Consider the following 49,584-nt stretch of genomic DNA (forward strand, 5'->3'; position numbering starts at 1 on the left):
GCAGCATGAAACTGTTGGTCGTTGAGGATGAGATCAAGCTCGCCGAGTACTTGCGCAAGGGCCTGACAGAGGAAGGCTACGTCGTGGATGTCGCCCACGACGGTATCGATGGTCTGCACCTGGCGGTGCAGGGCGACCACCACCTGATCCTGCTCGACGGCATGTTGCCGGGGATCGATGGCCTGGGTTTGCTCGCCGCGCTGCGCCAGAGCAAGCAGACGCCTGTCTTGATGCTGACCGCGCGAATTCGGATCGAGGACCGTGTGAAGGGCTTGCAAGGCGGTGCCGACGACTACCTGGTCAAACCCTTCGCGTTTTCGGAACTCGTGGCCCGGATCGCGGTGCTGCTGCGCCGAACCCGGCCGGCGGGCGATGCCGGCGGAGCCACCGTGCTGTGCCTGGCCGATCTCGAACTCGACCTCGCGCGCCGCCGGGCCACCCGCGCCGGTCAGCGGCTGGAACTCACGGCCAAGGAGTTCACCCTGCTGACGCTGTTGCTGCGCCGTCAAGGCGAAGTGCTGTCGCGCACCGAGATCGCCGAACAGGTGTGGGACATGAACTTCGACAGCGCGACCAACGTCATCGACGTGGCGGTGCGGCGGCTGCGCGGCAAACTCGACGCGCCGTTCAAGCGCCCGCTGCTGCACACCGCCCGGGGCATGGGCTACGTGCTGGAAGCGCGTGAAGAATGAGCAGGCGCACCGCAAGTTCGCTGGGCCGACGCTTGTCGTCCTGGCTGGCACTGCAGAGCCTGGCCGGACTTGCCGCGGTATGCGCTGTGGTCTACGCAGTCACCGACGCGAACCTGTCGGCGCGGCAGCTTGAAGCGATCGCGGAGAAGGAAACGCAGGTCCGGCACCTGCTGGCGGAGTCGGTAATTGACAGCGACACGGCGGCGCTCAAGCACAAGCTTGATGACTTCTTCGTCGGCCACCGCGACCTTGCGCTGTCGCTCCGGCGCCGCGATGGCACCGTGTTCTACGAGAACCTGGCGCCGGCCGGCGACAGCACCGGCGTTCGCGCGGCCCGCTTCGACGTGCCGTCTCCCGCTGCAAAGGATGAGACGCTCTCGGCGACCCTGTCACTTGACACGCGGGACGACAGGTCCCTGCTGTGGCGACTCGGTCTCACGCTGGTGGCCGCCGCAATAGCGGGCGCGATGTTGGTGTCCGCTGGTGGTTTTCTTCTCGTTCGCATCGGCCTGCGTCCCGTGCGGGACCTCGTCGAGCAGACGCGCAGACTCGCGGCCGACACGCTGCACGCTCGCCTGGATGGTTCGGCGCAGCCCGAAGAACTCCAGCCGCTGATTGCGCAGTTCAACGCGCTGCTGGGCAGGCTGGGCCAGGCCTACGAACAGCTCGAGGGTTTCAATGCCGACGTGGCGCACGAACTCTGCACGCCTTTGGCCACACTGATCGGCAGCACCGAACTCGCACTGCGCAAGGCGCGTGGCCTGGACGAACTGCGCGACGTGCTCGGCTGCAACCTCGAAGAACTGCAGCGCATAACACGCATCGTGCAGGACATGCTGTTCCTGTCGCATGCCAACCAAGGGGCAGCAGCGCGGCGCGTACCGGTAGAAAGCCTGGCTGCCGTGGCGCGCGTGGTCGGCGACTATCACGAGGCGGCGCTGGCCGAAGCCGGGCTGCATCTGGAGGTCATCGGCGACGCGGCCGGCGAGTTCGACGCGCCACTGCTTCAGCGCGCCCTGTCCAACCTGGTGGCCAACGCCACCCGTTTTGCCGAGCGCGGAACCGTGATCCGGGTCGAGATCGGTGCGGCGCAATCCGGTGAAGCAACGATCAGCGTCGTCGACCACGGCCTCACCATCGGGGCAGAACATCTGCCCCGGCTGTTCGACCGGTTCTACCGCATTGACCGTTCGCGCAGCAGCGCCGCACAGAATCACGGGCTTGGACTGTCGATCGTCGCGGCCGTCGCACGCATGCACGGCGGCCGAGCCTTTGCCCGTTCCGCCCATGGCGACACATCGATCGGCATGACCCTGCAGAGCGGACCTGCGCCCGGATCGGCCGGCGACTTGCAGGGATGACGGCGAATCCGGCTCGGCCTCGCATCGAAGCATCGGGCTCAGGCCCACGGGGGATCCATGCGCCACACCACACACCCGTCAGCGACCGCTTGCCTGCTGATCAGGTTGCGGCTGCTGCGCCGCGTGCTGGCCGCCGCCGGCCTGGGCTGGGCCCTTGCCGCAACGCCGGCCGAGCGCACGCTGTACAAATCGGTGCTGACCGACGGCCGCGTCGTCTATGGCGACGCACCGGACCCGCGGGCGCGCAGCAACCAGAAGATCAGCGTCGAGGTCCATCCGCCCGATGCAGCCGAGACCGAAGCCGCGCTGCGTGCGCTGGCGATGACGCGCCAGCAGTTGCTGCGCGACGCCGAGGCGCGGGCGGCGCGCTTGCGCCAGATTGAGCGGCAAATCGTCGCCGCCTACGCCGATCTGCAAGCTGCCGAAGCCGAGCGCGAAAGCGGCGTCGCGGTGCAGCAGGGCGACCGGCAGGGGCGGCGTTTCTCGGCTGCGTACCTGCAGCGGCAGCGCACGCTCGAAGCATCGGCCCTGCAGCTGCGGCGCAGCCTGGACGCGCTGCTGCGCGAACGCAGCGCATTGCTGTGACGCGGTTGGCAGCCCCGCCGCGCCGCCGCGTCGTTCAGGCGGCCGTCACAGCCTGCCCCTGGCCCGGTAGACCTTCGGCAGCACCCACCACAACAGCACGATCAAGACCGCGATGCCGCCGGCCGCGACGTTCCCCAACACATGGCCGAACACCGCCGACAGCACCAGTTGTGTCACCAGCACCAGCGCCAACGCGAGCGCGACCGAGCCGAAGATGATCTGGCGCGTGGCCAGCCGCTTGAAGTGCGCGCGGTCGGTCAGCGGTCGTATCACGCGGTGCTGTACGGCGGGCGCGCTCAGCATCACCAAGCTGGCCACCGCCAGCATGAAGGTCGCGATGAAGACGCCCTTCTCGGCCGCCACGACGGCCGCAAAGCCGCTGCTGAACGGCACCGTGATCAGAAACGCCGACAGCAACTGCGCGCTGGGCAGCAACACGCGCAGTTCGCCCAGCATGTCGGTCAGGTCGCCGTCGGCATCGCCGCCAGCCGCCGTTGCGGCGCCCGGGGCACTTTCAAGCGCTGGTACGCCCTCGTTCGTTGTCGTCATGTGGTCTCCTGCCCAGCGGTTGCTCCGCTGGCTGGGACGCTTGTACATCGATTCAGCGGACCTGATGGCTTGGGACGCCCCTGGGCAGCCGCTACGATGCGCCGAGGGAGCAATCGGGCTTCGCGCAGAAAGAAAAAATGAGTGATCCAACGCAGCTGAACACAGTGCCCGACAAACCCGCAGGCACGGCCGCATCGCGCCATCGGAAGGGCCTCACCTGGGCGCTGGCGCTGACCTCGGCCTTCATGGCCATCGAAGTCGTCGGCGCGCTGTGGACCGGCAGCCTGGCGCTGCTGTCCGACGCCGCACACATGCTCACCGATGCCGGCGGAATGGCGCTGGCGCTGCTGGCCATCCGCTTCTCGGAGCGCCCGCGAACGCCGCAGAAGACCTACGGCTATGCGCGCATGGAAGTGCTGTCCGCGCTGACCAATGCCGTCGTGCTGCTGCTGCTGACGATCTACATCTTCTACGAGGCCTACCAGCGCTACCTCAATCCACCCGAGATCCTGGGTGTGCCGATGCTGGCGGTGGCCGCGGCCGGCCTGGTCGTCAACCTGATCAGCATGAAGCTGCTGGCGGCCGGCTCGAAAGAAAGCCTCAACATGAAAGGCGCGTACTTCGAGGTGCTGGGCGACATGCTCGGTTCGCTGGGCGTGCTGGCCGCCGCCGCCATCATCATCTTCACCGGCTGGAAGCTCGCTGATCCGCTCATCGGCGCCGGCATCGGGCTGCTCATCATTCCGCGCACCTGGACCCTGCTCAAGCAGGCGATCCACATCCTGATGGAGGGCACGCCGCCTGAAGTCGACGTCGCGCTGCTCGAGCGCACGCTGCTCGCGATTCCCGGCGTGACCGGGGTGCGCGACCTGCATGTGTGGACCATCACCTCCGGCCTGGACTCGATGAGCGGCCACCTCGTTGTCGATGGCGGCACGGACGCCAAGACCGTGCTCGCTGCGGCGCGGGAGGCCATGGCCACCCGGTTCGCCCTCTCACACACGACGATCGAGATCGAGGATGCCGAAAGCGCCGCGGCCGAGGGCGCACGCGCTGTGTAGCCTCTTCATGCTGGTCGCGGTGTGGAAGGGGCCGCGACGTCGATGTGCAGCACGCTCGCGCAGACCGTGCGTGCATAGTGGCCGCACCATCACGGTGAGCGCAGGCTCCAAGAGTCCGAGCGGGCTTGCCATGGCGCATCAGGCAACATTGGGCCTCCGCCGCGGACGCTGCACGATCAACCCGGCGCTCCATCTTGGTGAGCTGGTGCACGAATGCCACCAGACGGCGCGAGAGGGCACCAAAACAGCGCAACCCGGGCGTTTCAGGCACATTCTCCAGAACCGGGGTGCATGGCACAGAAGCTGCCTATCGGGTGCCGATCGCCTGCGCAGCACCGACCGTCGCCTCGGCGCAGTTCGCCTTCAACGTGGGGGCCGTCAGTGACTACCGCTACCGTGGCATCTCGCAGTCCCGCCTCAAGCCGGCGATCCAGGGTGGTGTGGACTACGCAGCGGGCGGCTTCTACGTCGGGGCGTGGGCCTCGTCGATCAAGTGGATCAAGGACTTTGGCGGTGACGCCGGCGTCGAGATCGACGTCTACGGCGGCTTCAAGGGCGAGGTCATGCCCGGCATCGGCTTCGACGTCGGCGCGCTGACGTACCAGTACCCGAGCAATGACCTGAACCCTTCGGCAAACACCACCGAGCTCTACGGCGCGCTCACATATGGGGCGGCCACGCTGAAGTACTCGCATGCGGTCACCAACACGTTCGCCAACCCTGACAGCAAGAACTCGTTCTACCTCGACCTGTCGGCCGGCTTCGACGTGGGCGGCGGCGTCATGCTGACGCCGCATATCGGCTATCAGAAGATCAAGGGGCCAGTCGGCGGCGCAGCGACCTATACCGATTACGCGCTGACGATCAGCAAGGACTTCAGCGGCCTCGTCGTCAGCGCTGCGATCGTCGGGACCGACGCCGACAAGGTCTTCTACGCCTCGCCCATCAACGGCAAGGAACTCGGCAAACCGGGCATCGTGCTCGGCGTCAAGTACAACTTCTGAAGTCGCGGTTCGCGGGAGCCGGGGGCGCGCACGGCCAGTGGGCGCCCCTGAGGCCCGTGGCCGGGTGCGCGTTCGCCGCCACCTGGGTGTCGGGATGTCGCCCGGGTGTAGGTGTTGCTCTCGACTCGGAACTGCAGCCCCGTCTCCACCTGCACGCGGCCCGCCCCGACCACGTTGCTGCCGTCGGCAAGGCCGGGTCGGTCGGGGTTGATGGTGTCGTCCACCGGCTGTGCCGCAGCCGCGGCTGCGAGCTGCAGCGCCAAGGTCAAGCCCAGTTCCCGCCATTGTCGACAGGACGGCATCCTGGCGGCTACGACTTGAGCCATTCAACGAGCTCGGGGCCCAGCAGCGTGGCGTTGAGCTCCTCGTCCGACTGCGCGACAAAGGCTTCCAGATCGCGGATCACGACCACGCCGGTGTTCTTGAACCGGCGAGCAATCTTCTGTACGAACTCGAAGGTGACGCCCTTGTCCTCGCAGGCGCCGATGAACAGGAAGTAGACCTGGTCGCCGCGCTGTTGCGATTCCTCGAGAACACGCATGGTGCGCGCCTCGTCACTGCCGTCGTTTTCGCCGTCGGTGATGAAGAGCACCAGCGAGCGCCGCTTGTCGTGGGTGTGCGGGGTGCCGTGCTGGTGCACCTGCCCGCTCGGCGACCAGCCGAACAGGCGGCTCAGAAAGCCGGCGCCCTGCGATGAGCGGTGAGCCTCTTCGCACACCTTCCAGCCGAAGTGCTCGAGTGCGCGCTCGAGCACGAAGCTGTAGGTTGTGCCACCGTTCCAGCCCGGAACCCGTTCGACGATGTTGCGCGTGATGTAGTCGCGCGCATCGTCGGGCGTGACCACGCCCACGTAGTGCGCGCTGTCCTCGCCGGCGCTGAAGGTGAAGACGTCCATCTTGCGGTCCGGGTCGAGCACCATGCAGTAAGGCACCAGCCGCTCGAGCAGGATGCTGGTGGTGCCCTCTTCGTGCTCGTGCTCGAACGAGCCCGAGACGTCGATGATGGCGGCCGTTTCCGCCTTTACGTTCGCCACCACGCCGGCCTTGTCGAGCGCCAGCCGCAGCGCGTTGGCCGACTTGTCCAGATTCAGTGTGAGTTTGCTGTTCATGCGTGCTCCTGGTTCAGGGTTTCAACTGGCTGATGATGTCGCGCAGCCGATAGGCCAGCTCACCGGCTTCGGTCTGCGAAACCGTGGTCTTGCTGGCGCCGAGGGTGGTGATGGACGCGATGCTGCCGATGAACGCCGGCATCACGACCAGCGCCACGTTCTGGATGGCGCCGATCAGGCGGATCGGCTGCTCGATCTGCAAATCGCGCGTCGAGCCGGCCTGCCGCATCTGCGCCAGGGTCTGCGTCAGACTCATGCTGCGCTCGGCAAAGCACTGCGCCAGTGCGGCGTCGTCCTGGCGCAGGCGCTCCGACAGGAACAGCGCGCCGATGGCCGCGGCCTCGACCTGAGTCGCGGTCTCCTCCATCGACCCGGACAGGCGCAGCAGCCGGTCCTTCAGGTCCAGCAGGGGGTCGAGCGCCCCACCCATGAGCGCCAGCAGCTGCTCCAGCTCGGCTTGGGCCTTGGCCAGTTCGCCCGGCGTGTCGATGCGGCGGTTGATGCCCTGGAACAGCCGCCCCACGACACCGTCGCCGCTGTGTCCGCAGGCGGCCATCAGGTCGATCGATCCCAGGATGTCCATCATCCGCGCGAGGTAAGCCTGCACCTGGCGCAGCACCGGGCTGCGCGCCAGGGCCAGCATCTCGGCGACGAGTTCTCCGTGCGACTTCTGCAGCTCGTGGCCCCAAAGGATCGCCTTGCGCTGCGATGCCTTGGCGACGACAAAGGTGCCGACCAGCGCCCGCGCCTGCTGGTACACCCCGGCATCAGCGCCCGGCGACAACGCCTGCAGATCGCGCGCGGTCACTTCGATCCGCGTGCGTGCGGCGCCCGGAATGGCTGTCGGCTGCCGCACCACCGGCGGCTGCACTACCGGCGCGACAGCAGATGCACGACGCGCCGGCGACGGCATGTCGTGCGCCGCCGGCACGCTCAGCGCAGGGTTGCGCAGCGAAGCGCCTGAAGCGCCGATGACCGTCGGGCGCAACTTGTCCTTCGCAGACGGCACGGCCAAGCTTTCAGGAGAAGTGGCCCAGCACGTCGTTGAACGTGCCCGTGAAGCCGCGGCCGACGGGCGCGTACTCCCAGCCGTTGTCGCCGTGCATGATGCTGCCCAGCTGCACCACGTTGAACTCGCCGAACTCCTTGGACAGCTGGTAGGCGCCCAGCTCGCGCCCGCCCTCGTCGGCGATGGTGACGGTGCAGACCTCGATGTCGGCGAAGGCCGCCTCGTCCTCGGCCTCGGTCTCGGACCCTTCGTCGTGCCCCGCGCCGTGTTCGGCCTTGTGGACGGTGGCGAAGAGCGGGATCTCGTTCACGCCCGCCGGAAGTTTCGCGCCTTCGATGACGATGGTTTCGGTGTTGCCCTGCACCCGCACGTCGCCGGAGTGCCGCAGCCCGCCCGAGGGCGTGGCAAAGGAGCCGTCGGCCGCGGTCGGCAGCACGCCGGTTTTCGGACTCATCTTCGTCGTGTTGTACGTGGACAGGATCTCTTCGAGCGCCGCGACCTTGGCGCCATTGCCGCCGTTGCGGGCCTCGAGCGCGTGGATGTCGATGTCGTCCTGGTGGTCGGCCTCGCACTGCCAGGCCACGGTCACTTTGAACGTGGCGCCCTTGTTCAGCGAGAGCTGCAGCTTGCGAGCCGGCGCGGCGCCGGGCTTGTCGAGGGTCAGTGTGAGCATGGTTTCTCCGGGGTCGTTGTCAGGCCTGGCGCAGCGCCACGAGCTCGGCGCGAGACTGCTCGAACATCTGCCGCGCCGTCTCGAACTTGGCTTCGGTTTCCTGCTTGGCGGTTTCGACCAGATCGTGGATCTCGCGCGTCTGCGTGATGATCGCGGCGATTTGCTGCGCCTGTGCGACGCGGTTGTCACCGGGCGCCTTGGCCGCGGCGACGGCCACGTCCTTGGTGGCCTGGCCGCGCAGTTGTGTGAGCTGTTGGTCCAGGCGCGCCTGGCGCTGGGCGATCTGCTGCACCGATTTGACGGCGAATGCGCCGTGGATGGCCAGCAGGGTCATCTTGATCGACGCAAAACGCGAGGACACCGTGGTGGCGGTCTCCTGCAGCGTGGCGATTCCGGCGGCCTCGATCTGCTGGATCACCATCTGGTCGGCCGGCAGCCGCGTGTAGGTGCCTTCGAGCGCGAGGGCCCGGCTTTCCAGCAGCCTGAGCTTGTCCTGCAACTCGCGCAGCCGCGCCTGGGCGGTCATGTCGGCGGGGGCGGCAGCGGCGGTCTCTTGCGCCACGACCTGCCGGGCCTTGTCGAGAAACGCGCGCGCCACGGCGGCATCGACGGTGAAGCTGGCGAAGTGCGTGCCGTACGACTGCTTCAGGCTCTCCAGTGCCTGCAGTTCGCCGAACAGCGTCTTCATTTCCTTCGACAGTTCGCCCTCCAGGCGGCCCATCTCGTCGGCCAATGTGCGCGTCCGGCTCGAGATCAAATCGCCGACCTCCTGCATGAACTCGCTGAAGGCCTCTTCGGGCTTGCGGCCGGTGAACTTGGCGAACAGGCCGGCGAAGAACCCCGGGTCCTCGCCTTCCTGAATCTTCTCCAGGATTTCAGGCAGCTTGGCGTCATCGACACCTTTTCAAGGCGCCCGAAAAGCGCGAACACTTTGGACGCCGTCTTCGTGTCGAGCCGGGCCAGAAAGCCGTCCAGCGTCTTTTGCAGCGCCTGTTCGGCACCCAGGCCGATCTTGATGATGTCGCCGGACGGAATGGCCGCGAAGTCGAGCGTGGCCAGTGCCTGCTCGGCTTGCGGCATCTGCTCGGGCCGCAAAGCGATGGCCCCAGTGTCCAAGGGTGCTTGCACCAGCAACTCCTGCGCGGGGGTGGGTACTGCTGCAGTGGCTACCGCAGTCGGGAAAGTGGTGGGTTTCATGAGTTTCTCCTCTGATGACCGGTCGGGACTCCCCAGTCAGGCCGCGCTGTCGACACAGCTTACCCGGCTTGCGCTCCAACGGCGGCCGCAGTCCTCGCATCGCACGCGCTTGGGGCCATCCAGACAACGGGCAAACCCGGTTGGCACAGCAAGATGGCACGTCCGGCAACACCGCGCTGTCACGGTACTTTGGCCCCCTCGATCTCTTGGTCGACCAGCGCCTTCAATTGTGCTTGCCCGAAGTCGCGCAGCGGCGTGCCGTGGTCTCGCACGCCGGGTCGAAAAGTCATCCCAGGCAGGGAGGAATCGCCAAGAGCGCAGAGTCGGTCGGGACGGCTTGCTCACGGCATCCTGGCCAGGCTTGCCTGCAACGCGATTGATCGCCGGCCAAGAACGACTAATTCCGTCACGCGCGTGCCGAAATGCGGTGAAGTGCCGCACTGCATTGAACCCACTCGCTCGCCCCAAACCCTGTAGCTGCTAGACTATTTCGCATGCGTCGTTGGTTCGCCATTGCTCTGCTCGCCTTGTTGCCGTTCCAGTTCACCTGGGCTGCAGTGGCAAGCTATTGCGCGCACGAAAGCGATGCGCAGGCGCAGCACTTCGGACACCACGAGCATCAGCATCATGGTGATTCGACCGTGGACCAGGACAGTGGCGACTTGGCTGGCAAGACCTTGGGCAGCAGCGATCTCGACTGTGGACATTGCCATGGCAGCTGCTCGGCGGTGCCCACACCCTGTGATGGCTTGATGCCACTCGCCATCGCCTCGCATCCGGCCACGCTGGACGAAGGCATCGTGCGCACCCTGACGCACAGCCCGCCCGAGCGCCCTCAGTGGGCACCCCTCGCCTGATCGGCGAGGCGGCCACTTCTTCTTCCTGAAGCCCGTTCGCGCCTGACCGCGTGCCGTCGTCGACGGCCGCTCAGCCGCGACGCGACCTGCTGGGTCGCCCTTGCCGATCTCCCGTGAGTTGTCCTCAACCCTGGAGCATCGGATGCACCGACGAAATTTCATCACGCACGCTCGCTGGCGAACGACCGCCAGTGCCACGCTGGCCCTTGCCTTCGCATTCGCACTGAGCACTGCCGCAGCGGGTGCATTGGCCCAAACCACTGCGAAGCCCGAAGGGTTGACGCTGAGCCAGGCCTTCGAAGCGGCATGGGCGCGCCAACCTGAACTCGCGGCCCTGGCGGCACGCCGGGACGCAGCCCGGGCACAGCAGCAAGCCGCGCAGTCCTGGACACCCGAGCCCTTGGCGGTGGAGGTGACCGGTAAAACCGACCGCCTGAACCGTAACCTCGGCACACGCGAATACGAAGCAGGCCTTGCGATCCCCCTGTGGCTGCCCGGCGAACGCGGGCGCAGCCAGGCACTGGCGCAGGCCGAAGGCCGTGCTGTCGAAAGCCGCACCACCGCAGCCCAGCTGCGGGTGGCCGCCGCCGTGCGTGACGCCTGGTGGAACTGGCAACGCGCGCGTGCCGATGCCGCCACTGCACAGGGCCAACTCGACAACGCACAACGGATCGCAGCCGATGTCGGCAAACGGCTCAAGGCCGGCGATCTGGCACAGGCCGACCAGCACCAGGCCGATGGCGCCGTGGCTGCCGCCCAGGCGACGGTGGCGCAGGCGCAAGCCGCCGTGATCGTGGCCGAGCAGTCCCTGCGCACGCTGGTGGCGTTGCCCGGCCTGGCGCTCACAGCCGGCCCGTCGGATCTCATCGCCGAGCCGGAGCCTGGCGCTGTGGGACCCGACATGGACACGCACGGCGAATTGCTGGCGCTGAAGGACCGCGCCTCGGTGGCCGAAGGCGTGGCGGCCCTGGCGGCCACGCAGTCGCGCGCCAACCCCGAACTGACGATCGCCACCACGCGCGACCGCGGGGTCTCGGGTGAAGCCTGGCAACAGACCTTCACGGTCAGCGTGCGCATTCCTTTTGGGGCGGGTCCGCGTCACGACGCGCGCACGGCGGCCGCGCGGGCCGAGACCATCGAACTGCAGGCGCAGTTGAATCTGGAGCGGGCCCGGCTGGCGGGTGAACGCGACTCGGCCAAGGCACGCACCGAATCCGCCCGGCTGCAGTTGGCAGCGGCGGAGCGCCGCGCACAACTGGCGCGCGAGTCCCGCGGCTTCTTCGACAAGTCCTTCCGCCTGGGCGAGACCGACCTGCCGACCCGGCTGCGCATCGAGGCCGAAGCGGCCGAGGCCGAGCGTCAGGCCGCACGCAGCCGCATCGAGCTCGCAGCCGCCATCTCCGCATGGCGCCAGGCGCTTGGCTTGTTGCCGCAGTGAAGCCCGCAGCTGCGACGAAGCCACCCGACGCTCAACCAAACACCTCTTCCGGACATTCCCCCATGAAGCCCTTCCACACCCTGGTCGCGATTCCTCTCGCGATCCTGATCCTGGCACCGAAACTTGCAATGGCGGGCGACGGCCACGACCACGGCGAAGCCGCACCCACGGCCACCGGCCCCGCCCTGCCCAGATTCGCCGCCGTGTCGGACCTGTTCGAACTGGTCGGCGTGCTCAACGGCAAGCAGATCACGCTGTACCTGGACCGGGCCGCCGACAACAGCCCGGTCACTGAAGCCCAGATCGAACTCGAGATCGGCGGCAAGAAGTTCAAGGCGGCCAAACAAGGCACGGACGAGTTCGAAGTCGTGCTGGCCGAAGCGCCCAAGCCTGGAGTCCTGCCGATCACCGCCACGGTGAGCGCCGGGTCCGACGCCGACCTGCTGGCTGGCGAGCTCGACATCCATGAAGCCGCACACGCTGACGAGGCGGCCCACGCGCATTCGTGGAAGGAATATGCCGGCTGGGCAGCGGGAGGGGTCGCCGTGCTGGCGATCCTGCTGACCGTCGGTCGCCGCGTGCTGTCGTCGCGCCAGACCCGTGTCGGAGGTGTCGCATGAAGCGCGCCCTGATCCTTTCCGGCGCGCGGCTGGCCATCATCGCCAGCATCGTGATGGTGCTGTCCGCGGTGCCTCAAGCACAGGCTGGCGAAGGCCATGACCATGGCGACAGCGGTGCAGCACCCAGTGCCAATGGGCCGCAGCGCCTGCCCGACGGCAGTGTGTTCCTGCCCAAGCCTGCGCAGCGCCAGCTGGGTGTGCGCACCATGGCCACGGTTGACGCCGAGCTGCCGCGCTCGGTGGAACTCACCGGCATGGTGCTGATGGACCCGAACGCCGGGGGCAAGGTGCAGCCGCTGAATGCCGGCCGCATCGAGCCCGGCCCGCGCGGTCTGCCCAATCCGGGCCAAGCGGTGCGCAAGGGCGAGGTGCTGGCCTACGTGGTGCCCTCGGCAGCTCCCATCGAACGCTCCAACCAGTCGTCCCAGCTGGCGGAGCTGCGGGCGGCCAAGTCGCTGGCCGACAAGCGCGTAGCCCGCTTGAAGGAACTGGCGGACACGGTGCCGCGCAAGGACATCGAATCCGCAGAGAGCGAATCCGCCAGTCTGGCCGAACGCATTGCCGCGATCGGTGGCGGCCTGGCCACGCGTGAAGCCCTGGTGGCGCCCGTGTCCGGCGTCATCGCGTCGGCCCACGTCGTGGCGGGCCAGGTGGTGGATGCACGCGAGCTGCTGTTCGAGATCGTCGACCCGAGCCGTCTGCGCATCGAGGCCCTGGCCTTTGATCCTGCCTTGGCGGCCAATGTGGGCAGCGCCACGCTGTCTGTCGGCAACCAGCGCGTGCCACTGGAGTTCATCGGTGCCGCGCGCAGCCTGCGCGAGCAGGCGCTGCCGCTGGGTTTCCGCGCCCAGGGCGTCGCCCTCAACAGCCTGGCCGTCGGCCAGCCGGTGCGTGTCTTCGTGCAGACCAAGGAGAAGGTCAAGGGGCTGGCGGTGCCGGTCGCTTCGCTGATGAAGAACCCGGCCAACCAGACCATCGTCTGGGTCAAGACCGCGCCGGAACGGTTCGAGCCCCGCACGGTGACGACCGAATCGCTGGACGGCATCAGCGTGTCGGTCACCGCCGGCCTGAAGGCTGGCGACAAGGTCGCCACTCAAGGCGCCAGTTTGATCAACCAGGTGCGCTGACATGTTCAAGTGGCTACTCGACAACAGCCTCGGCAACCGGCTGCTGGTGATCATCGCCAGCGTGGTGCTGATGGCCTACGGCGCGTTCACGCTGACGCGCACGCCGGTGGATGTGTTCCCTGACCTCAACAAGCCCACGGTGACCATCATCACCGAGGCCGGCGGCATGGCCGCCGAGGAAGTGGAACAGCTCATCACCTTCCCGCTGGAAACCACGATGAACGGCCTGCCGGGCGTGGAGACGATCCGTTCCACCTCGTCGGCCGGCCTGTCGTTCATCTACGTCACCTTCGACTGGAGCACCGACATCTTCCGTGCCCGCCAACTCGTCAGCGAGCGACTCGCGGCGATGGAGGAAGGCATTGCCGAAGGCGTGCTGCCCCGCATGGGCCCGATCAGCTCGATCATGGGCGAGATCATGCAGATCGCGATCCCCGTGGACACCACGAAGATCAGCGCGATGGCGGTGCGCGAGTACGCCGACTGGGTGTTGCGACCCCGCCTGCTGTCGGTGCAGGGCGTGGCGCAGGTCATCCCCATCGGAGGTGAGGTGCGGCAGTTCCAGGTGCAGCCCAACACCGTGCGCATGGCCGAACTCGGCATCACGCACGAGCAACTGGAAGCGGCGTTGAAGGGCTATTCCAGCAACACCTCGGGCGGTTTCCTGGAGCTGAACGGGCGTGAGTACCTGATCCGCAACCTGGGCCGAACCTCGTTGCTGGACGACCTGAAGAACCTGGCCCTGACATCCAAAGCGGGCCAACCGATCCTGATGCGCCAGATCGCCGAGGTGACTTTCGCTGCGGCCAACAAGCGCGGCGATGCCGGTTACGAGGGCCAACCGGCCGTCATCCTGGGCATCCAGAAGCAGCCTTCGGCCGACACCATCGCGCTGACACGCAACATCGAGGAAGCCTTGGCGGGACTGAAGACTTCCTTGCCCGCCGGCATGCAGGAGCCCAAGGTCACCTTCCGCCAGGCCAGCTTCATCGAGGCTTCGATCACGACGCTGCAGGGCAAGCTGATCGGCGCTTCGGTGTTCGTGGCGGTGATCCTGTTCTTCTTCCTCGGCACGTTGCGGCCGACCATCATCGCGCTGACCGCCATCCCGGTGTCGATCTTCATCACCGCGCTGGTCTTCCGCTACTTCGGGTTGTCGATCAACACGATGACGTTGGGTGGCCTGGCCATCGCCATCGGCGGGCTGGTCGACGATGCCGTGGTGGGTGTCGAAAACGTACTGCGCCGCTTGAAGGAAGACCGCGCCAAGCACCCGCACTCGCGCATCCACCCTCTGGAAGTGGTGGCGCACGCCACGATGGAAGTGCGCTCGGCGATCCTCTATGCCACGGTGATCATCGTGCTGGTCTTCATCCCGCTGTTTGCGCTGCCGGGGCTGGAAGGCAAGCTGTTCGTGCCACTCGGCATCGCGTTCATCGTGTCGACGCTGGCCTCGCTGATCGTCTCGGTCACGGTGACGCCGGTGCTCAGCTTCTACCTGCTGCCGCGGATGAAGAACCTGGACCATGGCGACACGAAAGTGCTGCGCTGGTTGAAGTCGGCCTATCAGTCGTCTCTGCAGTCCGTGCTGAATACACCGAAGGCGGCGATGGCGGCAGCCGGCGTGGCAGTAGTGGTGGCGGCGGCGGCTGTTCCGTTCTTTCCGACCACCTTCCTGCCGCCCTTCAATGAAGGTACGCTGCTAATCGGCCTGCGCCTGAATCCCGGTGTCACGCTGGCCGAAACCTCCGCGCTGGCGCGCCAGGCCGAAGTGCTGGTGAGCCAGGTGCCCGAGGTCACGCACGTGGGCCGGCGCAGCGGCCGCGCCGAACTGGACGAACACGCCGAAGGGGTGCACGTCAGCGAGCTCGACGTCGGCCTGAAGCCCACCGCCGAGCTGACGCGCACGATGGACGAGATCAAGGCCGACATCCGCGCGCGGCTGATCAACCTGCCCGCCGCACTGGAGATCGGCCAGCCGATCTCGCACCGCATCGACCACATGCTGTCGGGCGTGCGTTCGCAGATCGCCATCAAGATCTTCGGCGAGGACCTGGACGCGCTGCGTGGCCAGGCCGATGTGCTGCGCGCGAAGCTGGCCGCCATCCCCGGCATCGCGACCTGCAGATCGAGAAGCAGGTGCTGGCGCCGCAGATCAAGGTGCGGGTGGACTACGCCGCCGCGGCCCAGTACGGCGTGCCCGCTCCCCAGGTGCTGACCACGCTGCAGAACCTGGTCGAAGGCGAGAAGATCACGCAGATCGTCGAGGGCAGTCGGCGATTTGCGCTGGTGGTGCGGCTGCCGGAATCGGCCCGCTCGGTCGAGGGCCTGGGCCAGATCCTGATCGAGACGCCGAACGGCCGCATCCCGCTGTCGAAGATCGCGACCATCGAAGACGGCGACGGCCCGAACCAGATCAGCCGCGACGACGGCAAGCGGCGAATCGTGCTGTCGGCCAATGCGTCGGGGCGGGCCTTGTCGGAGATCGTGGCCGACATCCGCAGGGTGGTGGCCGAGACGAAGCTGCCCGAGGGCTACTTCATCACCCTGGGCGGCCAGTTCCAGGCGCAGGAGGAAGCCTCGCGCCTGGTCGGCCTGCTCAGCATCGTGTCGCTGACGCTGATGTTCGTGGTGCTCTACAGCCGCTACAAGTCCAGTGTGCTGGCGGCGCTGATCATGGTGAACATTCCTTTGGCGCTGGTCGGTGCGGTGCTGGGTTTGTGGCTCTCGGGCCAGCCCTTGTCCGTTGCCGCACTGGTGGGCTTCATCACCCTGGCCGGCATCTCGGTGCGCAACGGCATCCTGAAGGTCAGCCACTACATCAACCTGATGCGCTTCGAGGGTGAGAACTTCGACCACAAGATGATCCTGCGTGGCTCGCTGGAACGGCTGAGCCCGGTGCTGATGACGGCGCTGGTGACGGCCTTCGCGCTGGCGCCGCTGCTGTTCGAGGCCGAGCAGCCCGGCACCGAAGTGCTGCACCCGGTGGCCGTCGTGATCTTCAGCGGCCTCATCAGCTCCACCCTGCTCGACACCTTCCTCACACCCGCGATGTTCTGGCTCTTCGGCCGCAAGCCTGCCGAAGCGTTGATGGACAGCAAGGATGCCGAAGCACTTTGATCCCTTCCCCCTGTCAATGTTTTCCAACCCCTGAAAGGACTCTCATGAAGACGACAACCCTCCTCGCGGCCCTTGCCCTGACCCTGGCCGGCACGGCCTTCGCTGCCGGCGGACACGACCATTCGCCCAAGCATGGCGGCGTGGTCGCCGAGGCCAAGGACATGGACTACGAACTGGTCGCCAAGCCAGCCGCGATCCAGTTGCACCTGCGCGACCACGGCAAACCGGCTGACGTGTCAAAGGCCAGCGCCAAGCTGACCTTGCTGACCGGTGCCGAGAAGCAGGAAGTCGAGCTGAAGCCAGCTGGCGACAAGCTCGAAGCAACCGGCAGTTTCAAGGTCGGCCCGGGCACCAAGGCCGTTGCTGTCGTCACCATGTCCGGCAAACCGGCCGGCACGGTGCGTTTCACGATCAAGTAGGGAACGCCGCCGTGGACCACTCCAGACTTCCCCAACGCAGAACCCTGTTGATTGGCCTGGCGGCAGTCGGGTTGGTCCCGCTCGCGGGCTGCATGACCAAACCGATGCGCCCGGCCAACGCGGACGGCACCTACTGCTTTGCGATCGGCAAGTGGCACAGCCGCAAGCTCACCTGCACGACGGCGCCCATCCCGCCGGAGCAGGTCGAGATGGCGGCAAAGCGGTTTGAAGCTGTGCCAGACATGCTGACCGTGTATGTCGTTCGCAAGCGCTGGGGGGACGCGAGGAACGCGGTCAGGCTGACGCCAGACATGGGCTCTGCCATCGTGACGGTCCCCGAGTCCTTCGTGCGGCTTCGCCTCAAGCCTGGATCGCACACGCTGGCGGCAGCTTGGGACGAAGGGCGTGCATCCATCGACATCGCAGGCGCAGCAGGTGACGTTGTCTTCATCGAACTGGTCGGTTCGGTCTGGTCGTGGGGCAGCAGTTACCGGCTAGAGCGCGGCGACCCCACGGAATCGCGTGCTCGGGCTGCGCCTCTGCGCCTGGTCGCGGATGTTGGCTAATTGCGCTTGAGCGCCTGCCTTCTCAACGGGTGTGCCGGCTTCGCGATGCCAGCCTATTTGCCTGCAACCCGTTGCATGTGGAGCGACAGCGCGGGTGGAGTTGCCGTTGTCCGATGTTCCCTGACCTCGGCCGACTCGACACAAGAACGGGAGGCGCGCGATGAGGATGCAGCTGCCGGATGCAGCGATCGCACAGACGATGCTGTGGATCTGGGTGGCCGTCGTGGTCGTCGCTCTCGTGCTGGTCGCGCTTTGGCGTCGATGGCGGAGGGCCCACCCACCGCCGAAACCCGAACAGAAGCTCACCTACAGCCAATCGCTGTCGAAGCGGCTGTCGGCTGCCCGCCGCGACGGCAAAGGCAAACGGCAACGCGGGCCACCAGATGCTGGTGGCCCGCACGAGCGCTGAGGCTTGCCGGGTGCTCAGCCGCCGCGTTGCAGGTCCATCCGCGCGCGGCGCTGTTCGGGCGACTCGTTCAGCAGCTCGGCGATCACCTGCTGGCGGGTCTTGCCGGGCCCAGTGGCCTTCATGGGCAACGGCGTGTTGCGCTGCATCAGTGCGAGCGTGCCGTCCTTGCGAGCCGCCTCGACCTCAGCCATCACCTGGCCACGTGTCTTGGTGCCCTTCCAGTGGTCGGGGTGCTCGGTGTACCCGGCGTCAGTGTTAGCGGGGTGATACAGGGAGTTGGCCTGCGCCATCACCGGCAGCGTCATGGCCAGCGCAACGAGGGGCAAGGCGGCGTGTTTGCGAAAGTTCATGGTCAGGGTTCCTTGAAGAAGAGGTTGCCTGCGACCTTGTGTCGCGGCATGCCCGATGGCATGACCATGACTTTAGAAACCAGCCTCCAACAAGACTCGGTCCAGCAGATGACAAGTCGGTCACTTGCTGGGGTCGCCAAATGAGGGCTTCAACGGCATGAGACTGTTGGTGATTGAAGACGAGGTGAAGCTTGCCGAATACCTGCGCAAGGGGCTGACCGAAGAAGGCTACGTCGTGGACGTGGCGCACAACGGCGTCGACGGTCTGCACCTGGCGATGGAGGCTGACTACGACCTGCTCGTGCTGGACGGCATGCTGCCCGGCATCGACGGGCTGGGCTTGCTGGCCGCCCTGCGCCAGAGCAAGCAAACGCCTGTGCTGATGCTCACGGCGCGCATCCGGGTCGCGGACCGTGTCAGGGGTCTGCAAGGGGGTGCAGACGACTACCTCGTCAAGCCGTTCGCGTTCTCCGAACTGGTGGCCCGGATCCAGGTTCTGCTGCGCCGCGCGCGGCCGGCGCGCGATGCTGAAGGTGCCACGGTCCTGGGTCTGTCTGACCTCGAGATGGACCTGATGCGCCGCAAGGCCACCCGGGCCGGCCAAAGGCTCGACCTCACAGCCAAGGAGTTCACCCTGCTGGCATTGCTGCTACGTCGCCAGGGCGAGGTGTTGTCCCGCACCGAGATTGCGGAGCAGGTCTGGGACATCAACTTCGACAGCGCAACCAATGTCATCGACGTGGCGGTACGCAGGTTGCGCGGCAAGCTCGACGCGCCCTTCGAGCGCACGCTGCTGCATACGGTGCGCGGCATGGGTTACGTGCTGGAGGAGCGCGAGGAATGAGCAGGAGCCGCGTCGGCTCCCTTGGGCGGCGGCTGTCGACATGGCTGGCGCTTCAGAGTCTGGCCGGGCTCTCCGTGGTCTGCGTCGCGGTCTACGCCGTCACGCACATGAACTTCGAGGCCCGGCAGATCGAGGCGCTGAGGCAGAAGCAGGCGCAGGTGCGGCACTTGCTCACCGAAGAGACGCAGCGCGGTGACGCCAGCACGCTGACCCACAAGCTCGACGACTTCTTCGTCGGCCACCAGGATCTGGCCTTGTCGCTGGTGCGGCCCGATGGCGGCGTCTTCTACCAGCGCGCCGTAGGTGCGTCATCCCCCGGTAGCGCGCGCGTGGTCCGCTTTGAAGTGGCTTCGCTGGCCACCGCACCGGACAAGCTGACCGCCGTCCTGACACTGGACACAGGCGATGACCGCCAATTGCTGCGTCGGCTCGCACTCACCCTTCTGGCAGCTGCCCTGAGCGGCGCCGCGTTGGTCTCGGTGGGCGGAATTGTGCTGGTGCGCCTGGGGCTGCGCCCCGTGCGTGAACTGGTGGAGCAGACACGCCTGCTTGCGGCAGATACGCTGCATCGGCGCCTGGATGGCTCAGGCCAGGCCGAAGAACTCGAACCCCTGATTGCGCAGTTCAACGAACTGCTCGGCCGCTTGTCACAGGCCTATGAGCAGCTCGAAGGATTCAATGCCGATGTGGCGCATGAGTTGTGCACCCCGCTGGCCACCCTGATCAGCAGCACCGAACTGGCGCTGCGCAGGGCTCGCGGTGCCGACGAACTGCGCGAGGTGCTCGGGTCGAACCTGGAAGAACTGCAGCGCGTGGCTGGCATCGTGCAGGACATGCTCTTTCTCTCGCAGGCTGATCGTGGCAGTTCGGCGCGGCGCGTGGCGACGGCCAGCCTGGCCGGGGTGGCCCGGCAGGTGGCTGACTATCACGACGCCGCGCTGGACGATGCCGGAGTTCGGGTCGAGGTCATCGGCGACACCGGCGGAGAGTTTGATCTGCCGCTGTTGCAACGAGCGCTATCAAACCTGGTCGCCAATGCAACGCGCTACGCGGACCACGGCTCGACGATTCGCATCGAGATCGATGCCCTGACGGGCGGCGAAGTGCGGTTGGCTGTGGCCAATCAAGGTGCGACTATCGAACCGGCCCACCTGCCACGGTTGTTTGATCGGTTCTTCCGCGGCGACCGCGCCCGCAGCGGAGCGCATCAGAACCACGGGCTGGGTCTGGCCATCGTCGCTGCGATCGCCCGCATGCATGGCGGCCGGCCCTTTGCAAGTTCAGCCAACGGCACCACCTCGATCGGCTTCACCCTGCTGCCCGCGACGGGTGTTTCAGTGGCGCCCTCCGCTACGGCGCCTTCACCTTCTTGATCTCCTGGTCGACCAAGCTCGCAGCTGCGCCTCGCCGAAGTCACGCAATGGTGTGCCATTGACGAAGAACCCCGGTGTCCTGTCCACCTTCAATGCCTTCATGTCGGCGATGTCCTGTGCCAGAAGCTGGGCCACCGCGGGGCTGTCGGCGTCGGCCCGGGCCTTCGCCATGTCCAGGCCGAGGTCCGTGATGAGGTCCCAGATCAGCTCGGGTCTGGCGTTGCCGTGCGCCGCCCACTGGGGCTGGCCAGCCAGTGCCCGCTCGACCGCCGGCCAGTACTGGCCCTGCAGCCTCGCCGCTTCCAGAATCTTCACTGCGGTGTCCGAACCCTGATGAAGGGGCGCATGCCGCACGACCAGCCTGACCTGTCCAAAGCTTGAAGTGACGATGGTCTTGACCAGCGGATAGAAGGCCCGACAGGTTTCGCAGGCCGGGTCGAAGAACTCGACGATGGTGACCTTGGCAGCCGGATTGCCAAACACGGGTGAACTTGCCCTGACCAGCGCATCGCTGTTCGACTGGGCGGCTTGGCTCACCTGCTGCGTTTCGCGACCCTTGAAGACAACGGCCCCCGCGATGAACGCGACCACGACGGCCATCACGGAAGCGACAACGATCCACTGCTTATTCATGCTTTTACCCTTCTGTTAGCAACCCACAGCAGCGCAAGAATGCCCGTGAATGCGATGGCGGAGAGCAAGGGGATCGGCACGACTCCGGCCACTTGCACTTCGGCGTCTGCACAGGAACCGCCCTTGCCGCATGGCACCAGCCCGTCGGTCACGACGCCCCAGAACACGGCGCAGTGGTAGACCGCCATGACCCAGCCTGCCCAGGCGAAGGGCCACGCATACCGGATGCTGCGACCATCGGCTTCCAGCAGGCCCAATCCCAGGATCACCGCCAGCGGAAACATGGCGATGCGCTGGTACCAGCACAACACGCAAGGCGTCATGCCCATCACTTCACCCAGGAACAAGGCACCTGCCGTCGCAAGCAGCGCGATGAGCCACGCTGCGAACAACGGCGCCCAGTGTCTTTGCGCAGCCGGCATCACCGCTCCTCGTCGCGCAGCAGTCGTTCGAGCTCCGGCGGCAGCGCCATCGGCTCGAACGGGCTGACGTTCGATGCGCCGGTGTTGCCCAGGGGCAGGCGGCCGCTCAGGTGTCCGATGGGGTCAGCGCCAGGCGCAGCAACTGCCCGCGAAGTTCTCGGCCGTCACGCAGGACCCACGCCGCACGGAGCATCAGCAGGTGCACACGCAGGTGCGGGCCGATCTCGCGCTGACCCAGCACATGGGCACGCTCCAGCATGGCCATCGCGGCGCCCGGACTTGCTGCAGCCATCAGTCTCTCGGCCTCGGACAAAGCCGCATCGTAGGCCACGGCGCGGGGCGACATCAGGCTCACCGGCTCTGCACGCCGGCCTTCAGCAGGCGCAGCCCGTTGACCACCACCAGCAGGCTGGCGCCCATGTCGGCGAACACCGCCATCCACATCGAGGCGTTGCCAAACACCGCCAGCACCAGGAACACCGCCTTGATTCCCAGGGCGAGCGCGATGTTCTGCCACAGCACCGCATGCGTGAATTTCGACAGACGCACCGTCTCGGCGATGCGTCGCAGGTCGTCATTCATCACCACCACGTCGGCTGCTTCCATCGCGGTGTCGGTGCCGGCTGCACCCATGGCCACTCCTATGTCGGACTGGGCCAGCGCCGGCGCGTCGTTGATGCCGTCGCCAGTCATCGCCGTCATGCCGTGCTCGGCCTGCAGCGCCTTGATGGCAGCTAGCTTGTCTTCCGGCAGCAGGTTTCCCCGCGCCTCGGCGATGCCCGCCTCGTGCGCGATGGCCGTGGCGGTGGCCTGGTTGTCGCCAGTCAGCATCACGGGGGTGATGCCCAGGGCCTTCAGCTCGGCAACCGCCTCGCGCGATGAAGGCTTGATGGTGTCGGCCACCGCAAAGAGAGCCACCGGGCCGGTGTCGGACGCCAGCAGGCTGACCGTGCGGCCGGCCTCTTCGTGCGTGCGCAGCACGGCCTCGAGCGCGGGCGAACACTGGCCACGCTCTTCGATCAGCTTGTGATTGCCCAGCACCCAGAGTTTGCCGCCGATTTCCGCCTGCACGCCGCGGCCGGCGATGGCCTTGAAGTCCTTGGCTTGCACGCTGTTGGATTTGAGCCCAGCCGCAATCGCGCGTGACACCGGGTGGTCGGAGTGGCCTGCCAGCACTGCCGCCGTGTGTTCGGCCGTGGCCGCGTCCATGCCGGCCGCCATGGCCGTGTCCAGCACCTTCCACTCCACCAGCTTCGGCTTGCCTTCGGTGATCGTCCCGGTCTTGTCGAGCGCGATGGCCTTGAGATTGCGGGCGCCTTCCAGGTACACACCGCCCTTGATCAGGATGCCGCGCCGGGCCGCGGCCGCCAGGCCGCTGACGATGGTCACCGGCGTCGAGATCACCAGCGCGCAGGGGCAGGCGATGACCAGCAGCACGAGCGCTTTGTAGATGGATTGCATCCACGTCCAGTCCAGCAGCCAGGGCCCCAGCAGGGCCACCGCCAGTGCAACGACGAAGACGGCCGGGGTGTAGACCGCAGCGAAGCGGTCCACGAAGCCCTGGGTGGGCGCGCGCGTGCCCTGGGCTTCTTCCACGGCGTGGATGATGCGTGCCAGGGTCGAGTTCGAGGCCAGTGCCGTGACACGGAACTCGAAGCTGCCGGTGTCGTTGATGGTGCCGGCAAACACCGGGTCGCCCACGGCCTTGTCCACCGGGATGCTCTCGCCCGTGACGGGTGCCTGGTTGATGCTGGTGCTGCCGGCGGTCAGGACACCGTCCATGGGCACCCGCTCGCCCGGCCGCACCTGCAGCACCGCGTCGAGCGCCACGCTCGCCACCGGCTGCGTCAACCAGGTGCCGTCGGCCTGGCGCACAGCGGCTTCTTCGGGCGCCATCTCCAGCAGGCCCTTGATCGCATTGCGGGCGCGGTCCACCGCGCGCGCTTCGATGGCTTCGGCGATGGCGTAGAGGGCCATGACCATGGCGGCTTCGGGCCATTGACCGATGGCGAAGGCGCCCGTGACAGCCACGGTCATCAGCGCGTTGATGTTCAGCCGCCCGCGCAACAGCGCAGTCAGCCCCTTCTTGTAGACATCGAAGCCTGCCAGCCAGATGGCAGCGGCGGCCACCGCGAGGCCGATGCCTTTCCAGATTTGCGTGTCCGGCGCGAAGTAGCCCACCAGCTCGGCGGCAATCGCGAGCAGCAACGCCATCCCCAGGCGCCCGTAGCCTACCGGCCCAAAGGCGTGGTCCTGCCCGTGATCGTGCCCATCATCGGCCGCGTGTTCGGGTGCGGCGCCGGGCTTGCCCTCGGCCAGCGGCTGCGGATCGAAACCTGCCTTGCGGATGGCCGCCACGGCCAGTTCCAGCGCTGGCCCCGGTGCATCGAGCGCCAGGCTGCGCTGCCCGAGCTGGAAGGTCAGCGCCCGAATCCCGCTGATGCCCTCAACGGCGCGCCGAATCTCTGACTCCTCCGCTGCGCAGTCCATCGTCGGCACCCTAAAGCGTGCCCAGCCCGCACCCGGCGGTGGCACTGCGGCGGCAGTTGCGGCAGGCGCAGCGGGCACTTCGCAAGCGCCGCAGGGGGCAAGGCTATCCACTGACGGAGGAGCCCTGTCGGGGGGTACTGCGACGGGTGCAACGGGGTTTTCGGAACGGTTCACGGTGGCATCCTTCAATCGGCAGACTGCATTGAAAACCCTGAAGTCGGTGTAAGGTCAAGCCCTATTCGACATCGAGGGGACACCATGCGCATCGGAAACTTGGCTGAAGCCACCGGCACGCCCGTCGAAACCATCCGCTTCTACGAGCGCGAAGGCCTGATTCCAGCGGCACAACGCAGCGACAACAACTACCGCATGTACACCGCGGCGCATGCCGAGCGGCTGGCTTTCATCCGCCATTGCCGTAATCTGGACATGGCGCTGGACGAGATCCGCTCTCTGCTGCGCTTGCGAGATGCGCCGCCTGAGGACTGCGGCGAAGTCAACCAGCTGCTGGACGAGCACATCGGGCATGTTGCGCAACGCATCCGCGAGTTGCGCGCGCTGGAAAAGGATCTGAAGGCACTGCGGGCACGCTGCAGTTCGCCGCACTCGCTCGACGAGTGCGGCATCCTGAATCAGCTGGACAGTGTCGCTGCCCAAGGCCCCAAGGCAGCAACCCACCGGCACATACGTGGATCGCACTGACCTCGCGGGCAACGACGCCTGAACCTCCGACGCCACGCCGGCGCTCTGACTGCCATGGCCATGACGGCCAGAGCGGCATGAAGCCCGAACATGACGCATCTGTCATCTGCCGGTCCCAGGTCTGTTGGTCACCGGTTTCTAGAGTCCTTGCTGATGCCACCAGCGGCATTGCCAGCCATGCAGCGGCATGGCCGGGAAACATCAGACAAGGACAAGTCATGCAGAAAACCCGACTCTTCGCCGCCATCGCCCTGTGCGGCGTGGCCGCCGCACCGCTTGCCAGCCTCGCCGCCGGCGCAGATACGTTTGCCAACGGGCAGTCCTACTATGGCCAACCGACCTCGCCGCAGGCCGCCACGCGGGCGGTCGATCTGGGATCAGCCAGCAGGATCAACGTCGCCTATGGGGAGTCGGTGACTTTTCGCAGCGGGGGTCAGCTGTTCACCTGGACTTTCAATGGGCTCGACCGTCGTGCGGTCGATGTCACCAAGATCGCCCCGGCAGGCTTCCCCACCAAGCCGCTCGTGGTTTATGTCGGTCTGAACCCGGCCAATCGCAGATAGTGCGCGCTGGCGCGTACATCGACGACGACAGTCCGAGGCGGGAGGCCTTCAACATCGTCTTCTCGATGCCAGTGGGCACGCCGCCAGAGGCGGTGCTTGCGGCCACGGCCGAGGCCGCGCGCGGCCGCCCTGCACGCAATGAAATTCGAGGGCGACCGTTCAACGGGCACGCGAACCGCGCCTGCTCCAATGCGAGATCGAACTCGTAGGCCTAGTCGTTAGCGCGAAGGGCATCGGCGCCCTTCGGAGGCCAGACGATCGCATAACGACTTCGGGTCTGCAAATGGAGTAGCTGGCCCAGTAAGCCCCTTCGAACCGACGGGTGCCAGGTCGCGAACTTCTTCACGTGGCGTCGGCGGTCAAGGGCGAAGGGCGTCGTGAAGAAATTCTGAACCACCAAGACTCGAAACCCGCTGTCCCCGCAGGTCGCAACGTGCTTCGTTAAACTCTCACTTCCATGCGCCGCTCCGCCGTTCTTCTCGTCATGCTGTTCGCCATGCTCTGGCAAACGGTGGCCGTGGCACGCGCCGGCTCGACGATGAACGCCCTTGCCGACATGGAACATGCTTCGCTCCATTGGCAGGAAGAAGGTCACCATCATCATGAGGATGGGTCCTACCACCTGGACGATTCGAACGCTTCGGCACAGCACGTGCTCAGCGATCACTTGAGCGCGACAGCGGCATTCACGGTTACGGCGTCGCACCACTTCCCTCACATTGGTTCGGCCGCTCCCGGCGGACTGCACGAGAGCGTCGTGCCCGACCCCACCCTCGACGGCCTACTCCGGCCGCCTCGGCCCCGCTCCTGACCCGCCTTCACGGCGGGCGTCCACCCATGGACGCCCGGCCCGCCGGACCGGTTCCCCACGCAAGCATTTGTCCGCCCTGGCGTGACTTGAACTATGCGTACGGCCGGCCCCGGCTGTTGAATCGTCAGGAGCATTGTGAGACTTTCCATTTGGCTGTCTGCCGGCATCATCGCGGGCGGTCTGGCCGGCGGGGCCGTCGGGGCCCAGCCTGCCGCATCTCCGGGTAGCCCCCCGGCCGCCCTACCGTCCCCGGCCTATGAAACTGCCGGCAGCATCACGCTTCGCGCCGCCCTGGACGCCGCGTGGCAACGCGCCGTCGCCGCCCGCGAAAGCCAGGGTCAGCGCCGTCGTGCAGAGGCCGACCGAACCGCCGCAGGCAGCTTCTGGGCCGCGCCTCCATCACTGGAACTGAGCCACCGAAACGACCGCCTGCAAAGCAACGCGGGCCGGCGCGAGACCGAAATCAGTGTGGCCGTTCCTCTTTGGCTGCCCGGCCAGAAGGCGGCCCGCGCGGGAACCGCGGACGCTGCGGCAGCACAGGCACTTGCTGCAGAGCAGGTAGCCCGCCTGCGCCTGGTGGGCGAATTGCGTGAAGCGGCGTGGCAACTCGCCGCGTTGCAGGCCGAGGCGGCCCAGGCCGAGATACAGATCCAGGCACTGAAGCAGCTCGCCGCCGACGTGGAGCGCCGCGTGCGTGCTGGCGATCTGGCGCGGGCCGACTTACTGGCCGCCCAGGCCGAGTTGCTGGCGGCGTCCGCGCTTCAGTCCGACGTGAGCCAGCGCCTGCAGGCCGCGCGTGCGCGCTGGACTCTGCACACGGGGCTGGCTGCAACGCCCGATGTGTCCGTCGAGGCCCTCGAAGGGGCCCCTCGTCCGGCCGCATCGCACCTGGAGCTGCAACTCGCCAGCCAGTCCACCGAACTGGCACGCAAGCGCGTGGAACTCATGCGCCATTCGCGGCGCGACGCCCCCGAACTGACTGTGGGCGTACGCCAGGACGTGCCCGGCCGCGCCGAAAGCTCCCAAGGCAGCCTGGTCGTCGGACTGCGCCTGCCCTTCGGCACCGACGACCGCAACCGGCCGCTGGAAGCGGCTGCACTGGCCGAGCTGGACGTGGCCGAGACCCACGAGCTGAGACTGCGCGAACGCCTCGACAGCGACATTGCCGCCGCACGCGATGCGCAGCGATCGGCTGAGGCTCATCTCGACGCCGAGACCGCCCGTGCCCGCCTGCTGCGCGAACGCGCCAGCCTGATCGACAAGTCCTTCCGTGCCGGCGAGACGCCGCTGCCCGACCAGCTGCGTGCGCTCGCTGCCGCATCGCAGGCCGACAGCGCCGTCGCCCGCCAGACCGCCGCACTGGGCCTCGCCCGCGCCCGCCTCCAACAAGCCCTCGGACTCCTCCCATGAACAACCACCTCCAAATCCGCACTCCGATGCCACTGCGCGCGCTTTCCGTCATGGCCCTGGCCGCATTGCTGCTTGTCGCCAATGCGCCCGCCCTTGCCGCCCCTGGCGCCCACGGCCCCAATGGCGAACACCTCGACGGCCCGACCACCATGCGCGCGGCATCGGCCCTGCCGCGTGTCGAAGCCAAGTCGGAAACCTTCGAACTGGTCGCCGAACTGCGCGCCAGCGAACTGGCCATCGTGGTCGACCGCTACGAGTCCAACGAGCCCGTGCTGGGCGCGAAGCTCGAAGTCGAGAGCGGCACGCTCAAGGCGGTGGCTGCGTTCCGTGCGGAGCAAGGCGACTACGCCGTCACCGACGCGGCGCTGTTGAAGGCGCTGGCGGCGCCGGGCGAGCACGGCCTCGTCTTCACGCTCGTGGCCGGCAGCGACAGCGACCTGCTCGACGGAACGCTGATGAGCTCCGCGGGGCGCGTGGCCACCGCAGCGGCGAAGGACGACCACGGGCACGCCCACGGCAACGACGACCACGGCCATGGACACGACCACGAACTGGAGCGCGCCGCCTGGATCGGCGCGGGTGTTGCAGCCCTGGGCCTGATCGGCGGCATCGCCTGGTGGCGGCAGCGGCGCCGCGACGCCGGCAAGATGCAGGGAGGCCTGTGATGACGCGGCTGGAATCGACTCGACCCTGGCTGCGGGCCATGGCCAGCGCCACGGCGCTGGCTGCGAGCGTGCTCTGCGCTTCGCCAACGCTTGCCGCCCCCGGCGCCCACGGCCCCAACGGCGAACACCTCGACGCCCCTGGCGCGGCCGTCAACGCCTCTGGCCTGGCGCGCCTGCCCGATGGCAGCGTCAACGTGCCCAAGATCGCCCAGCGGCGCATGGCCATCCGCACCGTGCTGGCACCCGAGTCCGAAGCCGCAGCCTCGGTCGAGATGCCTGGCCGGGTGGTGATGGACCCGAACGCCAGTGGGCGTGTTCAAGCCGCGCATGGCGGGCGCATCGAGGCCGGCCCCAAGGGGCTGCCCGTCGCTGGCCAGTCGGTGAAGCGCGGCGAGGTGCTGGCGTATGTGCGCCATCACGCCGAGCCCTATGCGTTGGGCACGCAACAGGCCCAGGTCGCCGAACTGAGGGCGCAGCGTGAACTGGCCGAGCAGCGCTTGAAGCGCCTCGAAGGGCTGGAAGGCACGGTGCCGCGCAAGGAGATCGACGCTGCGCGCACGGACGCCAGGAGCCTGGCCGAGCGCGAGCGCAGCATCAGTGGCAGCCTGGTGGCGCGAGAAGCGCTCACCGCACCGGTGAGCGGCGTGATTGCCCGTGCCGACCTGGTGGTGGGCCAGGTCGTCGAGTCGCGCGACGTGCTGTTTGAGGTGGTGGACCCGGCACGCATGCTGGTGGAGGCCACCACCGCCGACGCCAAGGTGGCCGCCCGCGTGGCGGGTGCTTCGCTGCAGGGTGTGCCGGAAGTGAGCTTGCGCCTGCTGGGCGCGTCGCGCTCGCTGCGCGACGGCGTGTTGCCGATCACCTTCGCAGTGAGTGCCGCGAAATCGGGCGCAGCCCTTCCCCTGGCCATCGGCCAGCCGGTCACCGTCGTCGCGCAATCGACGGAGCGCATCAAGGGCGTGGTGCTGCCGGCGCAGGCCGTGGTGCGCAACCCGTCCAACGAGCCCATCGTCTGGATCAAGTCGGGTGCCGAGCGCTTCATCCCGCAGCCGGTGCAGTTCAGGCCGCTGGATGCTGGCACGGTGGTGGTGACTCAGGGGCTGAGCGCGGACAACCGCGTCGTCGTCCAGGGCGCGCCGCTGATCGCGCAGATCCGCTGAACGGGAGCGACCCTCATGTTCAACTGGATCGTTCGCTACAGCCTGCACAACCGCCTGTTCGTGCTGGCCGTCGCGGTGCTGTTGATGGTCTACGGGGCAATAACGGCCTGGCGCACGCCGGTCGACGTCTTCCCCGACCTCAACAAGCCGCTGATCACCGTGCTGACGGAGGCCGGCGGCATGGCGCCGGAGGAAGTCGAGCAGCTCGTCACCTTCCCGCTGGAGACCGCGCTCAACGGCATGCCGGGCGTGACCCGCGTTCGAAGCACCTCCGGGGTGGGCCTTTCGCTGGTCTATGCCGAGTTCGACTGGGGCACCGACATCTACCGCAACCGCCAGCTGGTGGCCGAGCGGCTGGCCATCGTGCGTGCGCAAATGCCCGGCGACATCACGCCGGTGATGGGGCCGGTGTCGTCGATCATGGGCGAGGTGATGCTCGTCGCACTGCCCCTGGTCCCGGGTGATGGGAAGGCACCCGTGGCCACGCCCATGCAGGCCCGGGAGTACGCCGACTTCGTGCTGCGCCCGCGGCTGCTCTCGATCCCGGGCGTGTCGCAGGTCATCCCCATCGGCGGCGAGGTGCGCACGCTGCGTGTGGCGCCCGACACGGCGCGCATGGCGCAGTTCGGCGTTTCGCTGACGCAGGTCGAGCAGGCGCTGAAGGGCTATGCCGCCAATGCCGGCGGCGGCTTCATCGACCTCAACAGCCGCGAGTACCTGATCCGCCACCTGGGCCGTACGAACCGCGCCGAGGACTTGGGCGGCGTCGCGGTGGCCTGGAAGGACGGCCGCGCGATCCTGATGGAGCAGGTGGCCACGGTGTCCTTCGCGGCGGGGCTGAAGCGCGGCGATGCCGGCTACAACGGCCTCCCGGCCGTCGTGATCAGCATCCAGAAGCAGCCCGATGCTGACACGGTCAAGCTCACCGCGCAGATCGAGTCGGCACTCACCGAGCTGAAGCAGGGCCTGCCCAAGGGCATGGCAGAGCCGCGTGTGCTGTTCCGCCAGGCCGACTTCATCAAGGCCTCGATCGGAAACGTCGCCGAGGCACTGCGCGACGGCGCCATCATGGTCGCCATCGTCCTGTTCGCCTTCCTGCTTTCGGTGCGCACGACGGTCATCTCGCTGGTGGCGATCCCGCTGTCGCTGGCGGTCACGGCGCTGGTGTTCCAGTGGCTGGGCCAGTCGATCAACGTGATGACCCTCGGGGGACTTGCCATCGCCATCGGCGAGCTGGTCGATGACGCGGTGGTGGATGTCGAGAACATCCTGCGGCGCTTGAAGCAGAACCGACTGGCTGCGAACCCGTTGTCGGTCCTGGAAGTGGTGCGACGCGCCAGCGTCGAGGTGCGCTCGGGCATCGTCTACGCGACCGTGATCGTGGTGCTGGTCTTCGTGCCGCTGTTCGCGCTGCCAGGTATCGAGGGGCGCCTGTTCACGCCGCTTGGCATCGCCTATATCGTGTCCATCCTCGCGTCGATGCTGGTCTCGATGACGGTCACGCCGGTGATGTGCTACTACCTGCTGCCGACGATGAAGCGCCTGGACCATGGCGACAGCCCGCTGGTGGCCTGGCTCAAGCGCCAGGACACCCGGCTGCTCACCTGGTCCTTCAGCCGAGCGAAGCTGCTCATCGGCCTGGCCGTGCTCGCGGTGGCCGGTGCCGCGGCGACGGTGCCCTTCTTCCCGCGCGCCTTCCTGCCGGCCTTCAACGAGGGCTCGCTGGTGCTGGGCCTGGTGATGCAGCCAGGCACCTCGCTGGTCGAGGCCAACCGGATCGGCGCGGTGGCCGAGACGCTGATCCGACAGGTGCCCGAGGTCACGCAGGTCGGCCGCCGCACTGGCCGCGCCGAGCTCGACGAACACGCCGAAGGCGTGCACTCGGCCGAGATCGACGTGGACCTCAAGCGCAGCGAGCGCGACCGCGAGACCATCATGGCCGACATCCGCGAGCGGCTCTCGTCGCTGCCGGGACAGGCCACGATCGGCCAGCCCATCAGCCACCGGCTGGACCACCTGCTGTCGGGGGTGCGGGCGCAGATCGCGGTGAAGATCTTCGGCGACGACACCGACACGCTGCGCGGCCTGGCCGAAGAGATGCGCGGCAAGCTGGCGACGGTGCCGGGCCTGGTCGACCTGACCGTCGAGAAGCAAGTGCTGATCCCGCAGATCACCGTGCGTCTGGACCACCGCAAGGCGGCGCAGATGGGCCTGTCACCCGGCGAGGCCATCCGTGTGCTGCAAGCGCTGACCGATGGCGCACACGGTGCCGACATCGTCGACGGCCCGCGCCGCTACGAGCTGGTGCTGCGCCTGCCCGACCAGCAGCGCAGCCCGCAGGATCTGGCGCGCACGCTGATCGACACCCCTGCCGGGCGCATCCCGGTGTCCAGCATCGCGACCGTGGAAGAGACCGATGGCCCGAACCAAATCGGCCGCGAGAACGGCCGGCGCCGCATCATCGTCTACGCCAACACCGACGGCGGTGACATGGGGCGGGTGATCGCGGACATCCGGGAGATCATCAAGAAGACGCCCTTGCCACCGGGCAACTTCATCAGTCTCGAAGGGCAGTTCCAGGCCCAGGAGCAGGCCACGCGCCTGATCGCCGGCCTGTCGGTCGTGTCGCTGGCGATGATGTTCCTGGTGCTGTACAGCCGATACCAGTCGGTGGTTCTGGCCGGCATCGTCATGGCCAACATCCCGCTCGCGCTGATCGGTTCGGTGACGGCGATGTGGATCGCGGGTGTGAGCCTGTCGGTGGCATCCATGGTGGGCTTCATCACGCTGGCCGGCATCGCCACGCGCAACGGCATCCTGAAGATCAGCCACTACATCAACCTCGTCAAGTTCGAGGGTGAGAGCTTCAGCCAGGCCATGATCGTGCGCGGCTCGCTGGAGCGGCTGACGCCAGTGCTGATGACGGCGCTGGTGGCGGCCTTCGCGCTGACGCCGCTGCTGCTGGCGGCCGATGCCCCGGGCAAGGAGATCCTGCATCCGGTGGCGGTGGTGATCTTCGGCGGGCTGGTCAGCTCGACGCTGCTCGACACGCTGCTGACGCCGGTGCTGTTCTGGCTGTTCGGCGAGAAGGCCACGAAACGGCTGACCCAGTCCGAGCCCGAATCACCGGACGGCGCGCCAGAAGCCCAGGAAGCCTATTGAGTTGAAACCAGGCCCGGCGGCGCCGCCTGCTCCAGTGCGCCGCACCCTCGAAGGAGATCGAAGAGATGATGAAGAAACTGTTGACCGTGGTCGTGCTGGGCCTGTCGGCGCTGTCGTTCAATGCCGCCTTCGCGCATGGCGGCGGCCCGGCCAAGCACGGCGGCGTGGTGGCAACCGCCAGCGACCTGTCGTTCGAGCTGGTGGGGGCGCCCGATGGTGCCGTGATCTACGTCGAGGACCACGGCAAGCCGATGGCCCCCACGGGCATCAAGGGCAAGCTGACGGTGCTGAATGGCACCGAGAAGTCGGAAGCCGACCTGGTGGTCGCAGGCGACAAGCTCGAAGCCAAGGGCCTCAAGCTGGCCAAGGGTGCCAAGGTGGTTGCCGCACTGGTGACACCCAGCGCGAAGGCGATCACGGTGCGGTTCACCGTGCGCTGAGTTCCGATGCAGCAGTGGCCGGCGATGCCATCGGATGCCGGTGGCCGCACCCTGGTGCTGCTGACCGCCACTCCATGGCTTCACATCCTATCCCCCGGGAGGGATAAGGAGATGATAGGATGTGGGCATGTCTGAAACTGACCTCCACGCCTCGCACGACGCGGTGACCAAGCGGCTCAAGCGTGCCAGCGGCCACCTTCAGAACGTGATCACGATGCTGACGGACGATCGGCCTGCCTGGATGTGGCGCAGCAGTTGCACGCAGTCGAGCGTGCCATGCGGCGGCGAAGAAGCAGTTGATTCACGACCACATCGATCATTGCCTCGACCACGCCGTCGGCGAACCTGCCAAGTCGACGCGGCAGGCACTCAGCGAATTCAAGGCGATCACCAAGTACCTCTGAGCCCTCCAACTCCCAGACCTGTGCCTTCAATGACATCCAGAGCCTCGCACCCGTTGCACCAGCGTCCACGCGACGCAGGTGGCATCGTGCGCCTGGTGCTGAGCTGGCTGCTGGTGGCGGTGCTGGCCGTGGATCTGATCGCATCGCCACTTCACGGCCATCGCCACGACGGAGAGTGGTCGATAGGCGGAGCGCTCTCGGCTTCCGCAGGGCATCGGAACGAACTGCACAGCCCAGACAAGGTGCACGCCGCCACGCCAGCGGATCACGACGCGCCGGAGTTCTCGCATTCAATCTCGCGCTGCGCGGCCAGGTCCAGGCCATGGCCGATGTGCCGTCATCGGATGAAGCCGCCGCCACGCCGTTCTGGTCCGTGACGGCCCAGCGGCCGCTTTCGGTTGCTGCGGCCGCCATCTGGCCACCAGATCGGCACCGGGCCGGTTCCAGTGCCTTCCGAAGCCTGCCGCCCAACGGCAGGGCGCCGCCCCTCCACGCCTGAAGACCGCTGCGGCGCCCTGGCGCCGCACCTGCCAACCCGTTCCTGCCCGGGAGCGAGGCCTTCTGTCCGTGGAGTTCCTATGCCTGCCATCTTTCGTCCCGGCGGCGCCTTGCGCGTCGCTGTCTGCCTGTCCCTGAGCGCCTGGTTGGTGCCGGCCCCGGCAGCTGAACCCAACGCCGAGTTCGCCGTCTCGGCAGCGCAGTTGAAGACGCTTGGCGTCACGCTGCTCAAGCTCGACCAACCCGGCGCCATCGCCGGCATGGCCTACGCGGCCAAGGTGATGCTTCCCCCGGGGCAGGAACAGGTGGTCAGTGCGCCGGTGGCCGGCGTGGTCGACCAGTTGCTGGTCGGTGAACAGCAGGCCGTGAAAGCCGGGCAGCCGCTGCTCCGGCTGAACAGCCCGCAATTCGGCGAGATGCAGCTCAAGCTGCTCGAGGCCGCCAGCCGGGCGCGGCTGTCGCAGAAGACGCTGCAGCGCGAGAAGTCGCTGCTGGCCGAGGGCATCATCCCCGAGCGCCGTGTGCAGGAAGCCGAAGCTGCAGCACAGGACGATGCGGCGCGCCAGCGCCAGGCCGAGGCCGCCCTGCGCCTGGCCGGCATCGACGCCGCTTCCATCCAGCGCATCGCCGCCGGCGGTACGGTGCAGGACGGCGTGGTGGTGCGTGCCCGTGCAGCCGGGGTAGTGCTGGGCATCGATATCAAGCCCGGCCAGCGGGTGCAGGAGGCCGACGCACTGTTGCGCCTGGCCAGCCTGCAGACGCTCTGGCTCGACATCGCGATGCCGGCTGACCGCCAGCCGGCCACGTTGGCCAAGGCCGCGACGATCCAGATTGTCGGCCGCGACGCCGTGGCGATGCCGCTGTCGGTCGGCGCCGTGGTCAGCGACAGCCAGACCGTGACGCTGCGCGCGCGCGTCACCCGCGGCGCCGAACGGCTGCGTCCCGGTGAAGTGGTGCAAGCCAGGTGCCGTTCGCCGCCAACGCCGCGGGCTGGGCGCTGCCGCTGGCGGCGGTGGCGCGGCAGGATGACCAGGCTTTCGTGTTCGTGCGTACGGACAAGGGCTTCGTCGCCCGGCCAGTGAGCGTGGTGTCCAGTGCCGGCGCCTCGGTGCAGGTGGCAGGCGACCTGAAGCCGGGCCAGGAAGTGGCGACCGCATCGGTCATCGCGCTGAAGGCGGCATGGCAGGGCAAGAGCGGGGGTGACAAGTGAACCCCAGCCGCAACCCGCTGCACATGACCGGAGCCCGGCCATGCTGAACCGCCTCGTGCAATTTGCGCTCACGCAGCGCCTGTTCGTCTTGCTGGCTGCCGTGCTGCTGGCCGGCTTCGGCTGGTACGCCTTCCGCTCGCTGCCCATCGACGCCTTCCCCGATGTGTCGAGCACGCAGGTGAAGATCATCATGAAGGCCCCGGGCATGACACCCGAGGAGATCGAAAGCCGCATCGCGGTGCCGATCGAGGTTGAGATGCTGGGCATTCCGAAGCAGCGCATCCTGCGTTCGGTGACCAAGTACGGCCTGGTCGACGTGACCATCGACTTCCAGGACGGCACTGACCTCTACTGGGCGCGCCAGCAGGTGGCCGAGCGGCTGAACAACATCGTCGGCGACCTGCCCTCGGGCATCACCGGCGGCATCGCGCCCATCACCACCCCGCTGGGCGAGATGTTCATGTTCACGATCGAGGCGCCGCAGTTGACGCTGGAAGAGCGGCGCAGCCTGCTCGACTGGGTCATCCGCCCCGCGCTGCGCGCCGTGCCCGGCGTGGCCGACGTCAACGCGCTGGGCGGCAAGGTGCACAGCTTCGAGGTCCTGCCCGACCCCGCCAAGCTTCAGGCGCTGGGCCTGAGCATGGCGCAGATCAAGACGGCCATCGAGGCCAACAACCGCAACGACGGCGCGGGGCGCCTGGGCGAAGGCGGTGAGGTGCTGCTGGTGCGCACCGAGGGCAGCATCAAGACGCAGGACGACCTGCGTGCGGTCGTCGTGGCGCGCAAGGATGGCACGGCCGTGCGCCTGGGCGACGTGGCCGTCGTGCGCGACGGCAGCACCACGCGCTACGGCGTGGTCACCATGGACGGCAAGGGTGAGGCCGTGCAGGGCCTGGTGCTGGGCCTGGCGGGCGCCAACGCGCAGCAGGTGGTCAATGGCGTGAAGGCCAAGATCGCCGAGCTGCAGCCCACGCTGCCGGCGGGAGTGACCCTGAAGGTCTTCTACGACCGCGCCTCGCTCGTCGAGAAGGCCGTGGGCACGGTCTCCAAGGCCTTGCTGGAGGCGACGCTGATCGTGCTGGTGCTGCTGGGGGCATTTCTCGGCAACCTGCGCGCCGCCGTGGCGGTGGCCGTGGTGCTGCCGCTGGCGGCGCTGGGCACCTTCATCCTGATGCAGGGCTACGGCATGTCGGCCAACCTGATGAGCCTGGGGGGCCTGGCCATTGCGCTGGGCATGCTGGTGGACGCGGCCATCGTCGTGGTCGAGAACATCGTTCAGCACCTGAGCCGCGAGACTGCCGGCGGCAAGCTGCCGCGCCTGCACATCGTGCTGCGCGCTGTGCGCGAGGTAGCAGTGCCCGTGGCCGCGGGCGTGCTGATCATCGTCACCGTGTTCCTGCCGCTGCTGACCTTGCAGGGCCTGGAGGGCAAGTACTTCGTGCCGGTGGCGCTGACTATCGTGTTCGCGCTGGCGAGCTCGCTCGTGCTGTCGCTGACGGTGATCCCGGTGCTGGCGTCGTTCCTGCTGAAGAAGGTGTCGCACGACGAGCCCTGGCTGCCACGGCAGCTGCTTCGCCTGTACGAGCCGGTGCTGGCCTGGGCGCTGAAGCGGCAGACGGTGGTCTTCGTCGCAGCAGGTGCCCTGCTGGTGCTGGCCGCGGGTGTCTACACCCAGGTCGGCAAGACCTTCCTGCCCGAGATGGACGAGGGCGACATCATCGTCGGCATCGAGAAACTGCCCTCGGTGAGTCTGGAGGAAACCGCAGCGCTGGACCTGATGGTCCACCAGACGCTGATGAAGAACATCCCCGAGATCACCGGCGTGGTGGCGCGCGCGGGCTCGGACGAGATCGGCCTGGATCCGATGGGCCTGAACCAGACCGACACCTTCCTGGTGCTGAAGCCACGCCCCGAGTGGAGCATGGCGAGCAAGGACGCGCTGATCGACCGCATCCGCGAGGTGCTCGACCAGATGCCCGGCATCAGCTACAGCTTCACACAGCCGATCGACATGCGGGTGTCGGAAATGATCATCGGCGTTCGTGGCGACCTGGCGATCAAGATCTTCGGCCCCGATCTGGCGAAGCTCAACGAACTGGCCGCGCAGATCGAAGGCCTGATGAAGACGGTGACGGGCAACCAGGACGTCTACACGGTCGAGAACGACGGCGTGCAGTACCTGCGCGTGGTGGTGGACCGCCTGGCAGCGGGCCGCTACGGTCTGTCGATCGAAGACGTGCAGGACGCGCTGCGGGTGCAGATCGAGGGCCAGCGCGCCGGCACCGTGATCGACGGCAACCAGCGCATCCCCATCGTTATCCGCGGGCCGGACATCGTGAAGGTCTCGCCGGCCGAGTTCGCCGCGCTGCGCATCGCCACACCCGACGGGCAGAGCGTCCCGCTGGAGACCCTGGCTAAGCTGACGCGCGAGAGCGGCCCGGTGAAGATCGACCGCGAGATGGGCAGCCGCTACAGCGTGGTCATCGCCAACGTCACCGGGCGCGACCTGGTGGGCTTTGTCGATGAAGCCAAGGCCAAGGTGGCGGCCGAAGTGAAGCTGCCCACCGGCTATCGGATCAGCTGGGGGGGTCAGTTCGAGAACCAGCAGCGCGCAGCAGCACGCCTGGCGCTGGTGGTGCCGCTGGCCATCGGCTTCATCTTCCTGATCCTGTTCTCCACCTTCGGCTCGGTGCGGCAGGCGCTGCTGGTTCTCAGCAACATCCCGTTTGCGCTGGTGGGTGGCATCGTGGCGCTGTGGGTGACCGGCGAGTACCTGTCGGTTCCGGCCTCGGTGGGTTTCATCGCCCTGCTGGGCATCGCGGTGCTCAACGGCGTGGTGCTGGTGAGCTACTTCAACCAGTTGTATGCCGAAGGGCACGACCTGTTCACCAGCGTGACGCAGGGCGCACGAAGGCGCCTGCGCCCGGTGCTGATGACGGCGTCGATCACGGCCTTCGGCCTGATCCCGCTGCTGTTTGCCACCGGGCCGGGTTCGGAGATCCAGCGCCCGCTGGCCATCGTCGTCATCGGCGGCCTGATCACCGCGACAGCGCTGACGCTGATCCTGCTGCCCATCCTGTACCTGCGCTTTGCCCATCCACGTGCCGACGCCGTCCTGAGTCGCACCTTTCCGCAGGAGGCCGCCCATGGCTGACTTTTGCCTGACCCTGATATGCCCTCCTACGGTTGAGGAGAAGCTGCTCGATGTGCTGCTGGCCAACGCCGGCAGCGAAGTCTTCACCAGCACGCCCACCCACAGCCACGGCAGTGGACAGCAGCGGCTCAGCGCCACCGAACAGGTGATGGGCCGCAGCCGTGCGATGCAGGTCAATGTGCTGCTGACAAACGATGAGCTCGGGCAACTGCGCCAGTTGCTGCAACGCGACTTCGCCGGCACGGGCGTGCGCTACTGGGCCACACCGCTGGCCTTTGACGGGGAGTTCACATGAAGCGATTTGTACTGGCGGGGATCGGTGCACTGCTGATCGCTGGCCTGGCCGCGGCGCAGGAGGTGGCGACGCCCAAGGACCTGCCACCGACGGTGCAGGCACAGGCCTGGATCGACAAGGACCCGGCCGTCGTCGAGGCGCGGCGCGCATTGGATGCAGCTGGCCACGGCGCAGCCGTTCTGGCAGCCGGGCCCCATGAATGGACGGCCAATGCCAGCACGCAGCGGCGCAACGTGGGCGGCGTCGGCAACACCACCGAGTGGTCGGTGGGCGTGGAGCGTGGCATCCGCATCGGCGGCAAGGCCGGGCTCGACCGCCAACTGGGCGAAGTCGACATCGAGATCGCACGCGCCCGCGTCAGCGAGGCACGGCACGAGGCGGCACGCGCGCTGTCCGACCTGTGGCTGAACTGGCTGGAGGCCCACAGCGCGCAGGCGCTGCTGAAGGAGCAGCTCTCGTTTGCCGAGACCAACCTGGCTGCGGTCGACAAGCGCAAGCGCGCGGGCGATGCATCCGCGCTGGACCTCAGCATTGCGCAGTCCGACCTGGCCGAGGTGCGGCGCCAGGCCAGCCAGGCCGACTCCACCTTGGCCAAGGCAGGTGCGAAGCTGAAGCTGCGCTTCCCCGAGGCCACGCTGGCGCCTGCCGCACTCTCCGACCCGGCCGAGCCGATGTGGCCGGAGGCCCGCTGGCGCGAGCGCATCGTCGCCGAGGCCGACCCGCTGAAAACGGCCGAAGGGCTGGTGCGCCGAGCCGAGCTCACCGCGTCGCGGACCCGCGCCGACAAGGTGCCGGACCCGACTGTGGGCGTGTTCACATCCAGCGAGGCCTTTCGCAACGAGCGGGTGATCGGCATCAGCGTCAGCATCCCGTTCGGCGGGACGGTGCGTGAGCGACGCCTGCAGCAGTCACTGCAAGAGGCCGAAGTCGCACGCGCGGCGCTGGACCGCGCGCGCCAGGGCATCGAGATCGAGATCGCCGAGACGCATGCCGACGCCGTGGGCGGCCTCGAGCGCTGGCGCATCGCTGAACGCGGCGCCGAGGCGGCACGCGAGAGCGCGCGCCTGACCCAGCGCGCCTACACCCTGGGCGAGGTGGACCTGCAGTCGCTGCTGCTCGTGCGCCGCCAGTCGCTGGAGGCGTTGCGCGCCGCCGGCGAAGCGCGCGCCGACGCGCTGCGCTGGAACTATCGCCTGCTGATCGACGCCCACCTGATCTGGAATCACGCCAATGACTGATAGCCGACGTCCCGCTGCGAAAGCCCGCGCATGACCGCGACGCCCGCCCCCGCCCGACCTGCCGCCGCTGAATCGGGCTGGGGCGCGCTGATGACGCGCGAGCGCTGGATCGAAGTCGGTCGCATCCTGCTCACCGGCCTCGCCGCCTTGCTGTATTGGCGGCAGGCCGTGCCCATCGAAGTACTTTGGGCGGCCGTGGCCATTGGCCTGTATCCGCTGGTGAAGACCGGCCTGCTCGATCTGGTGCGCGAACGCAAGATCGGCACCGAGATCTTCGTCACCATCGCCACGCTGGTGGCGATGCTTGGCGGTGAGACGGTGGCCGGTGCGGTGCTGATGGTCATCATCCTGATCGCTGAGTTCATCGCCGAGCTCAACACGGACCGCGCGCGCGCCTCGATCAAGTCGCTGATCGGTTCGGTACCGCAGGTCGCGCTGGTGCGCGGCAAAGATGGCGAGGTCGGCGAACGCAGCGTGCCGGTAGCGGAGCTGCGTGTGGGCGACGTGGTGCTGGTGCGCGCGGGAGAAAAGGTGCCTGTCGACGGCAGCGTGCTCAGCGGCCAGGGCGCGGTCAACGAAGCCTCGATCACGGGCGAGAGCCTGCCCAAGGACAAGCAGACCGGCTCGACCGTCTTCGCCGGCACGGTGCTGGCCAGCGGCGCGCTCGACGTGCGCACCGACAAGCTCGGCGCCGACACGATGTTCGCACGCATCATCACCCTCGTCGAAGACGCCGAGGCGCATCAGGCGCCGGTACAGAAACTGGCCGACCGCGTCGCTGCCTGGTTGATCCCGGTGGTGCTCGTGTTCCTGGTGGGGGTCTGGCTGGTCACGCGCGACATCCGGACCGTCGTCACGCTGCTGATCTTCACCTCGCCGGCCGAACTCGGATTGGCCACGCCGCTGGTGATGATCGCTGCGGTGGCACGCGCGGCGCGCAATGGCATCCTCATCAAGGGCGGGCTGTACCTGGAACTGCTGGCCAAGGTCGACGTGGTGGTATTCGACAAGACCGGCACGCTGACCGCCAACCGGCCTGCCGTGGTGAGCGTCTCGACGCAGGACGCCGCCATCGACGAACGCCAGCTGATGCGGCTGGCTGCCGCTGCCGACCGGCGCTCGGCGCACCCGCTGGCGCAAGCGTCATGGCGCATGCGGCGGCACTCGGCATCGAGGTGCCCGAGCCGCAGCAGTACGAACAGATCCAGGCGCGCGGGGTGAAGGCGACGGTGGAAGGCCGTGCGGTACTGGTCGGCAATCCGGCGCTGCTGAGCGAGGCCGGCGTCGCGCTGCCTTCATCCACGCTGGCCACGGGGGCCACGGCAGCGGCGGACGCCGCGGGCATCGGCAGCAGCACGCCGGTGCACGTGGCCGTGGACGGCCGCTTTGCCGGCATCGTGTACATCGCGGACGCGGTGCGCCCGGGGGCGCGCGAGGCGCTGGTGGCGTTGAAGGCCACCGGCGTCAAGCGCACGGTGATGCTCACCGGCGACAACGCCGCTACTGCGCACGCGGTCGCTCAGCAACTGGGCATCGACGAAGTGCACGCCGAGCTGCTGCCCGAGGGCAAGGTGGGTGTCATCGCCGAATTGCAGAAGCAGGGCCACCGCGTGGCCATGGTCGGCGACGGCATCAACGACGCGCCGGCGCTGGCGCGGGCCGACGTCGGCATCGCCATGGGCGGTGGCGGCACGCAGGCGGCGCTGGAGGCCGCCGATGTGGCACTGATGACCGACGACCTGGCCAAGATCGGGGCCGCCCGCGCCATCGCCCGCCCGCGCCTACCGCACGGTTCAGGAGAACCTGTTCGTCGGCGTGGGCGTGGTGCATGTGCTGGGCATTGCCGCCGCACTGATGGGTTGGATCGGGCCGATCGAGGCCGCGATCATCCACCTCGGACCCGATGTGCTGGTTTTCGTCAACTCGGTGAAGCTGCTGCGGGTGCGTATCCCGGGTGCACGTGAGCCGCGGCAAACCACCTCTCAAGCGCTGATCTCTTTCATTTCCAAGCTCGGAGACACCTTCATGAAGTCGATTCGTCCCCACCTGTTCGCTCTCGTCGCGGGCGCCGCGCTGCTGGCTGGCTGCGCCACTCCGCCGCCGCCAAATCCGGCGGCCGAAATCCCGCACTGCTACAAGACCAACAAAGGCAGGACCATCGCGTGCACCAGCGCGCCAGTCCCCAGTCTGAATGCGGATGCCGACGCAAAACGCTTCGCCCCCGATCCCAGCGCCTTGACGGTGTTTGTGGTGCGCCGCAACTGGGCCGACGGCCGCAACTTCGTGAAGGTCTATTCGGATGGTGGTCCGGGTGTCGAAACCCTGCCCAACACGATGATCCGCCTGAAGTTCAAGCCCGGCGCGCATGTGATCGCCTTCGAGTTCGAGGGCAAGCGCCAGTCCATCACCGTGGAGGGCAAGGCGGGTGACGTGCGTTTCGTGAGGATCGACGGCACCGTCTGGTCCTGGAAGAGTTCCTACGAGTGGGCCGCTGAACCCGAGGCATCGATCCGCGAACGCGCCCTGAAATCCCGTCTCGTCGCCGACGTGACGGTTCGCTGAACTCGGTCCGAAAACAACACACCGCCATCGAGCACGTCATCTGAGCCGTAGCCCGGCGGTCCCGGCGTGAGACCGCACAAGCTGTCCTGCCTGATGATGTTCAAGCCATGAACCGAATGTCAACCACCTTGCCCGCCCTCAGGGGTGGGCTGCTTGCCCTGCTGGCCGCAGCACTGTTCGGCGTCAGCACGCCGCTGGTGCAGCAGTTCGGTGTCGGGCTCGGGGCATTCAGCACGGCGGCACTGCTCTACGCCGGGGCCGCTGCCGTCGGCCTGTTGTCGCGCCAGCGCATCGAACGCGAAGCGCGGCTGCAGCGAAGCGATCTGGCCCGCCTGCTGGCGATGGCCGCGTTCGGCGCCGCCATCGGCCCGGTCGCGCTGGCCTGGGGCCTGCAGAACACGAGCGGCACGAGTGCGTCACTGATGCTCACGCTCGAAGCCCTCTTCACCGCCGTGCTGGCATGGCGTCTGTACCGCGAGACCATGGACGGCCGCGTCTGGACGGCGATGGCCCTGCTGCTGGCAGGCGGGATGGTGCTGGTGCTGGAACAGGGACGCACGGGCGGCGCGCAGCTGTGGGGCCTGCTGGCCGTGCTGCTGGCCACCGCGGCCTGGGGCGTGGACAACACGCTGTCGCGCGCACTCGCGGAACGCGACCCCGGACAGGTGGTAATGGCCAAGTCGCTGCTAGGGGCGACAGCCACGGGTGCGCTGGCATTGGTCTTTGGCGAGCCGCTGCCTTCGGCGATCGCCGCGCTGGCGTTGTTCGCCATCGGCGCCACCGGTTACGGCCTGAGCCTGCGGTTCTACCTGCTGGCACAGCGCGCCTTTGGCGCCGCTCGCACGGGTTCGGTGTTCGCGTTCGCGCCCTTCATCGGCGCGGCGTTCGCGGTGGCGCTGGGCGACCGTTCGGCGAGCGGACTGATGGTGCTGGGCAGCGTTCTGATGCTGGTTGGCGTGGTGCTGCACCTGGCCGAGTCACACGGCCACGAACACGAGCACGAGGCGCTGGAGCACGAACACGCCCACCGCCACGACGACGGGCATCACGACCATGTGCACGACGTGACGCCGGTCGGCGAGCACAGTCACCGGCATTGGCACGAGCCGGCGCGGCACGCCCATCCCCACGTGCCGGATGCGCATCACGCGCATCGGCATTGAACCGAGTCGGGCTGCTCGATCGCGGTGAAGCTGCTTGCCGACGAGGCTCTAGAAGGTCTTCTCGCGATCGATGCGAAGCGCCCACCTGACCAGCAAGATGACTCAGCCTACCGAGTAGCAGGCTCACCCATTGAGCTACCCGACAGCGAGCATGCGCAATCCACACAGGAGGTCGGTCATGGCGCAGAACAGGGTTCAGTACCAGAAGGGGCTGTCGATGCCGGAGGTCTTCGATCGATTCGGCTCGGTGCAACAGTGTGAGGAGCGGGTTCGGGCTTGGCGCTGGCCGAGCGGGTTCGTCTGTCCGCGCTGCGAGCAGACCGGGCAGAGCGAGTTCCGGCGGCACGACCGCCTGTACTTCCAGTGCAGCAGCTGCCGCTACCAGTGCAGCCTGGTCAGCGGCACGATCTTCGAGTCCAGCAAGCTGCCGCTGCCGCGCTGGTTCTTGGCCATGCACCTGATGACGCAGGCCAAGAACAACGTCTCGGCGCTGGAGCTTAAGCGGCATCTGGGGGTGTCCTACCCGACGGCGTGGCTGCTGAAGCACAAGATCATGCAGGTCATGGTGCTGCGGGAGGCTCAGCGGCAACTCACCGGCCGCGTCGAGATCGACGACGCCTACCTGGGGGGCGAGGTCCGCGGAGGCAAGGCGGGCCGGGGCTCGCCGAACAAGGTTCCCTTCGTGGCAGCGGTGCAGACGACGGAGGACGCCAAGCCGGTCGTGATGTGCCTGTCTCAGCGTCCCTTCACCAAGGAGTCGATCCAGGCCTTCGCCGAGAAGTCGCTGGCGGCGCCGGCGACCCTGGTCTCCGATGGGCTGGGCTGCTTCACGGCCGTTCATGGCACCGGCATCCTGCACGAGCACCACATCACCAGTGGCGGTGCGTCCAGTGCCAAGCACCCGTCCTTCCAGGCCGTGAACACGGCGCTCGGCAACATCAAGACCTCCCTGTCAGGCACGTACCACGCCTTCGCCTTCAAGAAGTACGGCCAGCGCTACCTCGGGCAGGTCCAGTACCTCTTCAATTGCCGCTACAGGCTGAGATCCATCCTGATCCGGCTGGCTCGGGACGCCTTTCAAACTGCTCCACGCCCTATCAAGACGACCCGCTCGGCTGAGGCAGCTTGCTGATCAGGTGTGCGCATGCGACGCAGCGGCCGAACCGCTGCCAGGCATCAATTGATGGCGAACGCCAGCACGACCGCCCCGAGAGCGAGCAGTCCGAGCCCAGCAATGAACACCGTTTCGGCGTAACCCTCGAAGCGGCTTCCATGGCGGCGCGACCGCATCGACATGAACGACAGCACGGCACTGGCCAGGAACACCAGCGCGTCCACTGCCATCAGCTTGTCGACCAATACACGCTGAGTGCCCACCGGCCCGAGCAGACTGATGTAGAGCGTCGTGAGGCACACGCCGATCATCGTCGCCGACGTCGGCAGGATGTGCGCCGACAAGCCATTGCCGGCCGTTCGAGCTGAACGGCCGGGCGGCAGGCTGGGCGTCTCCTCGGCTGGCTCGCTCAAGATTTCGACTCGCCAGTGCCTGCCGTCGCGAGGAGGAGCGGCGCGCCCATCATCCGACGCGCACGGGCACGAAGATCTTGTCGCCGTCGCGCTGGATCAGCAGCGCGACCGACTTGTCGGACCTCGCCACGGCCTGCCGCACCTGGTCAATGCTGTTGACTGGCGTGCCGTTCACGGCCATCAGCACGTCGCCCGCCTGCACGCCGGCCATCGCCGCCGGACCGCCCGCATCCTCGATGAGCAGGCCATCCACGCCGGCCTCTCGCTTTTCTTGCGGCTGCAGCGGGCGCAGTGCCAGCCCGAGCTTGCCCTTGCCAGCGGCATCGTCGGCCTTCGCAAGCTGGGCCTTCTTGTCGCTGGCGTCACCCAGCCTGGCCGTCAGCTCCTCGCGCTTGCCCTGTCGCCACACCTCCAGCGTCACCTTCTCGCCGGGCGCAGACTGACCGATCAAGGCCGGCAGGTCGCCTGAGGCGATGATCGGCTGGCCGTTGACCTTGCGGATCACGTCGCCGGTCTTCAGTCCGGCCTGGTCTGCAGGCCCGCCCGCATCGACATTGGACACCAGCGCGCCTTCGGGCTTGTCGAGCTTGAAGGAATCGGCCAGCGTCTGGTTCACCTCCTGGATCGCCACCCCCAGACGGGCATGGCTGGCCTTGCCGGTGGCGACGATCTGGTCCTTGATCTTGGTCGCCAGGTCGATCGGGATGGCAAAGGACAGGCCCTGGTAGCCGCCGGTGCGGCTGTAGATCTGCGAGTTGATGCCGATCACCTCGCCGCGCGTGTTGAACAGCGGACCGCCCGAGTTGCCCGGGTTGACGGCCACGTCGGTCTGGATGAAGGGCACGAAGCTGTCGTCGGGCAGCGACCGCCCCTTGGCACTGACCACACCGGCGCTGACACTGTTCTCGAAGCCGAAGGGCGAGCCAATGGCCAGCACCCATTCGCCGACCTTCAGGTCACCCGAACTGCCCATTGGCACCACGGGCAGGTTCTTGGCGTCGATCTTGAGCACTGCCACGTCCGTCTTCGGGTCCGATCCCAGTACCTTGGCCTGGAACTCGCGGCGGTCGGTGAGCTTGACCGTCACATCCCTGGCATCGCGCACGACGTGGGCGTTGGTCAGGATCAGGCCGTCGGCGCTGACGATGAAGCCCGAGCCCTGGCCCCGCACCGGCATCTCACGCTGGCCCGGCAGACCGCCGTTGGGACCCTGGAAGCGCCTGAAGAATTCGAAGAACGGGTCATTGGGATCGATGCCCTGCGGGCCGCGCCGTTGCGCCGCCGGCGCCTCGTCGGCGTCGTTGATGGCGAGCTTCATGCCGCTGACGCTGATGTTGACCACCGCTGCACCATTGCGCGCGGTGATCTGGGAGAAGTCGGGCGCGCCGACGGCGGTGGGGGTGGCGCCCATCGGCGTCATCATGGACGCGCCGGGCAACGCCGTGGCGGTCGGAGCGGCCGCGCGGGCATGCGTGGCGGACACGAAAGTCGCACCCGCACCGCCCAGCACGCCTGCGGCGACCAGCGCGAGAACCAAGTGGGTCGGGGTCATCGAACGTGTTGTCATGAGAACTCCTGGAAGGGAACAGTGGTTGAACACAGACTCAATGTCAGGCCGGGGACTTAGACAGTTCTTAATCGGTCGGCTCTCGTGACGCCAACACCGCTGCCGATGAGCGATCAACCCGCTTCAGAGCAAGCCTCTGAGCACCCGCTGCAAGCCGGCCTCGAAGGTGCGCGCCAGCCGCGCCACGTTGGCCGCGTGCGAGAACTCCGTCATCAGTGCGGACGGCATCGGCGTCGTGACAGTGGTGACGCCACCCTGGTCGTGCATCGAGATCCGGCACGGAAGGACGTGGGCGAGCCCGGGGTCGATGTCGATGAGTTGGGCGGTCAGGCGCGGATTACAGACCTCGTAGACGCGACAGTTGTGCTCCAGTGACATGCCCTTGGCCTGGAGCAAGCGCCGGAAATCGTGCACCTGCAGGATCCCGAGATCATTGGCGACGATGCTGCCCTCCAACTGCAGGGCGACCTCGTCGAAGGGTCGGTCGCACACCACGGAAAGGGTCGACTCGCCGCGAATGAAGGCCTCGGCCTTCAGCGCCTCGAAGGAGGCGGACTCTTTGCGTTGACGCATCATTTGCTCCTCAGGGCGGGGGTGTCGCTCCTGGTTCCAAGATGGTGGGCGCCGACAGTTAGACAGGACTTAAGGCCAAACTCGGTCTGAGCTGGGACCGATGAGTCGGCCAAAGATTCTGGCAGCGAAGAGATCCGGCGGCGATCGATCAGTCTTGGCATGGCGTGCGCGATTTACTTCCCTGTTCGACGACGCTGCAACCTCAGACCAGCCGCGCCGCATCCAGTACGGACCTGCGCCTTTCGGCCCTGGTCATGTAGACGACCAAGCCGAGGATCACCGTCAGGAACAGCGCGCTGGTGCCGACCGTCCCCAGGCCCAGGCCCCCGTTGCTCGCCGGCTGCGACAGCAGGTCGCCGAACGATGCACCGAACGGACGGGTCAAGATGTAGGCGAGCCAGAACGCGAGCACGGCATTCAGCTTGAACACGAGGTGCGCCAGGGTCACGAGCGCGATGCCGGCGCCGAATGCCATGGCCGAGTACAGGTAGCCGAGCTTCAGCGTCTCGGCCACCAGGTCACCTGCCGCCGTGCCCAATGCGAACGTGAACAGGATGGCGGCCCAGTAGAACGACTCACGGCGCATGGTGAAGATCGAGTGGATCGACAAGGTCTTCTCGACGGCAAACCAGGCGGCGAAAGTGGTCGCCAGAGCGATCGCGAAAATCGTCGTCGTCACCTGCAGCGGCACGCCGAAGTGATCGGTGATGTTGTCGGTGATCAAGGTGCCCACCACGCTGATCAGCACCACCGCGACCCAGTAGATCCAGGGCACGTAGCGGTCCTTGCGGAACTGGCCGACGAGGGCTGCGACGAGCAGCGCTGCCATCAGGATCGAGGTGTTGGTCAGGCCGAGATTCAGGTTGGTGTTCAGGAAGTCCGCCGCCGTCTCGCCGACGGTGGTGGCCATGATCTTGATGACCCAGAAGTACAGCGTGACCTCCGGCACCTTGTTGAGCAGGCGCTCGGCAGACGCGGGTTCGATCTTGTTCATGGGAATGCCCTCTTGGATGCTGAGTGGTGGAGCCAGCCCCTACGCTATCGGGCCATGACTTACCAAGCACTTAACCCGCTGTGGGTTGAGTGCACACAGCATCGAGCAACGCGTCGTCGGGCACGACTTGCGGCGTGACGGCCAGTTGGCGCGTCCGCGTGCGATCAGCCTGCCAGAGGGAAAGTCACGTCGACCCGCAGGCCGCCCAGCCGCTCGGATCGGTCGAGTCGCAAGCGCGCGCCGTGCATCTCGGCAATCGACCGGACGATCGCCAGGCCCAGTCCGCTGCCCGTGGTTTCTGTGCCGGCCACGCGGTAAAAGCGGTCGAGCACCCGCTGCCGGTCGACGTCGGCGATGCCAGGTCCGCTGTCTTCCACCGACAGGCGAATCGCGCCCGCCTCGCGCACGATCTCCAGGTCCACCTTGCCACCCGCCGGGGTGTACTTCACAGCGTTGTCCAGCAGGTTTCGCATCAGGATGCGCAGTGCCTCCGCCTGGCCTGCGATCAGTCCCTCATCGGCCTGCGTCAAGCCGACATCGGTCTGGCGCATTTGCGCTGCGGGCACCGCATCGGCCACGGCCAGACGCGCCAACTCCACCAGAGACACTGGCTCCGGCTTGAGGCCCGTGGCGGCGCTCGCTTGATGCCGGGCCAGCACCAGAAGTTGTTCTACCAGGCGCGTCGCGCGGTCGATGCCCGCGGCCAGCCGACTCACCGCCAGGTCTCTGGCCGTATCGTCGGTGGCGCGCTGCAGCCCCTGGACCTGCAGCTTCAGAGCGGCCAACGGCGAGCGCAGCTCATGCGCCGCATCGGCGACGAAGTTCTTCTGGGCGTCGAAGGCCTCGCGCACCCGGCCGAACAGCAGATTGAGCTCCTGGACCAGAGGCCGGATCTCGTCCGGCAGGTCGAGGTCGCTGACAGCACTCAGGTCGTCGGCCTGTCGATCGGCGACCTGGCGCCGCACCCGTGACACCGGAGCCAACGACAGGCTCACTACCCACCACACCACCAACATCAGCAGGGGCGCCATCACGGCGATGGGCGCCATCGTGCGCAAGGCCAGGGTACCAGCCATCTCGCGCCGCGCCGCCATGTCCTGGGCCACCTGGATGACTTGTGAACGCGACTGCATCGAGAACACGCGGTAAGTGCCGCCGTGGGTCTTGACGTCGGAAAAACCCAGCACGGTACGCTGTGGCAACGCAGCGCGGGGCGCCGACTGAAACACGCGCAGGCCATCGGCGGTCCACACCTGGACCATGAAGTTCAGGTCTTCTTCGTCCTGCGAATCCTCGCCAGGTCCCGCTACCGCATTCGACGGCAGCCCCGATCGCAAAGACAGCGCCATCTGCTGCATGTGGTAGTCGAAGATCTCATCCGCCTCGGCGCGTGCTGCGCGGTAGGCGATCAAGGCCTGGACCACCGCCGTCAGTACGATGGCCGCAAGCAGCAGCCAGAGCAGCCGGGTGCGCAGGGAATGGGAGGGCTGCACGGCCATGCTCAGACCCTGGGAACCATGTAGCCGACGCCACGCACGTTCTGGATCAGGTCCACGCCGAGCTTCTTGCGTGTGCGCGC

At 67.3% G+C, this 49,584-nt stretch carries 47 protein-coding genes and 3 pseudogenes; 34 read left to right on the plus strand and 16 right to left on the minus strand.

What is annotated here, in order from left to right; all coding sequences use genetic code 11:
* Positions 1-5 precede the first annotated feature (5 nt).
* The 3 genes from Y694_RS03150 (at position 6) to Y694_RS03160 (ending at position 2,638) form a co-directional block, all read left to right on the plus strand.
* On the plus strand, positions 6-692 hold the full coding sequence (locus tag Y694_RS03150) for a heavy metal response regulator transcription factor (protein WP_036229827.1): 687 nt from the start codon (positions 6-8) through the stop codon (positions 690-692).
* Positions 689-2,053, plus strand: a complete 1,365-nt coding sequence (locus Y694_RS03155) for a heavy metal sensor histidine kinase (protein WP_051495535.1) — start codon at positions 689-691, stop codon at positions 2,051-2,053. Before Y694_RS03150 ends, Y694_RS03155 begins: the two co-directional genes overlap by 4 nt.
* Before the next feature lie 123 nt (positions 2,054-2,176).
* Complete coding sequence (locus Y694_RS03160; RefSeq protein ID WP_161727941.1) at positions 2,177-2,638, plus strand: DUF4124 domain-containing protein; 462 nt, start codon at positions 2,177-2,179, stop codon at positions 2,636-2,638.
* A 45-nt stretch (positions 2,639-2,683) separates the two neighbouring features.
* Here Y694_RS03160 and Y694_RS03165 read toward each other — a convergent pair whose 3' ends face one another.
* On the minus strand, positions 2,684-3,187 hold the full coding sequence (locus Y694_RS03165; RefSeq protein ID WP_036229762.1) for a DUF6328 family protein: 504 nt from the start codon (positions 3,185-3,187) through the stop codon (positions 2,684-2,686).
* 164 nt (positions 3,188-3,351) lie between these two features.
* On the opposite strand from Y694_RS03165, the gene Y694_RS03170 reads away from it, so the two are divergent.
* Together Y694_RS03170 and Y694_RS03175 are read left to right on the plus strand one after the other, a co-directional pair.
* Positions 3,352-4,248, plus strand: a complete 897-nt coding sequence (locus Y694_RS03170) for a cation diffusion facilitator family transporter (protein ID WP_036229833.1) — start codon at positions 3,352-3,354, stop codon at positions 4,246-4,248.
* Between the two features lie 197 nt (positions 4,249-4,445).
* Complete coding sequence (locus Y694_RS03175) at positions 4,446-5,252, plus strand: TorF family putative porin (RefSeq protein WP_231497514.1); 807 nt, start codon at positions 4,446-4,448, stop codon at positions 5,250-5,252.
* A 310-nt stretch (positions 5,253-5,562) separates the two neighbouring features.
* On the opposite strand, the gene Y694_RS03180 is transcribed toward Y694_RS03175, so the two are convergent.
* From Y694_RS03180 to Y694_RS24655, 5 genes are read right to left on the minus strand one after another with little or no spacing between them, the layout of a single operon-like run.
* The gene (locus Y694_RS03180) at positions 5,563-6,360 is read right to left on the minus strand and encodes a VWA domain-containing protein (RefSeq protein ID WP_036229767.1); all 798 of its coding nucleotides are present in this window, start codon (positions 6,358-6,360) and stop codon (positions 5,563-5,565) included.
* A 13-nt stretch (positions 6,361-6,373) separates the two neighbouring features.
* Positions 6,374-7,369, minus strand: coding sequence for a hypothetical protein (locus Y694_RS03185; RefSeq protein ID WP_152543380.1), 996 nt, complete (start codon positions 7,367-7,369; stop codon positions 6,374-6,376).
* 10 nt (positions 7,370-7,379) lie between these two features.
* Complete coding sequence (locus Y694_RS03190) at positions 7,380-8,042, minus strand: TerD family protein (protein ID WP_036229772.1); 663 nt, start codon at positions 8,040-8,042, stop codon at positions 7,380-7,382.
* 19 nt (positions 8,043-8,061) lie between these two features.
* Positions 8,062-8,799 (minus strand): hypothetical protein, encoded by a 738-nt coding sequence (locus tag Y694_RS24650; RefSeq protein WP_197028721.1) that lies wholly within the window; start codon positions 8,797-8,799, stop codon positions 8,062-8,064.
* Entirely contained in the window at positions 8,796-9,239 is a 444-nt protein-coding gene (locus Y694_RS24655; RefSeq protein ID WP_197028722.1) for a hypothetical protein, read from the minus strand. The genes Y694_RS24650 and Y694_RS24655 overlap by 4 nt, the downstream gene beginning before the upstream one ends.
* Positions 9,240-9,733: 494 nt before the next feature.
* Between Y694_RS24655 and Y694_RS03200 the strand changes: the two genes are divergently transcribed.
* From Y694_RS03200 to Y694_RS03235, 8 genes and pseudogenes are all read left to right on the plus strand, one after another.
* Positions 9,734-10,096: a hypothetical protein gene (locus Y694_RS03200; RefSeq protein ID WP_036229774.1), complete on the plus strand. Its 363-nt coding sequence runs from the start codon at positions 9,734-9,736 to the stop codon at positions 10,094-10,096.
* 142 nt (positions 10,097-10,238) lie between these two features.
* Positions 10,239-11,534: a TolC family protein gene (locus tag Y694_RS03205; protein WP_051495537.1), complete on the plus strand. Its 1,296-nt coding sequence runs from the start codon at positions 10,239-10,241 to the stop codon at positions 11,532-11,534.
* A 62-nt stretch (positions 11,535-11,596) separates the two neighbouring features.
* A complete protein-coding gene (locus Y694_RS03210; protein ID WP_036229778.1) occupies positions 11,597-12,154 on the plus strand; it encodes a hypothetical protein in 558 nt (185 codons plus the stop codon).
* Positions 12,151-13,281, plus strand: coding sequence for an efflux RND transporter periplasmic adaptor subunit (locus Y694_RS03215; RefSeq protein WP_036229781.1), 1,131 nt, complete (start codon positions 12,151-12,153; stop codon positions 13,279-13,281). The genes Y694_RS03210 and Y694_RS03215 overlap by 4 nt, the downstream gene beginning before the upstream one ends.
* 70 nt (positions 13,282-13,351) lie before the next feature.
* Positions 13,352-16,401 (plus strand): annotated as a pseudogene (locus Y694_RS03220) (efflux RND transporter permease subunit).
* Positions 16,402-16,445: 44 nt separating this feature from the next.
* Positions 16,446-16,820 carry a hypothetical protein gene (locus tag Y694_RS03225; RefSeq protein ID WP_036229783.1) on the plus strand — a complete coding sequence of 125 codons (375 nt, stop codon included), beginning with the start codon at positions 16,446-16,448 and terminating at the stop codon, positions 16,818-16,820.
* Positions 16,821-16,912: 92 nt separating this feature from the next.
* Positions 16,913-17,386 carry a hypothetical protein gene (locus Y694_RS03230; protein WP_152543381.1) on the plus strand — a complete coding sequence of 158 codons (474 nt, stop codon included), beginning with the start codon at positions 16,913-16,915 and terminating at the stop codon, positions 17,384-17,386.
* Between the two features lie 160 nt (positions 17,387-17,546).
* A complete protein-coding gene (locus tag Y694_RS03235) occupies positions 17,547-17,795 on the plus strand; it encodes a hypothetical protein (RefSeq protein WP_152543382.1) in 249 nt (82 codons plus the stop codon).
* Positions 17,796-17,809: 14 nt separating this feature from the next.
* Here the strand turns inward: Y694_RS03235 and Y694_RS03240 are convergent, their stop codons facing one another.
* Positions 17,810-18,145 carry a DUF4148 domain-containing protein gene (locus Y694_RS03240; protein ID WP_036229786.1) on the minus strand — a complete coding sequence of 112 codons (336 nt, stop codon included), beginning with the start codon at positions 18,143-18,145 and terminating at the stop codon, positions 17,810-17,812.
* 157 nt (positions 18,146-18,302) lie between these two features.
* On the opposite strand from Y694_RS03240, the gene Y694_RS03245 reads away from it, so the two are divergent.
* Together Y694_RS03245 and Y694_RS03250 are read left to right on the plus strand one after the other, a co-directional pair.
* Positions 18,303-18,989 (plus strand): heavy metal response regulator transcription factor, encoded by a 687-nt coding sequence (locus tag Y694_RS03245; RefSeq protein WP_036229787.1) that lies wholly within the window; start codon positions 18,303-18,305, stop codon positions 18,987-18,989.
* Positions 18,986-20,362: a heavy metal sensor histidine kinase gene (locus tag Y694_RS03250; RefSeq protein WP_051495538.1), complete on the plus strand. Its 1,377-nt coding sequence runs from the start codon at positions 18,986-18,988 to the stop codon at positions 20,360-20,362. Before Y694_RS03245 ends, Y694_RS03250 begins: the two co-directional genes overlap by 4 nt.
* Here the strand turns inward: Y694_RS03250 and Y694_RS03255 are convergent.
* The 4 genes and pseudogenes from Y694_RS03255 to Y694_RS03270 form a co-directional block, all read right to left on the minus strand.
* On the minus strand, positions 20,351-20,962 hold the full coding sequence (locus tag Y694_RS03255; RefSeq protein ID WP_231497515.1) for a thioredoxin domain-containing protein: 612 nt from the start codon (positions 20,960-20,962) through the stop codon (positions 20,351-20,353). The two genes, Y694_RS03250 and Y694_RS03255, sit on opposite strands and share 12 nt — an antisense overlap.
* Positions 20,963-20,991: 29 nt before the next feature.
* Complete coding sequence (locus tag Y694_RS03260) at positions 20,992-21,417, minus strand: disulfide bond formation protein B (protein ID WP_036229793.1); 426 nt, start codon at positions 21,415-21,417, stop codon at positions 20,992-20,994.
* Positions 21,417-21,763, minus strand: a pseudogene (locus Y694_RS27020) (DUF3703 domain-containing protein). Before Y694_RS27020 ends, Y694_RS03260 begins: the two are co-directional and overlap by 1 nt.
* A gap of 5 nt (positions 21,764-21,768) precedes the next feature.
* Entirely contained in the window at positions 21,769-23,907 is a 2,139-nt protein-coding gene (locus tag Y694_RS03270; protein WP_036229796.1) for a cation-translocating P-type ATPase, read from the minus strand.
* 258 nt (positions 23,908-24,165) lie between these two features.
* Here Y694_RS03270 and cadR point away from each other — a divergent pair, with 258 nt between their 5' ends.
* The 19 genes and pseudogenes from cadR to Y694_RS03355 all read left to right on the plus strand — a co-directional run bounded on the left by cadR (position 24,166) and on the right by Y694_RS03355 (position 44,476).
* Positions 24,166-24,609: a Cd(II)/Pb(II)-responsive transcriptional regulator gene (gene cadR, locus Y694_RS03275; protein WP_036229797.1), complete on the plus strand. Its 444-nt coding sequence runs from the start codon at positions 24,166-24,168 to the stop codon at positions 24,607-24,609.
* 218 nt (positions 24,610-24,827) lie between these two features.
* Positions 24,828-25,172, plus strand: coding sequence for a CzcE family metal-binding protein (locus Y694_RS03280; RefSeq protein WP_051495539.1), 345 nt, complete (start codon positions 24,828-24,830; stop codon positions 25,170-25,172).
* 457 nt (positions 25,173-25,629) lie between these two features.
* Positions 25,630-25,983 carry a hypothetical protein gene (locus tag Y694_RS03285; protein WP_036229800.1) on the plus strand — a complete coding sequence of 118 codons (354 nt, stop codon included), beginning with the start codon at positions 25,630-25,632 and terminating at the stop codon, positions 25,981-25,983.
* 135 nt (positions 25,984-26,118) lie between these two features.
* On the plus strand, positions 26,119-27,393 hold the full coding sequence (locus Y694_RS23120) for a TolC family protein (RefSeq protein ID WP_081782181.1): 1,275 nt from the start codon (positions 26,119-26,121) through the stop codon (positions 27,391-27,393).
* The gene (locus tag Y694_RS03295; protein ID WP_051495540.1) at positions 27,390-28,058 is read left to right on the plus strand and encodes a hypothetical protein; all 669 of its coding nucleotides are present in this window, start codon (positions 27,390-27,392) and stop codon (positions 28,056-28,058) included. The genes Y694_RS23120 and Y694_RS03295 overlap by 4 nt, the downstream gene beginning before the upstream one ends.
* 38 nt (positions 28,059-28,096) lie before the next feature.
* On the plus strand, positions 28,097-29,218 hold the full coding sequence (locus tag Y694_RS03300; protein WP_036229803.1) for an efflux RND transporter periplasmic adaptor subunit: 1,122 nt from the start codon (positions 28,097-28,099) through the stop codon (positions 29,216-29,218).
* 15 nt (positions 29,219-29,233) lie between these two features.
* Positions 29,234-32,380 carry an efflux RND transporter permease subunit gene (locus Y694_RS03305; protein ID WP_036229805.1) on the plus strand — a complete coding sequence of 1,049 codons (3,147 nt, stop codon included), beginning with the start codon at positions 29,234-29,236 and terminating at the stop codon, positions 32,378-32,380.
* A 65-nt stretch (positions 32,381-32,445) separates the two neighbouring features.
* A complete protein-coding gene (locus tag Y694_RS03310) occupies positions 32,446-32,820 on the plus strand; it encodes a hypothetical protein (protein ID WP_173402791.1) in 375 nt (124 codons plus the stop codon).
* Between the two features lie 127 nt (positions 32,821-32,947).
* Positions 32,948-33,224 (plus strand): annotated as a pseudogene (locus Y694_RS03315) (metal-sensing transcriptional repressor).
* Positions 33,225-33,802: 578 nt separating this feature from the next.
* Positions 33,803-34,804: an efflux RND transporter periplasmic adaptor subunit gene (locus tag Y694_RS03320; protein WP_051495541.1), complete on the plus strand. Its 1,002-nt coding sequence runs from the start codon at positions 33,803-33,805 to the stop codon at positions 34,802-34,804.
* Positions 34,762-34,932: a hypothetical protein gene (locus Y694_RS24050; RefSeq protein WP_155935781.1), complete on the plus strand. Its 171-nt coding sequence runs from the start codon at positions 34,762-34,764 to the stop codon at positions 34,930-34,932. Before Y694_RS03320 ends, Y694_RS24050 begins: the two co-directional genes overlap by 43 nt.
* Before the next feature lie 40 nt (positions 34,933-34,972).
* Complete coding sequence (locus Y694_RS03325; RefSeq protein ID WP_036229807.1) at positions 34,973-38,086, plus strand: efflux RND transporter permease subunit; 3,114 nt, start codon at positions 34,973-34,975, stop codon at positions 38,084-38,086.
* Positions 38,079-38,381 carry a DUF3240 family protein gene (locus tag Y694_RS03330; RefSeq protein ID WP_036229809.1) on the plus strand — a complete coding sequence of 101 codons (303 nt, stop codon included), beginning with the start codon at positions 38,079-38,081 and terminating at the stop codon, positions 38,379-38,381. The genes Y694_RS03325 and Y694_RS03330 overlap by 8 nt, the downstream gene beginning before the upstream one ends.
* Positions 38,378-39,619, plus strand: a complete 1,242-nt coding sequence (locus tag Y694_RS03335; protein ID WP_036229811.1) for a TolC family protein — start codon at positions 38,378-38,380, stop codon at positions 39,617-39,619. Before Y694_RS03330 ends, Y694_RS03335 begins: the two co-directional genes overlap by 4 nt.
* Before the next feature lie 30 nt (positions 39,620-39,649).
* Complete coding sequence (locus Y694_RS24660; RefSeq protein ID WP_197028724.1) at positions 39,650-40,840, plus strand: cation-translocating P-type ATPase; 1,191 nt, start codon at positions 39,650-39,652, stop codon at positions 40,838-40,840.
* On the plus strand, positions 40,765-41,583 hold the full coding sequence (locus Y694_RS24665; RefSeq protein WP_197028725.1) for an HAD-IC family P-type ATPase: 819 nt from the start codon (positions 40,765-40,767) through the stop codon (positions 41,581-41,583). Before Y694_RS24660 ends, Y694_RS24665 begins: the two co-directional genes overlap by 76 nt.
* On the plus strand, positions 41,525-42,181 hold the full coding sequence (locus Y694_RS03345; RefSeq protein WP_231497517.1) for a DUF2846 domain-containing protein: 657 nt from the start codon (positions 41,525-41,527) through the stop codon (positions 42,179-42,181). The genes Y694_RS24665 and Y694_RS03345 overlap by 59 nt, the downstream gene beginning before the upstream one ends.
* A gap of 107 nt (positions 42,182-42,288) precedes the next feature.
* Complete coding sequence (locus Y694_RS03350; RefSeq protein ID WP_036229813.1) at positions 42,289-43,344, plus strand: DMT family transporter; 1,056 nt, start codon at positions 42,289-42,291, stop codon at positions 43,342-43,344.
* A gap of 178 nt (positions 43,345-43,522) precedes the next feature.
* Positions 43,523-44,476 carry an IS1595 family transposase gene (locus Y694_RS03355; RefSeq protein ID WP_036229815.1) on the plus strand — a complete coding sequence of 318 codons (954 nt, stop codon included), beginning with the start codon at positions 43,523-43,525 and terminating at the stop codon, positions 44,474-44,476.
* A 44-nt stretch (positions 44,477-44,520) separates the two neighbouring features.
* Here Y694_RS03355 and Y694_RS03360 read toward each other — a convergent pair whose 3' ends face one another.
* From Y694_RS03360 to Y694_RS03380, 5 genes are all read right to left on the minus strand, one after another.
* Entirely contained in the window at positions 44,521-44,871 is a 351-nt protein-coding gene (locus Y694_RS03360; RefSeq protein ID WP_231497518.1) for a hypothetical protein, read from the minus strand.
* A gap of 49 nt (positions 44,872-44,920) precedes the next feature.
* On the minus strand, positions 44,921-46,438 hold the full coding sequence (locus Y694_RS03365) for a DegQ family serine endoprotease (protein WP_036229817.1): 1,518 nt from the start codon (positions 46,436-46,438) through the stop codon (positions 44,921-44,923).
* Positions 46,439-46,561: 123 nt separating this feature from the next.
* Positions 46,562-47,011: a DUF302 domain-containing protein gene (locus Y694_RS03370; protein ID WP_197028726.1), complete on the minus strand. Its 450-nt coding sequence runs from the start codon at positions 47,009-47,011 to the stop codon at positions 46,562-46,564.
* Between the two features lie 202 nt (positions 47,012-47,213).
* Positions 47,214-48,005: a membrane protein gene (locus tag Y694_RS03375; RefSeq protein ID WP_036229822.1), complete on the minus strand. Its 792-nt coding sequence runs from the start codon at positions 48,003-48,005 to the stop codon at positions 47,214-47,216.
* A gap of 164 nt (positions 48,006-48,169) precedes the next feature.
* A complete protein-coding gene (locus Y694_RS03380) occupies positions 48,170-49,504 on the minus strand; it encodes an ATP-binding protein (RefSeq protein WP_036229825.1) in 1,335 nt (444 codons plus the stop codon).
* Positions 49,505-49,584 lie beyond the last annotated feature (80 nt).

The organism is Methylibium sp. T29-B, from assembly GCF_000576225.1.
Taxonomy (GTDB): domain Bacteria; phylum Pseudomonadota; class Gammaproteobacteria; order Burkholderiales; family Burkholderiaceae_C; genus Methylibium; species Methylibium petroleiphilum.

Bases quoted from the DNA above. Each gene is read 5' to 3' on its own strand.
- Y694_RS03165 (WP_036229762.1), bottom strand. From the start codon at position 3,187: ATGACGACAACGAACGAGGGCGTACCAGCGCTTGAAAGTGCCCCGGGC.
- Y694_RS03210 (WP_036229778.1), top strand. From the start codon at position 11,597: ATGAAGCCCTTCCACACCCTGGTCGCGATTCCTCTCGCGATCCTGATC.
- Y694_RS03330 (WP_036229809.1), top strand. From the start codon at position 38,079: ATGGCTGACTTTTGCCTGACCCTGATATGCCCTCCTACGGTTGAGGAG.
- Y694_RS03310 (WP_173402791.1), top strand. From the start codon at position 32,446: ATGATGAAGAAACTGTTGACCGTGGTCGTGCTGGGCCTGTCGGCGCTG.
- Y694_RS03200 (WP_036229774.1), top strand. From the start codon at position 9,734: ATGCGTCGTTGGTTCGCCATTGCTCTGCTCGCCTTGTTGCCGTTCCAG.
- Y694_RS03305 (WP_036229805.1), top strand. From the start codon at position 29,234: ATGTTCAACTGGATCGTTCGCTACAGCCTGCACAACCGCCTGTTCGTG.
- Y694_RS03250 (WP_051495538.1), top strand. From the start codon at position 18,986: ATGAGCAGGAGCCGCGTCGGCTCCCTTGGGCGGCGGCTGTCGACATGG.
- Y694_RS03350 (WP_036229813.1), top strand. From the start codon at position 42,289: ATGAACCGAATGTCAACCACCTTGCCCGCCCTCAGGGGTGGGCTGCTT.
- Y694_RS03150 (WP_036229827.1), top strand. From the start codon at position 6: ATGAAACTGTTGGTCGTTGAGGATGAGATCAAGCTCGCCGAGTACTTG.
- Y694_RS03295 (WP_051495540.1), top strand. From the start codon at position 27,390: ATGAACAACCACCTCCAAATCCGCACTCCGATGCCACTGCGCGCGCTT.
- Y694_RS03260 (WP_036229793.1), bottom strand. From the start codon at position 21,417: ATGCCGGCTGCGCAAAGACACTGGGCGCCGTTGTTCGCAGCGTGGCTC.
- Y694_RS03375 (WP_036229822.1), bottom strand. From the start codon at position 48,005: ATGAACAAGATCGAACCCGCGTCTGCCGAGCGCCTGCTCAACAAGGTG.
- Y694_RS24655 (WP_197028722.1), bottom strand. From the start codon at position 9,239: ATGAAACCCACCACTTTCCCGACTGCGGTAGCCACTGCAGCAGTACCC.
- Y694_RS24665 (WP_197028725.1), top strand. From the start codon at position 40,765: ATGGCGCATGCGGCGGCACTCGGCATCGAGGTGCCCGAGCCGCAGCAG.
- Y694_RS03370 (WP_197028726.1), bottom strand. From the start codon at position 47,011: ATGCGTCAACGCAAAGAGTCCGCCTCCTTCGAGGCGCTGAAGGCCGAG.
- Y694_RS03355 (WP_036229815.1), top strand. From the start codon at position 43,523: ATGGCGCAGAACAGGGTTCAGTACCAGAAGGGGCTGTCGATGCCGGAG.
- Y694_RS03205 (WP_051495537.1), top strand. From the start codon at position 10,239: ATGCACCGACGAAATTTCATCACGCACGCTCGCTGGCGAACGACCGCC.
- Y694_RS03380 (WP_036229825.1), bottom strand. From the start codon at position 49,504: ATGGCCGTGCAGCCCTCCCATTCCCTGCGCACCCGGCTGCTCTGGCTG.
- Y694_RS03235 (WP_152543382.1), top strand. From the start codon at position 17,547: ATGAGGATGCAGCTGCCGGATGCAGCGATCGCACAGACGATGCTGTGG.
- Y694_RS03225 (WP_036229783.1), top strand. From the start codon at position 16,446: ATGAAGACGACAACCCTCCTCGCGGCCCTTGCCCTGACCCTGGCCGGC.
- cadR (WP_036229797.1), top strand. From the start codon at position 24,166: ATGCGCATCGGAAACTTGGCTGAAGCCACCGGCACGCCCGTCGAAACC.
- Y694_RS03245 (WP_036229787.1), top strand. From the start codon at position 18,303: ATGAGACTGTTGGTGATTGAAGACGAGGTGAAGCTTGCCGAATACCTG.
- Y694_RS03190 (WP_036229772.1), bottom strand. From the start codon at position 8,042: ATGCTCACACTGACCCTCGACAAGCCCGGCGCCGCGCCGGCTCGCAAG.
- Y694_RS03300 (WP_036229803.1), top strand. From the start codon at position 28,097: ATGGCCAGCGCCACGGCGCTGGCTGCGAGCGTGCTCTGCGCTTCGCCA.
- Y694_RS03280 (WP_051495539.1), top strand. From the start codon at position 24,828: ATGCAGAAAACCCGACTCTTCGCCGCCATCGCCCTGTGCGGCGTGGCC.
- Y694_RS03270 (WP_036229796.1), bottom strand. From the start codon at position 23,907: ATGGACTGCGCAGCGGAGGAGTCAGAGATTCGGCGCGCCGTTGAGGGC.
- Y694_RS03215 (WP_036229781.1), top strand. From the start codon at position 12,151: ATGAAGCGCGCCCTGATCCTTTCCGGCGCGCGGCTGGCCATCATCGCC.
- Y694_RS03255 (WP_231497515.1), bottom strand. From the start codon at position 20,962: ATGGCCGTCGTGGTCGCGTTCATCGCGGGGGCCGTTGTCTTCAAGGGT.
- Y694_RS03155 (WP_051495535.1), top strand. From the start codon at position 689: ATGAGCAGGCGCACCGCAAGTTCGCTGGGCCGACGCTTGTCGTCCTGG.
- Y694_RS03180 (WP_036229767.1), bottom strand. From the start codon at position 6,360: ATGAACAGCAAACTCACACTGAATCTGGACAAGTCGGCCAACGCGCTG.
- Y694_RS03285 (WP_036229800.1), top strand. From the start codon at position 25,630: ATGCGCCGCTCCGCCGTTCTTCTCGTCATGCTGTTCGCCATGCTCTGG.
- Y694_RS24660 (WP_197028724.1), top strand. From the start codon at position 39,650: ATGACCGCGACGCCCGCCCCCGCCCGACCTGCCGCCGCTGAATCGGGC.
- Y694_RS03230 (WP_152543381.1), top strand. From the start codon at position 16,913: ATGACCAAACCGATGCGCCCGGCCAACGCGGACGGCACCTACTGCTTT.
- Y694_RS03325 (WP_036229807.1), top strand. From the start codon at position 34,973: ATGCTGAACCGCCTCGTGCAATTTGCGCTCACGCAGCGCCTGTTCGTC.
- Y694_RS03240 (WP_036229786.1), bottom strand. From the start codon at position 18,145: ATGAACTTTCGCAAACACGCCGCCTTGCCCCTCGTTGCGCTGGCCATG.
- Y694_RS03365 (WP_036229817.1), bottom strand. From the start codon at position 46,438: ATGACAACACGTTCGATGACCCCGACCCACTTGGTTCTCGCGCTGGTC.
- Y694_RS03335 (WP_036229811.1), top strand. From the start codon at position 38,378: ATGAAGCGATTTGTACTGGCGGGGATCGGTGCACTGCTGATCGCTGGC.
- Y694_RS03320 (WP_051495541.1), top strand. From the start codon at position 33,803: ATGCCTGCCATCTTTCGTCCCGGCGGCGCCTTGCGCGTCGCTGTCTGC.